Source organism: Sinomonas sp. (assembly GCF_036848755.1).
Classification (GTDB): domain Bacteria; phylum Actinomycetota; class Actinomycetes; order Actinomycetales; family Micrococcaceae; genus Sinomonas.
In genome coordinates this window covers 1-41293 of sequence record NZ_DAIUJO010000024.1, presented here as the reverse complement: position 1 = coordinate 41293, position 41293 = coordinate 1, and the positions used below count along the sequence as shown (strand labels likewise).

Here is a 41293-nt window from a genome sequence, read left to right as displayed (position 1 = left end):
GGAGATCTGGCCCCAGACCACGGAGACGCCGCTGCGCACGTCCACGCGCCGGGACAGGACCGCGGGGACGTTGACCGCGATCTGTGCCAGGGCGAAGACGAGGTCTTCGGTCAGGTGCGGCCGCGACGTGTGGCCGCCGCGGCCGGTGAGCTGGATGCGGATCGTGTCGGAGGCCGAGGTGATCGGCCCGATGCGGGTGCCGATCTTGCCGACCTCGATGCGCGGATCGCAGTGGAGCGCCATGATGCGCGGCACGCCGGAGAGCACCCCCTGGCCCATGCACGCCAGCGCGCCGCCGGGCATGGTCTCCTCCGCTGGCTGGAAGAGGATGCGCACGGTGCCCTCGAGCGGCATCTCCTGGTCCATCTCGGCGAGGATCAGCGCGACCCCCAGGGCCACCGTGGTGTGGACGTCGTGGCCGCACGCGTGGGTCACGCCGTGGTTGCGCGAGGCGAACGGCAGGCCCGTCTCCTCGATGATCGGCAGCGCATCGATGTCGCCGCGCACCGCGGTGGCGATGGGGCCCGAGCCGATGTCGACCACGACGCCCGTGCCCTCGAGCCGACGCGGCGCAAGCCCAGCAGCCTCGAGGCGCGCCACGATCCTGTCCGTGGTGCGGTACTCGTGGAAGGACAGCTCGGGGTGCGAGTGGAGGTCCCGGCGGAATTGGATCAGCTCGGGCAGGAAGGCCTCGAGACGGTGGCCTACGAGGGGCGTGGGCTTCGTCTCCGTCGTGTAGTTTCGCACCCGCTCACTCTAGCGTCACCGTCCTCAGAGGACGTCCAGGTCCCCGCTCGCCTTCAGCCCGGCCACGGCGTTCTTGACCTTCTGCGCGTGCTCCGTCGTGGTCACCAGGAGGGCATCCGGAGTGTCGACGATGACCACGTCCTCGATGCCGATGAGCGCGATGACCCTCTTCGTGTCCGAGACCACGATGCCGCTCGCGTCCTCAGTGAATACCCGGGCGCCCTCGCCGAGCACGGTCACACGCTCGACCTCCCGGGCGCTGTTGAGGCGACCGATCGCGGCGAAGTCGCCCACGTCGTCCCACCGGAACGCTCCGGGCACGACGGCGACATCGCCGGCGGCGGCCGCGGGCTCCGCGACGGCGTAGTCGATCGCGATCTTCGGGAGGGTCGGCCACACGCGGGCCGTTACCTCCTCCCGGGCTGGCGTGTCCCACGCCGCCGCGATCTCGGTGACGCCCGCGTAGAGCTCCGGCTGGTTCGCCTTGAGGTGCTCCAGCATGAGGGAAACCGGGGCGACGAACATGCCCGCATTCCAGAGGTACTCGCCGGACGCCAGGTATTTCTCGGCAACCTCGAGGCTCGGCTTCTCGACGAATTCGGCAACCGCGCGTGCGCTCGGCGCGCCCTCGACGTCGAGCCCTTCTCCCCCGCGGATGTAGCCGAATCCCGTCGAGGGATGCGTCGGCTCGATGCCGATGGTCACGATCTTGCCGCGCTCTCCTGCCGCGGCAGTGTGGATCGCCTCGAGCACTGCGGCCCGGAATACCGTGTCCGGGCTGATCACGTGATCAGCCGCGAACGAGCCCATGATCGTGGCCGGGTCACGGCGGTAGAGGATGGCGGCAGCGAGGCCGATGGCGGCCCCGGAGTCCTTCGGCTCGCTCTCGAGCACCAGGTCGTCCGAGTCGAGCTCGGGAATCTGATGGCAGACGGCGGCGCGGTGTGCCTGACCGGTAACGACGAGGAGGCGGCCGTTGGCGAGCGGCCTCAGCCTGTCGTAGGTCGCGCGGATGAGCGTGCTCCCCGACCCGGTGAGGTCGTGGAGGAACTTCGGTGCTGCAGCGCGCGAGAGGGGCCACAGCCGGGTGCCGACGCCGCCTGCCGGAATGACTGCGACAAAACGGTCCAACACGTCGTCGTGGTCTGACGCGGTAGCGGCCGGAAATTCAGTGCTCATCGCCCCTACTCTAATGGAGGCTGCCACGCGGAGTGGGAGCCGGCAGACCCTTGTGCGACCCCACCGGTCACACCTGTGATAATCCCCACTCTCCTGCTCTGAGCACACGGGGCAAATTGAATAAGCTGTGAGCGAAGCCTAGATTTAGGCTGGAGCTCGACAGAGTACGCGTCCGCCAGCCGAGACGGGCGCCTTCTGCATCGGTGCCCTCGCCCGAGATGGCGAGCGCCCGCATCGGTGCTCGCAGGGAGGTTTATCAGTGCCGACGAAACCAGCTGGCACCCTGTACCGCGGCCGTGAAGGCATGTGGTCCTGGGTCGGGCACCGGATTACCGGTGTCGTGATCTTCTTCTTCTTGTTGGTGCATGTGCTGGACACCTCATTGGTGCGTGTGTCCCCTGACGCCTACAACGCCGTCATCGGCGAGTACAAGAACCCGGTCATGGGCCTCGGCGAGACCGCGCTCGTCGCCGCAATCCTGTTCCACGCCTTCAACGGCCTGCGCATCATCGCCGTCGACTTCTGGAAGAGCGGTCCCAAGTACCAGCGGCAGATGCTGTGGACGGTCGTCATCGTGTGGGCCGTCGTGTTCGTGGCCTTCGCCATCCGCCAACTCTCGATCGTGTTCGGAGGCTGACCGGCGTGAGCACCACTCCTGATATTCGATTCCCCCGCAGCACATCGGAGACCGGCCGAGTCTCCCCGAAGTACATGCGCCACGGAAGCGGCACCAAGGGCGGCTTCGAGATGGCCGCGTGGCTCTTCATGCGCCTCTCGGGCATCGTGCTTGTCGTGCTCATCTTCGGGCACCTGTTCGTCAACCTCATGCTCGGCAACGGCGTGCACGCGATCGACTTCGGCTTCGTCGCCGGCAAGTGGGCCAACCCGTTCTGGCAGTGGTGGGACTTGGCCATGCTGTGGCTCGCCATGCTGCACGGCGCCAACGGCGTCCGCACGATCATCAACGACTACGCCGACCGGGACACTGTCCGCTTCTGGCTCCTCGTGGTGCTCTACGCCGCCGCCACGGCGATCGTCATCCTCGGCACGCTCGTGATCTTCACGTTCGACCCGTGCCCGGTCATCAACGGTGTCCAGACCGGCGCCGACTTCTGCCCCAAGCCGTAGCAGGCCTTCCAGGCGGCGCCCTCGGAACGCGAGCGACGCCGCAGTCTTGCGCGAGAGAGAGAAGCATCCAGTATGCAGGTCCACAAGTACGACGTGGTGATCGTCGGCGCCGGCGGCGCCGGCATGCGCGCGGCCATTGAATCAGGCCAGCGCGCGCGCACCGCGGTGCTGACCAAGCTCTACCCCACCCGATCCCACACCGGCGCGGCGCAGGGCGGCATGTGTGCCGCCCTCGCCAACGTCGAGGAGGACAACTGGGAGTGGCACACCTTCGACACCGTCAAGGGCGGCGACTATCTCGTCGACCAGGACGCTGCGGAAGTCATGGCGAAGGAGGCGATCGACGCCGTCCTCGACCTCGAGAAGATGGGCCTCCCGTTCAACCGCACCCCTGAGGGCCGCATCGACCAGCGCCGGTTCGGCGGCCACACACGGGACCACGGCAAGGCTCCGGTGCGCCGGGCCTGCTACGCGGCCGACCGCACGGGCCACATGATCCTCCAGACGCTGTACCAGAACTGCGTCAAGCACAACGTCGAGTTCTACAACGAGTACTACGTCCTCGACCTCCTCGTCGTCGAAGAGGACGCGGTGCGCGAGGACGGCACGCCGTACAAGCAGAAGCGTGTCGCCGGCGTCGTGAGCTACGACCTCGCGTCAGGCGAGATCCACGTGTTCCAGGCGAAGGCGATCATCTTCGCGACGGGCGGTGCGGGCAAGGTCTTCAAGACGACGTCCAACGCACACACGCTCACCGGAGACGGCATGGGCATCGCGTTCCGCCGCGGCATCCCGCTCGAGGACATGGAGTTCTTCCAGTTCCACCCGACCGGTCTCGCAGGACTCGGCATCCTCCTCTCGGAGGCAGCCCGCGGCGAGGGCGCGATCCTCCGCAACTCGGAGGGCGAGCGCTTCATGGAGCGCTACGCACCGACGATCAAGGATCTTGCTCCGCGCGATATCGTGGCCCGCTCGATGGCCAACGAGGTCCGCGAGGGACGCGGTGCCGGCCCGAACAAGGACTACGTCCTGCTCGACCTGACGCACCTCGAGCCGGCGCACATCGACGCCAAGCTGCCCGACATCACCGAGTTCGCGCGCACGTACCTGGGTGTTGAGCCCTACACGGAGCCCGTGCCGGTCTATCCGACGGCGCACTACGCCATGGGCGGCGTCCCTACCAACATCAAGGGCGAGGTCCTCCAGGACAACGACACGGTCATCCCCGGCCTGTACGCAGCCGGCGAGGTCGCGTGCGTGTCGGTGCACGGCTCCAACCGCCTCGGCACCAACTCGCTCCTCGACATCAACGTGTTCGGCAAGCGCTCGGGGATCAACGCCGCCGAGTACGCCAAGACGGCCGATTTCGTCGAGCTCCCGGAGAACCCGGCTGCGGAAACGATCGCGATGCTGGACGTCGTCCGCACCGCAACGGGGACTGAGAGGGTGGCCGCGATCCGCGCGGACCTCCAGGAGACCATGGACGCCAACATGCAGGTGTTCCGCACGGCCGACTCGATCGCGACCGCTCTCGGCGACATCGCGAAGCTGCGCGAGCGCTACGAGAACATCAGCATCCAGGACAAGGGCAAGCGATTCAACCTGGATCTCCTCGAGGCAGTGGAACTCGGCTTCCTCCTCGACCTCGCAGAGGCCATGACCGTCGCTGCCCTCCACCGCAAGGAGTCCCGCGGCGGCCACTACCGCGAGGACTTCCCCGACCGCGACGACGCCAACTGGATGAAGCACACGATGCTCTACAAGGACCCGACGGGTGAGACCGAGGGCATCAAGGGCATCCGCTTCGGCACGAAGCCGGTCGCCTTCACCCGCTACGAGCCGATGGAGCGTAAGTACTGATGACCGCCTCAACCGCAGAGCCTGCTTCGAAGGTCGAGCTTCCCGCGAGCGTCGGCGGCGGGGGCGAGATCCCCACGTTCGACGTGACCCTCCGCGTCCGCCGTTACAACCCTGAGGTCTCGGACGAGTCGCACTGGGACGAGTTCAAGCTCACCATGTACGGCACTGACCGGGTGCTGGATGCCCTCCACAAGGTCAAGTGGGAGCTCGACGGCTCGCTCTCGTTCCGTCGCTCGTGCGCCCACGGCGTGTGCGGCTCCGACGCCATGCGCATCAACGGCCGGAACCGACTCGCGTGCAAGACGCTCCTGAAGGACCTCGACACGTCCAAGCCGATCACGGTCGAGCCCATCAAGGGTCTTCCGGTCGAGAAGGACCTGATCGTGGATATGGAGCCGTTCTTCCAGTCCTACCGGGAGATCATGCCGTTCCTGGTGGCGAAGGGCCACACGCCTACGAAGGAGCGCCTCCAGTCCCCCGAGGAGCGCGAGCGTTTCGACGACACCACGAAGTGCATCCTGTGTGCGGCGTGCACGTCGTCGTGCCCGGTCTTCTGGACCGATGGCCAGTACTTCGGCCCTGCCGCGATCGTCAATGCGCACCGCTTCATCTTCGATTCGCGTGACGACGCCGCCGACATGCGCCTCGAGATCCTCAACGACAAGGAAGGCGTGTGGCGCTGCCGCACGATCTTCAACTGCTCGGAGGCCTGCCCCCGAGGCATCCAGGTCACGAAGGCCATCTCTGAGGTCAAGCAGGCGGTCCTCGCGCGCCAGTTCTGAGCCGTCGCCTCTGGCCGACCCAGGAGGCGGGAACGAGGGAGGGGCCCCGCAGCAGCACAGCGGCGCCCCTCCCTCATTTGTGCTCGGGATCTGCCCTCAGCTGCGCCTGCGTCCGCGCAGGCCCCGCAACCAGCTGCCGACGCCGTGCGGCTGCGGCTGATCGGGGGCAAGCGATGCCGGATCGGTGGCAGGTACCGGATCCGGTGGCATGACGCTTGTGGGGACGGCGGGAAGCCCCGGCGAGCGGGCGCCGTCGTCTGTCAGCGGTCCCCCCGAGCCGACGTTGACGGGCTGACGCCGCGGCCGCGCCTGGAGCTCGGCCTCCGCTCGGGAGAGCTGGCGCCCCGGGTGGAACGATGGGCGGGACGAGCCCAGCCTGCCCGGCCGGCGGGCCGCCGCGGCGCCCGCGTCCGCCTCGCGGATCGCGGCCCACGAGCCGGACACCAGATAGACCTGGCTCACGAGGTTGAACCAGATGAGCAGCCCGATGATGATCGCGAAGGACGCCAGCAATGGATTTGCGCCTGCCCGCGCGAGGAGCTGACTGCTGAAGAGCTGCAGGATGGTGGTGCCCACACCGGCAATGATCGTCGCCTCGAGCCACGCGCGCCGCGCGAGCCGGAGGCCGGCGGCGAGACGGAACATGATCACGGCGGTCGCCCAGTTGAGGAGCAGCGGCACGAGGATGCCGATGATCCAGCTGACGGGGGCCACGATCGCCCTGTCGAGATGCAACAGGTCCGCGATGAACCCGACCGCTCCGGTGAACAGGATGCTCACGCCGGACGTGACAACGAGCGCGACGCCGAGGATCAGGAGTGTTCCCGCATCGTGCAGCCGCTGCAGGACCGCGTTGATCTGGAGCGGGGGTTCCGCGAGAACACCCCGGAGGCCGTCGCGAACGCTGCTGATCCACCCCAAAGACGTGAAGATCGTCACGATCGCTCCGATGATGGCCGTGAGGCCGAGACCCGAGGGGTTCAGGAGCGCGTTGGGGTCGGCGACGCCGTCGTGGCCGTTGACCTTGAGCAGTCCCGGAGCCGATTGTGCGACGAGCTGGACCGTCTTGTTGACGAGCTCCGGCTGGCCCGCCAGCACGAGACCGGCGATCGAGAAGCCGGTGGCCAGCAAGCCGAGGATCGAGAAGAACATGTTGAAACCGATTCCGGCGCTCATGAGCGGCCCGTGCCGAAGCCCGTAGAGCTGCATCGTGCGGACCGGGCGGAACGTGCTCACCTTCGCAACGATCCACTGGATCAGCGAGAGCAGTCGCTTGAACGTCCCGCTGCCATCCAGCTTGGCGCGGCCCCATGCCTGACGGGCGTGGAGCGCGTTGAGGCGCAGTTTCTCCAGGTCGGTAGGCGGAGTGGGGGCCGCCTTCGGTTGGTTAGGCCCCGCCGGGCGCGGGCGCCTCTCCCCCGAAGTCGAGCTCTTCCCGTAGTTGCCAGAAGCCGTCGGCGTCGTGCTCATACAGCCCCATGCTAGCCACTGTGAAGGAAGTGCTGTAGTTCTTCAGCGCCGCCTCCGCCTCATCGAGCCGCTCGGCGTCGACGTCATGGGCCACGGTTACGTGTGGGTGGTAGGGGAAAGGGAGTTCGCGCTCGAGAGGTCCGCGCTGCAGCTCCGCATGGAGCCGGACGCACTCCTCGAACCCCTCCGTCACCTCGAGATACACCACCTCGGAAACCGGCCGGAACGAACCCGTGCCGCAGAGTGTCACCCGGAAGGGGGACTGCCGGGCCGCGACCTTGCGCACGTGGCTCACCGCAGCGTCCCAGTCCTCGGCCTCCGTCGTCGTCACGAGCGTGATGTGCGCGGGGATGACGTCGGCCACCGGGTCCCCGAAGGACGCCCGCCATTTGCGGAGCTCGGCAGCGATGTCGTCCGGGAAGCCGAGGATGACGCCGACGAGGGGAGTTTCCCCGTCCGGCGCCTGAGTCTGCCCTTCGAGTCGGCCCGTCATCGCCTCAGACGGATGCAGCAGCCGGCGCCATGGCGGGAAGGAAGCCCACCTTCCGGTATACGTCGTCCAGCGTTTCGGAGGCGATCTCGCGGGCCTTTCCCGCCCCGACCGCGAGCAGGCGATCGAGCTCGGCCGGGTCCTGCAGGAGTTCCTCGGTCCGCGCCTTGATGGGCGCGACCGCGTCGACGACGATCTGCGCGACGTCGGCCTTGAGGTGACCGTACATCTTGCCCTCATAGGAGGCCACGAGTTCGTCGATGCTCTGCCCCGTGATGGTCGAGCCGATAGTGAGCAGGTTGGAGATCCCGGGCTTCGTCTCCCGATCGAACCGGACCACCGTCTCCGTGTCCGTGACGGCCGACTTGATGCGTTTCGCCGTGACCTTCGGGTCATCGAGGATGTTGATGAGGCCGTTGGGCGAGTCCGCCGACTTCGACATCTTGGCAGTCGGGTTCTGCAGGTCGTAGATCTTCGCTGCGACCGGCGGAATGAGCGCCTCTGGGACCACGAACGTCTCGCCAAAACGGGTGTTGAAGCGGTGCGCGAGGGTGCGCGCCAGCTCAAGATGCTGCCGCTGGTCCTCCCCCACCGGAACGCCATAGGGCTTGTAGAGCAGGATGTCGGCCGCCATCAGCATCGGGTACGTGAAGAGGCCGGCGCTCGCGGCGTCGTGACCCTGGCGGGCCGCCTTGTCCTTGAACTGCGTCATGCGCGAGGCCTCGCCGAAGCCCGTAATGCAGTTGAGCACCCAGGCGAGCTGCGCGTGCTCCGGGACGTGGGACTGGACGTAGAGCGTCGACCTGTCAGGGTCGATCCCGGCCGCGATGAACTGGGCCGCCGTCAGTCGCGTGCGCTCCCGCAGTTCCTCGGGTTCCTGCGGAACGGTGATCGCGTGCAGATCCGGGATGAAGTAGAAGCAGTCGTACTCATCCTGCTGCTTCACCATATTGACGAGGGCCCCGAGATAGTTGCCGAGGTGAAGCGAGTCGCCGGAGGGCTGCATGCCCGAGACGAGACGCTGGCGCCCCGGAGGGGTCATGGCTGGCGTGGAGTCAATCGTCATGGTCAGTGGGTCTTCCGGGGTCTAGAGCTTGTAGTCGATGACGAGGGGAGCATGGTCCGAGAAGCGCGTGTCCCACGCGCTCGCGCGGTCGACGACGGCGTTCCGGGCCGAGGCTGCGAGGCCGGGCGTTGCCATGTGGTAGTCGATCCGCCACCCGGCGTCGTTGTCGAAGGCGCGTCCCCGCTGTGACCACCACGTGTACGGGCCGTCGATCTCCCCCGACAGCTGGCGATGCACGTCCTTCCAGCCGATCTCGTCCCCGAAGAAGCGGTCGAAGTACGCGCGCTCCTCGGGCAGGAAGCCCGCTCGCTTCTGGTTCGCCTTCCAGTTGCGGATGTCCAGAGGGGTGTGCCCGACGTTGAGATCGCCGACGACGAGCGCGTAGTCGCTCAGCTCGGCCAGCTCCGGGAGCCGCTTGAGCATGAGGTCGAGGAAGCGGTACTTGTCGACCTGCTTGGGCGTGTCGACCTCACCCGAATGCACGTAGGCGCTCACCACGGTGAGCTGCTTTCCGCCGTCGACCGCGAAATCCGCCTCGACCCAGCGACCCGCCGTCGCGAAGTAGTCGTCGCCGATGCCGACTCGCGTCGCGGTCGGCTGGGCACGTGACGCGACGGCGACACCGGCGCGGCCCTTCGCGTCAGCCTCTGCATGAAGGACATACCACCCCTCCAAGTACGCATTGACGACGTCGTCAGGTGCGCGCACTTCCTGGAGGCAGAGGATGTCGACGTCGCGCGGCTCGAGCCACTCGGGCATTCCCTTGCGCCAGGCCGCGCGCAGGCCGTTGACATTAACCGTCGCAATGCGCAGCGCCCCGTCCTTCGGCGCATATGCAGGTGTGATGGCAGCTTCGAGGGTCACCTTGCCACTCTACCCTTCGTCGACGACGGTCCCCGTGACGGGCTCACCGCCGTCCGGACGCAGCATGTCGCGGGCGTTCGCCGCCGTGATCTGGATGGTCTCGAGAGCGCGGGCCACCTGCTCCGGATCCTTGCCGAGGTTCTCGCGCACCACGCGCTCCTGGACCTGGATGATCTTGAACGAGTGGTCGAGCTTGAGGTCGCGGGCGTCGTCGACCGTGCGTGCCTCGCCGGCGACCTGCTGACCGGCCATCGAGGGCGCGCGGCCGCCGAGGCGGAGCGCAGCCTCCTCGAACTTCGCCTGGGCGCGGCGGCCCGCATTGCGGACGGAAACGAAGACGAAGACGGCGAACACCAGCCACGCGAGCGAGATGACGGCGACGATCCAGCCGATCACCTCGTTCCGGTTCGCGGCGAAGATCACCGCAACGAGGAACGCGAGGACAAGAACCGACAGGCCGAGCGTGCTGATGCGCATGCCCGAGCGCGTGGAGGCAGGGTGTTGGGAGCCGAGAGACTGCATGCCGCCTATTCTCCCAGACCCGTGGGATCGCCTCGATCCGCTGCGCTCAGCGCAGGAAGAGCGCGCGCAGGCGTCGCGTCGTGAACGCGAGGCCCACGAGGATCATGACGACGTAGTAGAGCAAATGGACCAGCGTCAGAACCCCGAACGTGCCCGTGCTGATCTCACGCATGAGTTCGACGCCGTGCCAGAGCGGGAGGGCCTGGACGACCCACTGGACCGGTTCCGGGTAGACCGAGAGAGGATAGAAGGTCGCCGAGAACAGGAACATCGGGAGCATGACGAACGTGATGATGTCCATCTGCTGGAACGTCTTCATGTAGCTCGTGATGGCCATGCCGAAGCTTGCAAAGCCGAAGGCCACCATGACGGAAGTCGGGACGAGCAGAAGCGCCCACGGCGTCGTGATGAGCCCCATCACGGCCATGACGCCGGTGAAGCCGAGCGCATAGAGGAACCCGCGGAAGAGCGCCATGAAGATCTCGCCGACCGCGATGTCGAACGGCCCGAGCGAGGTGTAGAGCATGCTCTGGTAGAGCTTCCCGAAATGCATCTTGAAGAAGATGTTCCAGGTCGAGTCGTAGATCGCCCCGTTCATCGCCGAGACCGCGAGGAGTGCAGGAGCGATGTAGGCCGCATAGCTGATGGGGGCCCCGCTGGGCCCCTCCACCGAACCGACGAGCCGCCCCAGCCCGATCCCCATGGAGAGCAGGTAGAACACCGGCTCGAAGAAGCCCGAAACGAGCACGATCCAGTTCTGGCTCTTGATGACTCGGAACCCGCGCTCGATCACCGCTCGGGCATTCCGCGAATAGAGGGCGCTCAAGGGGCGACGGTCGGCCGCCAGGACGTAGTCGTCGTCGTGCACGATGCTCATGCGTTCATCCGTCTCGCGTAGTTGCGGCGAGCCCAGATCATGCCGCCGACCCCGAGGCCCGCGAGGTAGACGACGTGGACGGCCACGAGCCACAGCGGCTCCGTGAGTCCGATGGTCGCGAGGCGGCCCAACTGGTTGCCGTGCCACAGCGGGGAGATCCACCCGATCCACTGCATCGCCTGAGGCATGGTCTCCAGCGGATAGAAAGTCCCAGAGAACAGGAAGAGCGGCATGACGATGAAGCGCTGGATCATCGAGAACTGGAAGTTCTCCTTGTCGATCCTGGCGGCATAGGCCATGAGCGGTGTGCCGAACGCCATTCCCGCGAGGACGCCCACGGGGATAATGAGCCACGAGCTCGGGCTCATCGCCGCACCGAACCCGAGCATGATGAGGAAGAACACGCTGCACTGCACGAGCAGCCGCACGCCGACCGCCATCATGTGCCCCGCCGCGAGCTGCCCGGGAACGAGCGGAGTCACGTGTGGGCCGTAGTAGACGCGGCGCCATTTGAAGCCGTCCATGACAGGGAACATCATCTCGTTCGCACACGTCATGACGGAGCTTGAGACGAGGAGGGCGGGAGCGGCGAACGCGAGGTAGCCGACGCCGGCGAAGTGTGCCGTGGGGCTCCGATCGACGATTGAAGCGAGGCCGACTCCCATCGAGAACAGGTAGAGGAGCGGGTTGCCGACGCTTGTGACGACGATGGTCACAACGTAGGCCCGCATACTGCGCAGCATGTGCTCCATGAAGTAGAACGAACCCCAGCGACGGGCCTTGGCCGCGGAGACCTCGGGAGCCTGCGCCCGGAGAAGCTGCTCGTCACTCAACGAGCGACCGCCCGGTCAGCCGCAGGAAGACATCCTCGAGCGAGGCGCGCCGTACGAGGGAAGTGATCGGATGGAGACCCCTCCCCCGGATGACCTCGAGCGACTCCTCGCCGTTTTCGCTGTACACGAGGACCCGGTCCGGGAGGACCTCGATCCGATCCCCCGTTCCGCCCAGCCGATCCGCGACGGCGAGGTTCCGGTCAGCCCCGAAACGCACCTCGAGCACCTCGCGGCTCGAATGCTTCCGGATGAGCTCCGCGGGCGAGCCCTCGGCCATGATCTTGCCCTTGTCCACGACGACGAGGCGATCGCACAGCTGCTCCGCCTCGTCCATGTAGTGGGTCGTCAGGACGAGGGTGACGCCCTGCTCCTTGAGCCGGAAGAGACGATCCCACAGGACGTGCCGCGCCTGGGGGTCGAGCCCAGTGGTCGGCTCATCGAGGAGGAGGATCTTCGGGTCGTTGATGAGCGAACGCGCGATGGTGAGGCGGCGCTTCATCCCGCCGGAGAGCGAGTCGACGCGGGCCCTCGCCTTGTCCTCAAGCTGCGCGAATTCGAGCAGCTCGTCCGCGCGCTGACTGAGGTAGCTGCGCGAGAGGCCGAAGTAGCGTCCGTAGATGATGAGGTTGTCCCGGACACGAAGCTCTTCGTCGAGATTGTCCTGCTGCGGAACGACGCCGAGGTGCGCGCGGACCTCGGGGCCCTGCTTCTCGGGGTCCAGGCCCATGATGTCCAGCTGCCCACTCGTGCGCTGGGTCACGCCCCCGATCATGCGCATCGTCGTCGACTTCCCTGCGCCGTTCGGGCCGAGGAGGCCGAACGATTCTCCTGCGGGAACGTCGAAGGTGATCCCGTCGACCGCGTTGACGTCCCCGTAGGTCTTCACGAGATCACGAGCGCTGATGACGGGCGATCCCGCGGCACGAACACCGGCCACCACTGTCCCCCCGACAACGCCTCGTGCTTCATGCGACACTCACCGCACACTACTCGACATGCAAGGTGACCGGAAGGGATTCTGGCCATTTTCTGCAACGCATCTTTCAGAAAGATCGCCGCCTCCCCGTGGCCCGGAGCGACGGGCCCGCAACGCCGGCATGCCCACCCAAAGATGTTGCGCCGTCACCTCCGCAGGGTCCTGACCCTGCGGAGGTGACGGCGCAACGAGAGTTGTGTGCGGATGGGGCCGTCAGGCGGGAGGCTCGGGCCCGGGTGCCGTCGGGCTCCCGGCCCTCGGGCCCGCGCTGTCAGGCGTTGGCCGCCTGACGCTCGGCGGCCTCGACGACGTTCGTCATGAGCAGCGCTACGGTCATGGGGCCCACTCCACCTGGGTTCGGCGAGAGGTAGCCGGCCACGGCTGCAACGCCCGGGTCGACGTCGCCGAACACCTTCGGCTTGCCACCCTCTGAGTCCGCCTCACGGGTCACGCCGACGTCGAGCACCGCGGCTCCCGGCTTGACGTCTTCCGGCTTGACGATGTGCTTCACGCCCGCCGCAGCGACGATGACGTCGGCCCGGCGCAGGTGCTCGGAGAGGTCCTGGGTGCCGGTGTGCGTCAGCGTCACGGTCGCGTTGATCGCGCGCCTCGTCAGCAGGAGCGGAATGGATCGGCCGATCGTCACGCCCCGTCCCACGACGACGACGTGCTTGCCCTTGAGGTCGTAGTCGTTCCGGAGGAGCAGCTCGATCACGCCCCGCGGCGTGCACGGCAGCGGGGTTTCGATCGGGTGGTTGACGTTGAGCACGAGCCGCCCGAGGTTGGTCGGGTGGAGCCCGTCGGCGTCCTTCGCCGGGTCGATCCGCTCGAGGATCGCGTCGGTGTCGAGATGCTTCGGCAGCGGCAGCTGCACGATGTACCCGTGACACGTCGGGTCGGCGTTGAGCTCGTCGATCAGCGCCTCGACCTGCTCCTGGGTGGCATCCGCGGGCAGCGTCTTCTGGATCGAGTTCATCCCGATCGCAAGCGACTGCTTGTGCTTCATGCCCACGTAGAGCTGCGAGGCCGGGTCGGCGCCCACGAGGACGGTCGCGATGCCAGGAGTGATCCCCTTGGCCTTGAGGGCCGCGACCCGCTCGGCGAGTTCAGCCTTGATGGCCGCCGAAGCGGCCTTCCCATCGAGGACGACGGCGCCACTCGAGACTGCGGAGGCCATCGACGCGCTCACCACTCCTCGTGCCCCGGGTACAGCGGGAAGTCCGCCGCGAGCTTGTCCACGCGTGCCCGCAGCGACTCGAGGTCGGCGCCGCCCTTGAGGGCCGCGGCGATGATGTCCGCGACCTCCGTGAACTCGTTGGCCCCGAATCCGCGGGTGGCGAGCGCAGGGGTCCCGATCCGGAGGCCCGAGGTGACCATCGGCGGCCGGGGGTCAAACGGGACGGCGTTGCGGTTGACCGTGATGCCGACGGCATGGAGCAGATCCTCGGCCTGCTGGCCGTCGAGCTGGGAGTTGCGGAGGTCGACGAGCACGAGGTGCACGTCGGTGCCGCCCGTGAGCACGGAGACGCCTGCTTCGGCGACATCCTGCTGGTTCAGGCGCTCAGCGATGATGCGGGCACCCTCGAGCACGCGCTCCTGGCGCTCCTTGAACTCCTCGGAACCGGCGATCTTGAAGGCGACGGCCTTGGCGGCGATGACATGCATGAGCGGGCCGCCCTGCTGCCCGGGGAAGACGTTCGAGTTGAGCTTCTTGCCGAATTCCTGCTTCGCGAGGATCACGCCGGAGCGCGGGCCGGCGAGGGTCTTGTGAACCGTCGAGGTGACGACGTGCGAGTGCGGCACCGGGCTCGGGTGCAGGCCCGCGGCGACGAGGCCCGCGAAGTGCGCCATGTCGGTCCACAGGTAGGCGCCGACCTCGTCGGCAATCGAGCGGAACGCGGCGAAGTCGAGGTGCCGCGGGTAGGCAGACCACCCGGCGATGATGACCTGCGGTCGCTCGGCGAGGGCCTGCTCGCGCAGCTTGTCCATGTCGATCCGGAACGTGTCCTCTTCCACCTGGTACGCGGCGACCTGGTAGAGCTTGCCGGAGAAGTTCAGCTTCATCCCGTGGGTGAGGTGACCGCCGTGGGCCAACGAGAGGCCCAGGATCTTGTCGCCCGGGTTGATGAGCGCCGAGAGCGCCGCGGCGTTGGCCTGGGCGCCCGAGTGCGGTTGGACGTTGGCGAACTCGGCGTCGAAAAGGGCCTTGACGCGGTCGATCGCGAGGTTCTCGGCGACGTCGACGTACTCGCAGCCGCCGTAGTAGCGGCGCCCCGGGTAGCCCTCGGCGTACTTGTTCGTCAACACCGACCCCTGCGCCTCCATGACGGCGCGGGGAGCGAAGTTCTCGGACGCGATCATCTCGAGCGTGCCACGCTGGCGCCCGAGCTCCTGGTCGAGGACGGCGGCGATCTCAGGATCGACGTCGGCGAGGGGAAGGTTGCTGACGGAGGACACGGTGGGATTCGCGGTGGTCACGGGATCTCCTGAATTTGGGCTCGGCGTGCTACAGGTCAGGCTACCGGCCGTTTCGCCCGCGCCGGAACTGCATGGCGAGGCGTGACGGCACGGAGTGCTCGACCCCTGGCCCAGGCGTACGACCCACGGTGTCCCCTGTGCGCCGTCCCCGGAGTTCTGAAGCCCTTCGACGGCGGCGCGTGTCGCTCCCCGGTGGTGATCCACCCAACGCCAGTTGCGACCACGCCAGTCTACCGTGCTGTTCGCCCGGGAACAGAGGGGCTTCGGTTCTGGTTACCTAGGTGATTGACGCGTCAACAGAAGGAGTGGGATGAAAGGGTTGCAGGCCGTAGTGATCGGGGCCGGACAGGCTGGCTTGAGCGCCGCCTACTGGCTGCAGCGCCGGGGGCTCCGGCCGTGGGAGGACTTCGTGCTTCTGGACGCCAACGAGGGGCCCGGGGGTGCGTGGCGCCACCGCTGGCCGTCTCTCACGTTCGACGCCGCGCATGGGCTCCACCCTCTCCCTGGCCTGCCGCTCGAGGCGCCCAACCCGGCCGAGCCGAGCTCCGCCGTCGTGAGCCGCTACTACGGCGAATATGAACGCACCATGGGACTCCCGGTCGAGCGACCCGTGCAGGTCACCTCCGTCACGCGGGCAACGGACGACGACGACGCGCTCCTCGTGCGCGCCGCCGACGGACGGTCGTGGCAGGCGAGGACGGTCATCAGCGCCACCGGCACGTGGGACCGCCCCCACTGGCCGCGCTATCCGGGGCAGGACCTCTTCCGAGGAGGCCAGCTCCACACCCACGACTTCGTTTCGGCGGACGAGTTCCGCGGCCAACGCGTACTGGTCGTCGGCGGAGGGACCTCGGCCCTTCAGTTCCTCCTCCAGCTCAACGCGGCGGGGGCCACGACGTTCTGGTCGACTCGCCGCTCCCCCGAATTCCGTGAGGCGCCCTTCGACTCGGACTGGGGCATCGACGTCGAACGCCGGGTCAACGAACGCACCCGCGCCGGACTGCCGCCGCTCAGCGTCGTGGCCGCGACGGGCCTCCCGCTCACCGAGCAGTATCGTGCGGGCATGGACCGCGGCGTGCTGGTCTCGCGGGGGCCGCTCGCGCGGCTCACGCGCGACGGCGCCGTGCTCGCCGACGGCACGGAACTGGATCTCGACGCGATCCTCTGGGCCACCGGCTTCCGTGCCTCCTTGGGGCACCTCTCGCCCCTCGGGCTCCGCGAGCGCGGAGGCGGCGTGCTCATGGCCGAGGACGGAGTGAGCGTCGTGCGCGAGCCGCGCCTCTTCCTCGTGGGATACGGCGCGTCAGCGTCCACCATCGGTGCGACACGGGCCGGGCGGGCCGCCGCGGTCGCCGCCGTGCGCCGGCTCGAGGCGCTCAGCCGAACCGACAGCGTTGAAGCGGCCCGCAGCGCTTAACCTATACAGCGTGGCACCCAACTCCTTCATCGTGACGCTCTCCTGTCCGGACCGCCCCGGGATCGTGCATGCCGTCTCCGGCGCCCTGCTCGAAGCGGGCTGCAACATCTCCGAATCCCGCCAGTACGAGAGCCGCGACACCGGCACGTTCTTCATGCGGGTCACCGTCGCGACGTCAGCACCGAGGGCGGAGCTGGAGGCATCGCTCGCGCCGGTGGCCGAGGCCTTCGAGATGAAGCTCGGCATCTTCACTGACGGCGAGCGCGTGCGGACCCTCATCATGTGTTCGAAGGACGGCCGGACGCTCAACGACCTCCTGTTCCAGCAGCGCTCCGGGGCGCTGCCCATCGAGGTACCCGTCATCGTCTCCAACCACACCGAGCTCGCGCCCATGGCCGAGTTCTACGGGATTCCGTTCGTGCACCTGCCCGTCACGTCTGGCACCAAGGCCGAAGCCGAGGCCAAGCTGCTCGCCCTCGTCGAGGAACACCGGATCGAGCTCGTCGTGCTTGCCCGCTACATGCAGATCCTCTCCGACGACCTCTGCCGCGCACTCGAAGGCCGGGCGATCAACATCCATCACTCGTTCCTCCCGTCGTTCAAGGGAGCGAAGCCCTACCACCAGGCGCACGCGCGGGGCGTCAAGATCATCGGAGCCACCGCCCACTACGTGACCGCGGACCTCGACGAGGGCCCCATCATCGAACAGGAGGTCATCCGGGTGGACCACTCCAAGACCCCCGAACAGTTCGTGCAGCTCGGCCGGGACGTCGAGGGCAGGACGCTGTGCCGCGCCGTCCAATGGCACGCCGAGCACCGTGTGCTGCTCGATGGGACCCGGACTGTCGTCTTCGATTGACCGTCCGACCGTTAGTCTGAGCCCATGCCTGTCATCGACTTCGGGGGCACGAGCCCTGACATCCATCCGAGCGTGTTCATCGCGCCGACGGCGAGCATCATCGGCGACGCGCATCTGGCCGAGGACTCAAGCGCTTTCTACGGCGTCTCGGTCCGCGCTGACACCGCGGCCATCCGGGTCGGGGCCGGGAGCAATCTCCAGGACAACGTCGTCCTCCACGCGGACGAGGGCTTCCCCTGCTCCCTCGGCTCCGGCGTGTCCGTCGGGCACAATGCGGTCGTCCACGGGTGCACCGTAGAGGACAACGTGCTCGTCGGAATGAGCGCGACCATCATGAACGGTGCCGTCATCGGCGGCGACTCGCTCGTCGCGGCCGGCGCCGTGGTCCTCGAGGGGACGGTGGTCCCGCCGCGCTCGCTCGTTGCCGGCGTTCCGGCGAAGGTGCGACGCGAGCTGACCGACGACGAAGTGGCAGGGGTGCACCGGAATGCGGAGCACTACCGAGAACTCGCGCGGGCGCACCGAGAGGCCAATCGGGCTGGCTGACGCCCGCAGGGCCGAGCGGCTGGCACCATGGGCCCATGGGCTTCTTTCTGCCGGCACCCGACTCCCGCCCTCCACGTCCTCCCCAGCCCCAACTGCCCGAGTGGTTTGTTCCGCCGGCCCTCGAGCTGCCCGCCGTGGTCCCGCTCGAGGCCATCCTCGCGCAGACTGACCGCGTGACCCTCGCGGTCGAGTCGGCGAGGGTCTTCGGGAACGGGGCGACCCTCGAGATCCGCGGCGTGCGTCGCCGCACCGACGAGACCGACCGCGAATGGGACACGCTCGCCCGCGACCGTGTGGGGATCGGGCACCGCGCCTTCGACGATCCGACGAGCCTGCGGTTCGGGATCCTGTTCCCCGACGGCGGCAAAGCTCTCACGGATGCACAGCCGCCCTGGCCGAGCCCGGAATCGCCTGCCCCGCCGGCTGTCCTGCGCCAGGTGGGCGGGAGCGGTTCGGGGGGCGAGCGGGAGCGGACCATCCTGCTCAGCCTCTGGCTCTGGCCCCTCCCGGAGCCGGGCCCGCACCGCCTCGTGGCGGAGTGGCAGGCGGCGGGCATTCCGGAGTCGTGGTGGGAGTTCGACGGCGCGCCGCTCCACGCCGCAGCCCGGCGTGCCCGCCCCTACTGGGCCTGAGTCCCGCCGTCGTCCGACCCCCGATCAGGCGACGCGACCGCGTGCAAGGATGGGACGCATGACGCGCCATATCGAACGTTCGTGGCTCTCGCTCCAGGACAGCACCGACCCCCTGACGCCGACGGGCCGGTCCCTCAACTGGGGAGTGGTCGCAACGGGAGGGATCGCGCGCACCGTGGTCCGCGACCTCGCGCTGCTCCCCGACGCGACCCTGCACGCCGTGAGCTCGCGCTTCGCCGACAGGGCGGAGGAGTTTGCCCGGGAGTTCGGCTTCCGGAGGCACTACGGGGACGACGGCGGGGTCCCCGGCTACGTCGCGCTGGCTCGGGACCCCGACGTCGACGTCGTGTATGTCGCGACCCCGCATGCCCAGCATTACGAGGTGGCGAAGGCAATCATCGAGGCGGGCAAGAACGTTCTCGTCGAGAAGGCCTTCACGATCAACGCGCACGAGGCCCAGGAGCTCGTCGACCTGGCCCGCGCCCGCGGCGTCTTCCTCATGGAGGCCATGTGGTCGCGGTTCCTCCCCTCGATCCAGCGGGCGTTCGAGATCGCCGAGTCGGGCGAACTCGGCGAGGTCCAATGGGTTTCGGCGGACCTCGGCTTCCCGGCGCCGAGGGACCCCACCCATCGGATCTGGGCCGTGGGAGCCGGCGGCGGCGCCCTCCTCGACCTCACGGTGTACCCCCTCCTGTGGCCCGTCGGGACGTTGGGCTTCCCCGACTCGCTCACGGCGCTCGGCGCGCTCAACGCCGACGGGGTCGATGAGCAGAACGTCCTGGCCCTCGGATACAGCGGCGGGCAGCTCGCGACGCTCACGTCGTCGCTGCGCGCGCACGGCCCGCGGATCGCGACCGTGGCGGGATCCGAGGGCGTGCTGACGACCGTCGGAGGCATCAACAATCCGAACGAGCTCACCGTGCAGCGCGGGTGGGACCCCGCGCGGTCGGAGAGGTTCGACGTCGTCGGACGGGGCTACGTCTACGAGTTGCGCGAGGTGACCCGCTGCGTGCAGCAGGGAGTCGTCGAGAGCCCCACGATGACCTGGGCCCACACGCTCAGCACCATGCGCCTCTTCGACGGGGTGCGCCGACAGCTCGGCGTCCGCTACCCCAACGACGAGCGCGCGAACCGCTGATCGCCGCCGCAAATGTGTGCCTCCAAGTCTTCCGCCCGTCAAGACTGTCACATAACATGACCATCACTGCGAGCGTTTCAACCGAGTCCTTCACGCTGGGGAGGAGGGGGCATGCGGTTGGCACCAGAGGCACGGCATCGCGCCCTCTCCCTCGCGCGCCACGCGGCCGTCGCCGCGGGGCTCGGGGTCGGGTGGCTGTTGTTGGGGGGTTCGTCTGCGTCCGCGTCCACGGATCCGGCCCCCGCCCCACCGGTGTCCTCGCAGGTGCTGGCGTCTCCTGTCCTTGATTCCCCGGCTCACGCCGCGGCCGCCGCCATCCAGACCGTCACCTCGGCTCTCCCGCCGGTCACCGAGGTGCAGCAGGCGGCGGCGCCGCTGAAGACGTCCCTTGCGTCGACGATCGGAAGCACGGCGACGACGCTCGGCTCGACCGTCGCAGCCGCACCCGACGTTGTGGCCCCCGTTCTGCAAGGTCCGCTCGAGGCCCTCACTCCGGTCGTCACGAACACCGCCTCCGGCCTCGGCCAGACCGTCACCAAGGTTGGCGGGGCACTCTCTGACACCGCCGCCGCGCCCGTCCCCGTCACGCTTCCGGGCCCCCTCGCACCCTTGCCACCCGATGTGACCGGAGCAGGCTCTGGCGCCGCTGCAGTGGGCGCGCCCGATGGCGGAGCTGCAGTCCCGGAGCAGGCAACGTCGGCCGATGCAGCCCCGCCGGCCGCACCCGCTCCCCAGGCCGCCGTCGTCGGGCTTTCCGCCGGCCTCGGGCAAGCCTGGCTCGCAGCGGCCGCGCCGGACTGGTCGGCGATCTGGTCTGCGGCCGCCGTCGTCCAGAGGGGCCTCGACGCTGGCTCCAAGGCGCCTCTCGGTGCGCCTCCTGAGCAGCAGCCGGACGTACCTCCCGCCGCCCCCTCCGATTCCGGCGCGGGCGGAGTGAGCGGGCCGACGTCGCCCGTTTCGGGGACTGCCACGCTCGTCGCGGGGTTCCTCCTTGCTCCGCTCTTCTTCCTTCTGGGCCGCAGGCGCCCCGGGCGCGGCTTCGTGCCGGCGTCTCCTGCCTTCGATCCCGGCTCCACTCCCGACTGAAGGGGGACCGGTCTGCCCACAGCGCGGCAGACAACGCGGTCCCCGCGCGCCCTTGCGCGCACCCTTCAGACCAGGAGTGAACTGTGAACAAGCTTGCCCGCCGAGTGCTGCTCGGCGCCGTTGTCGCTGGAGGCCTCATGGGCCTCGGCGAGGCGGCCGCGCTGGCAGACAGCACGACCGTGACAACCAACCCCCTCGTCAATGCCGCGGTCCCCGTGACCGTCCAGATTGGCGGTTCCACCGCCCCAACCTCGGGCACGAGCCTCCTGAGCTCGGGCACGAGCGTCCTGAGCTCGGGCACGACAAGCGGCGTCTCGGGGGCTTCGCTGCCCGCCGTGTCACTGCCCACCGTGTCATTGCCCACCGCGACGGATGGCGACGAGTCGCCAACCACCATGCCAGCCGTCGCCCTCCCCACCGGAGCGTCCGGGAGCACAGTTGGTGGCGCGGTGGCCGGTGGGACGGGCGCGACCGATACGACCGGGTCGAGCTCGCCGGCGCTCACCCTTTCCGCCGCGCCAGTCGTCTCAATCGGCGCCCCCGCCGTTGTCAATAGCCCGACCGCGGGCAGCACGACGACGACGGCGACGTCTCCCGCCGTCGTCGTGACGACGCCGGCCGCTGCCGCCGTCGCCGGGGCAGGCGACCAGACGACAAGCGTCAGCACCGCACCGGCACTCTCCCTCGGAATCCCTGCCGTCGTGACGTCGGGAGCCTCGACGGTTCCGACCGTCCCCGCCGCACCGGACGCCGGGATCAGCGGCTCGGGCACGGGCGTCAGCCCTCAGGCGAGCCTCAATCCGCTCGCTCTGACGGTCGCGGCGAACGCCCCAGTTCCCGCATCCGGCGCCGTCTCCGCGGGCCTTCCTGCCCTCGGAGTCGCTGACGGGAGCAACGCGACGCTCTTGCTCAACGCGGCCCAGCCGGGTACCGGCTCAGGGACCGGCACGGGCTCCGCCACGGCTGGAGCTGGCACCAGCGTCGGTTCAGGAACCGCTCTGGGCGACCTCCTCGGCGCCATCGACGCGAGCATAGGCCTGAGCCAGCCTGCCGATATCACCGGCACGGGCGGTGGCGGCGGCACCGCGGACACCGGCACTGGCAGTGGCACTGGCGGCGGCACTGGCACCGGCAGTGCGGATCTGGGCACGACCGGCAGCGGCAGTGCGGATCTAGGCACCGGCACCACCGCTGACAGCACTGGCGGCGTGGGTGCGACGTCCCCGGCTGTCTCCGCTTCCTTTGGCGGTGGGCCGGCTCTCAGCGGCAGCATTGCAGCGGCAACGGGCACGGGCAGCGGGGCGACTTTGGGCTCCGGCACCAACGGGGCGAGCACCACCGCTGGAACGAGCACCACCGCTGGCGCCAACGCCACCGCCGGCACCGGCGCCGCTGGCACCGGCGCCGCTGGCCCGACCAGCGGCTCGGGAACGGAGCCGTGCCTCGGACTGAGCTCGTTCGTCACCGGCGCGGGCACTACTCCGACGGATCTCACGCTCCTGCTCGCGGCCGCGATGCTGCTCCTCGGCATCGGAGTCGGCCTCGCAATGAGCGGTCTGGGAGTCGCGGGCGGAGTTGCCGCTCGGCAACTGCCTCGGGCAGCCCTCTCCTGAGGACCGCCCGATGAGGACCCCCCGAGGGACGGTTTCGGTCAGTCGATCTGGGCAGAGCTGACCGCCGGAGCCGCCCCTCGGGGTACAGCTTGATGGAGTTTCACCACTATCTGGGGGCCCTGGCCGCCGACGCGCCGCCGATCCGACGGACACGCCGCCGTTCGAGTCCGAAAGCTGGTGAAATTCCGACACGACTGCCGTCGTCAGTCCGTCGCTGGGGGATGGACTGACGACGGCGCCCCACCGACGACGGCGCCCCACACCGGAGCGGTGCGGGGCGCCGAAGGGGCGGAGAAGGTCAGCCGCGAAGGGAGTCGATGACGCCGTTGAGCGTCCGCGACGGACGCATGACGGCGAAGGTCTTCTCTTCGTCGGGGTGGTAGTAGCCGCCGATCTCAACCGAGTGACCCTGAACCCCGAGCAGCTCGGCCAGGATGGCGTCTTCCTGCTCGACGAGCGCACGGGCGACGGGTCCGAACGCTGCCGCCAGAGCGGCGTCGTCCGTCTGCTCCGCGAGCTCCTTGGCCCAATACTGAGCGAGGTAATAGTGGCTGCCACGGTTGTCGATCGTGCCCAGCTTGCGGCCCGGGGACTTGTTCTCGAGCAGGAACGTGCCGGTGGCACGGTCGAGCGTCTCGGCGAGCACCTGAGCTTTGGAGTTCCCGGTCGAGGTCGCGAGGTGCTCGAAGCTCACGGCGAGCGCGAGGAACTCGCCCAGGCTGTCCCAGCGGAGGTAGTCCTCCTCGAGGAACTGCTGGACGTGCTTCGGAGCGGAACCGCCGGCTCCGGTCTCGAAGAGGCCTCCGCCGTTGATGAGCGGAACGATGGAGAGCATCTTGGCGCTCGTGCCGAGCTCGAGGATCGGGAACAGGTCCGTGAGGTAGTCGCGGAGCACGTTGCCGGTCACCGAGATCGTGTCCTCGCCACGGCGGATGCGCTCGAGCGTGAACGCCGTCGCCTCCGTCGGCGCCATGATCTCGATCTGGAGGCCGTCCGTGTCGTGGTCCTTGAGGTACTCGCGGACCTTCGCGATGAGGTTCCGGTCGTGCGCGCGGGTCTCGTCGAGCCAGAAGACGGCTGGCGTCTTCGACGCGCGGGCGCGGGTCACCGCGAGCTTGACCCAGTCGCGGATCGGTACGTCCTTCGTCTGGCATGCGCGCCAGATGTCACCCGGCTCGACGGTGTGCTCCATGAGGACGTTCCCTGCACTGTCGACAACCTGGACTCGGCCGGCCGCGGGGATTTCGAACGTCTTGTCGTGGCTGCCGTACTCCTCCGCGGCCTGTGCCATGAGCCCGACGTTCGGGACGGTGCCCATCGTGGTCGGGTCGTAGGCGCCATGGGCGCGGCAGTCGTCGACGACCACCTGGTAGACCCCCGAGTAGGAGGAGTCGGGCAGGACGGCGAGCGTGTCGTGCTCCTTGCCGTCAGGGCCCCACATGTGACCGCCGAGGCGGATCATGGCCGGCATGGACGCGTCCACGATGACGTCCGAGGGAACGTGGAGGTTCGTGATGCCCTTGTCCGAGTTCACCATCGCGAGGGCCGGACCCTCCTCAAGGCCCTTCGCCACGAGCGACTTGACCCCGTCGCGGACATCCTCGGGGAGCTCGTCGAGGCCGCCGAGGATCGAGGCGAGGCCGTTGTTCGGGCTCAGGCCAGCAGCCGCGAGCTGCTTGCCGTAGGTCTCGAACAGCTCGCTGAAGTATGCCTTGACAACGTGACCGAAGATGATCGGGTCGGAGACCTTCATCATGGTGGCCTTGAGGTGCGCCGAGAAGAGGACGCCCAGATCCTTGGCCTGCGCAACCTGCGCCGCAAGGAACTCGTCGAGCGCAGCGGCGCTCATGAACGTAGCGTCGACGACCTCGCCGGCGAGGACCCTGAGGCCCTTCTTGAGGTCTTTGACCGTGCCGTCCTCGAGCACGAGCTGGATCGTGAGCGTGTCGTCCTGCGGGATCACGACCGACTTCTCGTTGTGACGGAAGTCGGCGGCGTCCATCGTCGCGACGTTCGTCTTCGAGTTGGGGGACCACGCGCCCATCGAGTGGGGGTTCTTGCGGGCGTAGTTCTTGACCGAGAGCGGAGCCCGACGGTCCGAGTTGCCCTCGCGGAGAACGGGGTTGACAGCGGAGCCCTTGATCTTGTCGTAGCGCGAGCGGATGTCCGTCTCCTCGTCGGACGACGGGTTGTCCGGGTAGTCGGGAACGGCGAAGCCCTGCGACTGGAGTTCCGCGATCGCGGCCTTGAGCTGCGGCACCGAAGCGCTGATATTCGGGAGCTTGATGATGTTCGCCTCAGGCTTCGTGGCGAGTTCGCCGAGCTCCGCGAGGGCGTCCGACGTACGCTGCTCCTCCGTGAGGTAGTCCCCGAACACCGCGATGATGCGGCCCGACAGAGAGATGTCGCGGGTCTGCACGTCGACGCCCGCGGTCGAGGCGAAGGCCTGGATGATCGGAAGGAACGAGTGGGTCGCCAGCATAGGCGCCTCGTCCGTGTGGGTGTAGATGATCGTGGCCATGGGTGGCGCCTCCCTGGAGGTCGGCAGACCGCGGCGCCGGTTTGCTTCAGCGTTCGCCGCAGTGTGCATGCGTGCTGCTATGTCAACGTCCTTAACTTACCGGAGCCTAGGGACACGCGGAGATCGTGAAGACGCAAGAGCACCAAAGGGGGTCATGATGCCTGTCCCCCGGCGTCTTCCAGCAGATGCCCGTCCCCCCGGCGTCTTCCAACAATCGGGGCGAAAGCCCCTAGACTGCAGGAAGAGGCTCCGGCCTTGCGTCATGCGCGCCTGGGGGCGCTCGTCACAGATGAGGAGAAGATGGCACAGCATTCCGCGTCCGCCAACGGGACGGACGAACCCGACTCCGAGCTCGAGGAACTCGGGACCCTCGTGCTCCGTGTGTGGAAGGAGCCGGGAGCTGGCGGCGATCTCCGCATTCGCATTCTTGCGTCCGACGGCGCGTGGGAGCCTTCGGCGGTGAAGGTCACCTCGAGCGCCGAGGCCGCTGTCAAGGGCGTGAGCGATTGGCTTGCTGCGCGCGCGGTGGCCGAGCATCGGGAAACGGGTTCCGACCAGTCGTTGTGACCGGATCTTTCACACTGCCGGTAGCGTCGTCAGGCTTCCCTGAAAGTTCTCGTCAACCCCGATAAATCCATTGACTGGATTATCAACCCCTCGTCATGCTGGTATTCGTTTCAGTAGGCGCGTACCGCGGGGGTGACGCCGTTGACAGAAACAAGGCCTCCGCGGGAAGCAGCTATCGAGGGGGCTGGCCGCGATGGAGTGGGAACTACGCCTCTTAGGGTGCTGGCAGCTCATTGGCAACGGCGCCTCGGTCTCCGTTGGAAGCAGGCAACAGCGGCTGATCACAGCGCTCGCTCTCATGGGCCAACGACCGCGCTCCTATCTCGCGGGCCTTCTCTGGCCGGAAAGTGGCGACCAGCAAGCGGCTGGAAGCCTCCGTTCAACGGTGTTCAAGGTCCGCCATCAACTGCCTGGGCTCCTCTGTGACAGTCTCGACCCGATAGGCCTCTGCCCTGGAGTGACGGTCGATGTCCGACGTCTCCGGCGGCACGCCGAACTTGTCCGCACGGGAAGCATTCTCGACGCCGGTTTCGAGGAGCTCCTCTTCCGCGCCGAACTGCTTCCGGGCTGGTACGACGATTGGGTCATCTTCGAGCAAGAACGCCTGCGGGCGTTGCGCGTCGCGACCCTCGAGGCGATCGCTCGCCAGCACCTCGAGCGGGACGAGGCCGACGCCGCCGTCGTCGCCGCGCAGCAGGCTGCAGCCATCGAACCACTGCGCGAGTCCGCCCACGCACTGATCATCAGCGCCCAGATCCACGCAGGAAACACCGCTGCCGCCTACCGGACCCTCGACGAGTTCCGTTGCCGGCTGCGCGACGAGCTGGGACTCGAACCCTCGGCGCGGCTCAACGCCGCGCTGTCAGGCGGTTCGGGCGACCTCCGCGGACTGCCTGCTCCCCTGCTGGCCCGGCGACCCCGCCGGCTGGCTGCACACCGTCAACTGATGAAGGAGCTGTGAATGATGGCGCGTCGCCCGAGGTGGAGATCCCTTGCTCTCGTCCTGGCCCTTCTGGCACTTGCGCTTGCGGGCAGCTCGGCCGCAGGCCCCGCTTCCGCGCAGGGACGCGGCCCATCGGACGACGCGAGAGCCTCCGCGTCGCTTGACGTCGCTTCCTCGGCCATCCCGACCGCTGCCCAGCCCCTGGTGACGGACTCGGCGAGGGCCGACACCGTCCTGGGGCCAGGGAGCGGGAAGGCCGTCGCAACGGCCGTTTCCACCAGCAACTGCGCCGGCTGTTCCGGCACCGCGATCACCTTCCAGACCGTGAGCGTCGCAACTGGCGGACCGGCGATGGCGGACAACGTGGCCACCGCGTGGTCGAGCTGCGCAAGCTGCTCCTCGTCCGCGGTGTCGGTCCAGATCGTCACGGGCAGCAGCGCGTCGGCAGTCACCGTGAACAATCGCTCCCTTGCGCTCAACGTCGCCTGCGCATCGTGTACGACGACGGCGGTCGCCTTGCAGTTCGTCGTGATCGGAGCGACCCAGCGCGCGCTGTCCGCCTCGACGCGGGCCCTCATCAAAAAGATCGAGCAGCAGCTCGGGATCAAACTCTCCGTCGGGCCCCAGAACCGGGCGAGCGCGCAGAAGGACGCCGACGACGCCGCAGCGCAGGCAAAGTCCGAAATCGCGAAAGACACCGGGGCGGCCGACGTCCGAACGAAGGTGGGGGTCGACTCGGGAGACTGATCGATTCTCGGAACGGAAGACGAGTTTTCATCGCATCAGGCAGGCCTCCGCTCGCAGCTGGGCGGGGGCTTTGCTGTGTCCGAAGGCCATGCCACCCGGACGCCTTTCCACGCCCTTTCGGGCTGCAGATGGCGCGGCCAGTCGGCATTTCCCCGCGCCACAGCGATAACACGGCAGTAACGCGGCAATAACGAGGGTCCGCTTGACTTTCATCAGCGATTAATCCCAATCGCATTCCTCAGAAAGCCAAAACCAAGGAGTTGAGTTTCATGACCAAGCTCACCGCCGAAGAACTCGCCGCGGAGACCGTCGAGCTGCTCCCCGATCGGGACACGCTGTGGACGTTCGACTTCACCAAGGTGAACCTCGCCTCTGTCTACGCAACCAATTCCTCCACCGCGCTAAATGTCCTCGCGCTCGGTTCGACCGCAAATAGCGGCGCCTGGCAGAACGTCGCTGTGCTCCAGCACTAACCGGGGTCTCGCACCTTGCCGCCCGGGGCGCGACCGTTCCCAGCTCGGCCGCGCCCCGGAGGGTTCCGCCGCTTGAAGACACCGCTCCAGCTGAAGACTCCACCCCAACGCGAGGAGAAGGAACCGAGATGACAGCGACCGCCGAGATCGCATCTCCGGATCAACGGTGGCAGCGGGCTCAGGGTGTCGAGCTGCTGGGGCTCGTCAGCGGGTCCGGGCTCAACCACAGCACGTACCTCGTCCGGCGCCCCGATGGACAAGTCGTCCAGCTCACCGAACTGCTCCACCACATCGTCGCCGCCGCCGCGAGACCGATCGTCTCCGAGGACCTCGCCCGGCGCGTGAGCAAAAGTTTCGGACGCGAGCTCGACGCCGAGGGCCTCACCTTCCTCGCCGAGGGAAAACTGGAGCCTCTCGGCCTGCTCGAACGGCCCGGGACAGATTTGGCCTCCCCGCCGCCGTCGTCCGCTCCCCTCCTCGCACTCTCCGGCAAGACCACGATTCTGTCGCGCAGCGCTGTCAACCGCACCGCAAGGCTTCTGAGCCCGCTCTACGCACCGCCCGTCGTCGTTCTCGCTTGCGTGGCCCTCATCGCTCTGGACATTCGCCTCTTTCTCGGCACCGACATCCTGAGCGCTCTCTCGTCGGTTCTCCTGACCCCGGGCATGCTCCTCTCGCTCTTCGTCCTCGCGGTGGCGGGGGCTCTCGTCCATGAGATGGGCCACGCAGCTGCTTGCCGCTTTGGGGGCGCTACGCCAGGCGTCATCGGGGTGGGCCTCTACCTCATCTTCCCTGCCTTCTTCACGGACGTGACGGATGCTTACCGTCTCGACCGCAGGGGCCGCATCCGAACCGACCTCGGCGGCCTCTACTTCAACGTCTGGTGGGTCCTGTGTGCTGGTGTGGCATACCTTATGACTGACAGCCCGCTCCTTCTCGTGCTGGTCGTCCTCACGCAGCTCCAGATGGCGCAGCAGCTACCCCCGACCGTCCGGCTCGACGGGTACTTCGTACTCGCCGACCTCGCTGGCGTCCCCGATCTGTTCGCCCGCGTCGGCCCTGTGCTCCGCAGCCTCGTCCCGGGACGGGCCGTCGACCCGCGCGTCCGGGAGCTGCGCCCGGCCGCGAGATGGATCGTCACGGCGTGGGTCCTCATCGTCGTGCCGTTCCTCGCCACGGTCCTCGTCTGGCTCGTGATCGGACTACCGATGATCCTGGCCGACGGGGCAGCGGCCGTCACGATGCACGCGAGCAACCTAGCGCTCTGCCTTGCCCAGGACCGGCCCGTTGACGCCCTCATGTCACTGCTCTCTATGGTGCTGCTGAGCCTGCCGGCGCTCGGGTCCGTCCTGATCCTCGGGCGCGTGGCCCATTCCCTCGGACGCTCGCTGAGCAGGCCGGTGTTCAAGCTCCTGGCGCAACTCGCAGCGCCCCCCATCATTCCTGCAGCTCCGCGACACGCCGCCGTACCCAAACGCCTCAGGGTGGGCTACCACTTCTGAATCCCGCGACAGCGATGGGCTGTCCAGCACGACGATGAAACACGTGAAGCACGGAAGGGGGTGAGACAAGATGACAAAATTCACACCGGAGGACCTCGCGGCCGAAAGGGCAGAGATGCTCCCCGAGCGTGACACCCTCTCATGGTTCACCTTCACGAAGCTGAACCTTGCCCACGTCAACGCGAGCAATGCGTCGTACGCGGTCAATGTGGCGAGCGTCGGCTCCCAAGCCAACAGCATGGCAGTCCAGAACATCCTCGTGACACAGCACTAAGCGTGCTCACTGACGTGCCCGGCGTCGGTTCCCCGCCCGGCGCCGGGTGCCCTAATTCAAGCCAAGGAGAGAACTCATGACACCCCTGACGCTCGCCGAATTGGCTGGCGAAGAGGCCGAACTGCTCCCGCAGCGCGACACCCTCTTCAGCAGCTTCAACATCAACATCGCCCCAGTCGTGGCCGTCAACCTCGCCTTCGCGATCAATGCGGCAACGATCAACTCGACGGCAACCGCGAACGCGGGCCAGTGGATCGGCGCGCTCCAACTGCACTGACGCCGACTCAGCCCTGACCGGTGCCGATCCAGGCCCCGGCCGGGTCCGGGCGCCGAGCAGCCGCGAGTGCTCTGTTCGCGACCAGCCCGCCCGCCGTGGCCCTCGTGGGCCCTTGCACAACCTTCATCCAGGCTCGGATGAGCCCTCTCGGCTCATTTGAGCCAGCAGGCTCGTTTGCGCCACCAGATTGCGAAAGAGACGATTCCCATGATCAAGCTCACCCCAGCAGACCTCTTCGCCGAGACGGCCGAGATGCTCCCCGACCGCGACACGCTGTTCGGATTCACCTTCACTCACGTCAACGCCGCTTCCGTCATGGCCGCGAACAGCTCCGTGGCTGCCAACCTCGCGACGATCCTGTCAGTGGCGAACAGCGCCGCGATGCAGAACATCGCCGTCGGCCAGGGCTAACCGTAAGCGCAACCAAGTCCGAAGGACGGCCGGGAATTCTCCGGCCGTCCTTCGGCTGCTGGGGCCAACCACTGGAAGCTGGGGCCAACCACCGGAGGCTGGGGCCAATCAGTGGAAGAAGTGCCGCGAGCCCGTGAAGTACATCGTCACGCCGGCCGCCTTCGCGGCGGCGATGACCTCCTCGTCGCGCACGGAGCCGCCAGGCTGGACGACAGCCTTCACCCCGGCGTCGATCAGGATCTGCAGGCCGTCAGCGAACGGGAAGAACGCATCCGAAGCGGCGACCGCTCCCCGGGACCTCTCCGGCGCCGCGCTCGCGTCCCCGCCCGAGGCACCGCCCGCCGAGTCGACCTCGGACTCCACGGCGACGCCGAGGGTGTTCGCCCGCTCGACCGCGAGGCGGCACGAGTCGACGCGGTTGACCTGCCCCATGCCGACGCCGACGGACGCGCCGTCCTTCGCCAGCAGGATCGCGTTCGACTTGGCCGCACGCGAGGCCCGCCAGGCGAAGGCGAGGTCGGCGAGCGTGGCCTGGTCGGCGGCCTCCCCGCTCGCGAGCGTCCAGTTCGCCGGATCGTCGCCTTCCGCGTCGACGCGGTCGGAGGACTGCACGAGCATGCCGCCCGAGATCTGCCGGAACTCGGTCGGGTACCGGTCGTAGCCCTCCGGCATCGCGAGGAGCCGGATGTTCTTCTTCTTGGACAGGATCTCGACGGCCTCGGGCTCGAAGTCCGGCGCGACGACGACCTCCGTGAAGATGCCGGAGAGCGTCTCGGCCATGCCCTTCGTAACGGTGCGGTTCGCGGCGACCACTCCCCCGTACGCGGAGACCGGGTCACACGCGTGTGCCTTCCGGTGGGCGTCCGCAATCGGGTCCTGAGCCCCTGGCGTCGCGACGGCGATCCCGCACGGGTTGGCGTGCTTGATGATCGCCACCGCGGGATCGGCGAAGTCGAACGCGGCACGGAGAGCGGCGTCTGCGTCGACGAAGTTGTTGTAGCTCATGGCCTTGCCGTGTAGCTGATCGGCCTGCGCGATGCCGGCAGGCGCGGCCTTGTCGACGTACAGCGCCGCCTGCTGGTGCGGGTTCTCGCCGTAGCGGAGGACCTCCGAGCGCTCGAGCGCGAGGCCCGCGTAGGCCGGCCACCGCACGACGCCTTCAGCGTCCTCGTCGAGGAACTGGCTTGCAGTCCACGTCGCGACCGCGGTGTCGTACGCCGCCGTGTGGGCGAAGGCCTTCGCCGCGAGCCGCTGGCGGGTCTTGAGATCGAAACCGCCCTCTGCGGCAGCCGTCACGACTTCGCTGTAGAAGGAGGGGTCCACGACGACCGCGACGGCGGCATGGTTCTTCGCGGCAGAGCGCACCATCGCCGGGCCCCCGATGTCGATCTGCTCCACGACGGCGTCCAGCTCGGCGCCCGAACGGACGGTTTCGACGAAGGGGTAGAGGTTCACGACGACGAGGTCGAACGCCTCGATCCCCATCTCCTCGAGCGTCTCCATGTGGGCCGGGACGCGGCGGTCCGCGAGGATGCCTCCATGCACGCGCGGGTGCAGCGTCTTGACGCGGCCGTCGAGCATCTCGGGCGAGCCGGTGACCTCCTCGACCTCCTGGACCGGGATCCCGGCGGCGGCGATCTTCTTCGCCGTCGAACCCGTCGAGACGATGCGTACCCCGGCCGCATGGAGGCCCTTCGCGAGCTCTTCGAGGCCGGTCTTGTCGTAGACGGAGATCAGGGCGCGACGGATGGGAACACGGTCAAGCTGGATCACAGTCACTCGTCTCTCTCGCGCATGTTACGACGCTGTCTGGGCAGCGACGTGGGCACGGTGTGGGGGCAGTTCGGCCCCATTCTATCGAGGGCCGCCGCCGACTCTACCGAGCGGCGCCGACGGCGCCGGAGTGCCACGGGCGGCCCCGAGGATCGCGCTTGTTGCCCTCCGGGCCCGGAGGGGATGACTCTCTGGCCGGGAACGAGCCGGGAACACGCGAGGAAGGCGGCCTGCTCCTCTACCACGGGATGATGCCGGACACCCGCGTGGGGACGACTTTCGGCCACGAATTCATCGGGTCATGGAGGAGGTCGGGCCTCGGTCCAGAATCTGCAGAAGGGCGACCGGGTGATGGTCCCCTTCAACGTGTGTTGCGGCTCGTGCTATTTCTGTGCGCGCGGCCTGTATTCCAACTGCCACAACGTCAATCCGAATGCGACGGCGGTCGGCGGCATCTACGGCTACTCCCACACCTGCGGCGGGTACGACGGCGGTCAGAGCCAGTTCGTGCGCGTCCCCTTCGCCGACGTCGGGCCGACACTGATCCCCGACTGGATGGACGACGAGGACGCAGTCCTCCTCACGGAGGCGTGCCAGACCGGCTATTTCGGCGCGCAGTTGGGCGATATCAGGGAGGGCGACACGGTCGTCGTGTTCGGGGCCGGTCCTGTCCGCCTCTTTGCCGCGAAATCCTCGTGGCTCATGGGCGCGGGCCGCGTCGTCGTCGTCGACCATCTCGAATACCGGCTGGACAAGGCGCGCACATTCGCCCAGGCCGAGACCTACAACTTCACCGAATACGAGGACATCGTGCTTCAGCTCAAGAAGGACACCGAATATCTCGGAGCGGACGTCGCGATCGATGCCGTGGGCGCCGAGGCCGACGGGAACCTGCTCCAGCACGACACAGCGGCCAAGCTCAAGCTCCAAGGCGGTTCGCCGATCGCCCTCAACTGGGCGATCGACGCGGTGCGGAAGTGCCCTACACAGCCGAGAAGCCCTACCAGAATCCCCCGCCGGACGAGCTCGGGGCCCGCATCCCGGGCTGACTCTCGGGGGCGACCCGGGGATTCGCCTACAAGCGATTCAGCGAGGGCCGCGCCGCGCACTGGCGCCTGCTCATCGTCGGAGACCGCGTCGACGCGTGGGAATCCCACGCGCGTTCGCTCGTGGCAGGCGGCCCGACAATCCGCTCACCGAGACCGGGGTCTTCGCCGAGGCCGGGCACCACCCGGTCCAGTCGCGGTTCGGGCAGAAGCGCGCGGACCTCTCCCATGGATGGATGGACCCGCTCATCGTGGCGGGACCGTGGCTCGCGGCGCCCGCCGTCGTCCTCGGCGTCCGCGCGCTGCTGCGCCGACGGCGGCGTGCCTAGTCTGCGCCCGCGGCCCCGGGACTCACGCGCCGGATGCCGGACTCACGCGCGGAATGCCGGCCGGGGCCGGCCGACACCCCGTCCGGCTGACAATCAGGCTGGCCCTCCATAGGCTGGAGACGCACGCCACACGCCCGGAACGAAGGAGACACCATGGGATTTTCGCCGAGCCACGCCATCCTCCGCCTCGTCACGGGGGCCTATCTGATCAATTCCGGGGTCTCGAAGCTCTCGCTCGACGAAGAAAGGGCGTCGGCGCTCCAGGGGATGGCGGCCAACGCCGTCCCGCAGGTCAAGCAGCTTCCTGCCGCGACGTTCGGCAAGGCACTCGCCGCGAGCGAGATTGCGCTCGGGGGCGCCCTTGTCCTCCCCCTCGTGCCGACGAAGCTCGCAGGACTCGGGCTTACCGCATTCGGCGCGGGCCTCCTGGCCGTCTACGGCAAGACGCCCGGGCTCACCGAGGCCGATGGGATCCGGCCCACGCAGGCCGGGGTTGCGATGGCGAAGGACTCCTGGCTCGCGGCCATCGGCCTCGCCCTCGTGCTGGACCGCAAGCGGCGCAAGGTCGTGAAGGCGGGCGGCAGCCAGAAGCGGCGCTGAGACCTCAGCATAGGCCGTTGACCCCGTCGACGGCCTGTGCCTACGGTGGGCGGGTGCCAGCACGGCATGGTCAGGTCAAGCAGTGGCCGCCGCCCAGCTCCTCCTGGGGCCCGACCACGGTCCCCGGTTCCGATGTATCCGAGGCTAAGGAGAGTGCCATGGCCACCGTCCATCAGTCCGTCGACGTCAACGTTCCCGTTTCCCAGGCCTACAACCAGTGGACCCAGTTCGAGTCCTTCCCCCAGTTCATGGGGGGAGTCGAGTCGGTCGTCCAGCGGGACGACACCCATCTCCACTGGACCACAAAGGTCGGGGGCCACACGCGCGAGTTCGACACGGTCGTCACCGAGCAGCAGCCCGACCAGCGCGTCGCGTGGAACAGCGTGGACGGCGTCGAGCACGCGGGCGTCGTGACGTTCGAATCGCTCGGCCCCGAGACGACCCGGGTCAATGTCCAGTTCCAGTGGGACCCAGACTCCGCGCTCGAGAAGATCGGCGCCTTCTTCGGGGCAGACGACCTCCAGGTTCGTTCCGATCTCAAGAAGTTCAAGGAGTTCATCGAGTCGCGCGATGCCGAGACGGGCGCGTGGCGCGGCCAAGTCGACTCCACTCCCCAGAAGGGCGAGGTCTTCGGTTCGGGCACGGACACTCCCGGCACTGAGGCCGGAGACCCCGGCGCCGGCATCTAGACGCCGCGGGCCCTCGTCTTCCGCCTTCCGCCGGATCCAGCGGAAGGTCAGACGGCTCACCACGAGCCCGACCACAAGCCACACCACGAGCCAAATCCCCACCCAGCCGAGTTCCCAGCTCTGGTGCTGCTCGAGCATCTTGAACCCATCGGGCAGGAACACCGAGCGCATGCCCTGCGCGATCCACTTGAGCGGGAACACGCTCGCGAGGTTCTGCATCCAGTCCGGAAGCATCGAGAACTGGAGGTAGACGCCCGAGATGAACTGGAGGACGAGCACAATCGGCACCACCACCGCGGTGGCGCTCCGGCTGCTCCTCGGAAGGGCTGAGAGAGCGATGCCGAGCAGTGCGGAGGTCACCGTGCCGAGGACGAAGACCCACGAGAACGTGCGCCAAGCCTCCCACGTCGTGGGAAGCCGGACGCCGAAGGCGAGGCTCGCGACAGCGAGCAGCATGGCGGCCTGCAGGACGCCCGTCACGAAGACGCGTCCGAGCTTGCCGAGGAAGTAGGAGATGGGCGAAAGCGGCGTTCCGCCGAGCCGCTTGAGTGTCCCGTCGCCCTTCTCCCCCGCGATGTCTACCGCGAGGTTCTGAACGCCCGACAGCAGGATCCCGGCCGCGAGCATGCCCGGGAGGTAGTACGCCGCGACCGAGACGTGCTCCGGTGAGCCCGGGCCGAGACTGATGTCGCCGCGCGAGCTGAAGGCCGCGGCGAAGATCCCGAGCATGAGCATGGGAAACAGGAACGTGAAGAACACCGTGTCCGGGGACCGGAAGTACCCCTTGGTCTCGTAGCCCGTGCGGGCGATCCCGTGCGAGACGACGCTCATGCCGGCTCAGCCTCCTTGGCTGGCTCGAAGGGGGTACCAGGGGTTTCCGCCGCTCCAGCCGCCGCTCCCGACGCTGATCGCGACTCGTGGTCCGGGGCCCCGACGAGGCGCAGATAGACGTCTTCGAGGCTCGGGCGGATCACTTCGAGCTCCCGCGGCTCCCCGCCCAACCTGCGCGCGAGCTCCACCACGAGCTCCGCGGGCCGCTCGGTGCGCTCCTCCCGCAACGCGCCGTCGTCGTCACGCCATCGCACGAGCGGGACACGGGCTTCGGCGCCGCCGAGCTGATCGATGCGCCCGACCGCCACGAGCCGGCCGCCCACGATGACCCCGCCGCGGTCGCCGAGCCGGGCAGCCTCGTCGAGGTAGTGCGTGGTGAGCAGGATCGTGGTCCCTTCGGACTTGAGCTGCTCGATGAGCCCCCAGAAGTCGCGGCGCGCTTCGGGGTCGAAGCCCGTGGTCGGCTCATCGAGGAAGAGGAGCTCTGGACGGCCGACGATCGCCAGGGCCACATCGACCCGGCGCTGTTGGCCTCCCGAAAGCTTGCTGATGCGTGTCTTGGCCTGCTTCTCGAGCCCGACGGCAGCGATCACGTCCTCGACACCACGCGGATGGGGATAGAAATGCGCGAAGTGGGCGAGCTGTTCGCGCACGGTGTACTGGCCGCTCTCCCCTGAGGACTGCAGGACGATCCCCAGCCGCGCCTTCCAGTCGAGCTTGGCGTGGGCGGGGTCGACGCCGAGAACGCTCACCTCCCCCGCCGTGCGGTGGCGATAGCCCTCCAGGATCTCCACCGTTGTCGACTTCCCGGCCCCGTTCGGGCCGAGCAGCGCAAATGTCTCGCCCCGCTCAATGTCCAGGTCGAGGTCGGCCACGGCGGTCAGGCCGCCGTACTCTTTGCGCAGCCCGCGCACTCGGACAGCAGGATCCGAAGAGTTCATACCTTGAGCATGACGCCCGATGGCTCGCCGCGGCACCCGTCAAAAGGCTGAAGTCCGCATCCCTCCATCGGATGACGGCGCCGCGATCTCGCCTGCCGCGAGGCGGCGGAGGACGTCGATGAGCAGCCTCCGCTCGACCACTTTGATCCGCTCGTGGAGGGACTCCTCGTCGTCGTCGGCTTCGACGGCGACCGCCTCCTGGGCGATGATCGGACCGGTGTCGACGCCGGCGTCGGCCCAGTGGACCGTGCAGCCCGTGACCTTGACTCCGTAGGCGAGCGCGTCCCGGACCCCGTGGGCGCCGGGGAACGCGGGCAGGAGCGCGGGATGCGTGTTGAGGTAGCGGCCGCCGAAGCGCTCGATGAACTCCGCACTCACAATCCGCATGAAGCCCGAGGAGACGACGACGTCGGGGGCGTACGCGGCAACCCGCTCGGTGAGCGCGGCGTCCCATTCGGCACGGGTTTCGAACGAATTGAAGTTGACCACGAATGTCTCGAGGCCGGCTTCGTCGGAGCGTTCGACGCCGTACGTGCCCTCCCGGTCCGCGCCGACCGCGGCGATCTCGACGTCGAGCTCCCCGGCGCTGACGGCGTCGATGACAGCCTGCAGATTGGAACCGGTGCCGGAGACGAGGACCACGATGCGCATGGGTCCACGATAGGCGAGATCCTGCGGGTCCTCGGCGCCCCTCACGCGTTCACGGCTTCGGCCTTGGCGGCAGTGAGCTGGCCGCGCTCGAGCCAGGGAGCGAGCGCATAGCCCACGACGCCCCCGACGGCGACCTCGATTCCGACCCACACAAGCATCGAGAGCGGATTCGGACCGACCACGGCGTAGCGGCCGATCCCAGCCGAGCCGCCCGAGAGCCAGGCCGCTCCGGCTGCGACGAGACCGGCGACGGCACCGACGAGGACCCCGAGAACCACGGCCGACACGGACGCCGAGAACCAGCGTGCCGGGACCTTGATGGAGAGCCATTCGCCGAAGTGGTCCTCCCCTGCCCGCTGGAACCACCAGCCGCCCAGCACCCCGGCGAGGACCGGGAGCACGACGGCGGCAGCGGCCACCGGCACTGAGGACGTGGGGAGCGCTGCGAGGACGGGGATCGGTGGCAGTGGGCCGACGGCCGTCGCGAGGGCGCCCGCCTTCGAGCCGGCGCCGAGCATGACGCCCGCTCCGGAGGACCAGCCGAGTGACCAGACCGCGAGGTTGGGAAGGTAGCCCAGCTGTGCCACAGTCAGCGCACCCCCGCCGACGCCACCCGCTCCGAGCGCCTCGTACACCGTGACCACGTCCGCCCAACGGATCGCGAGGTCGAGCGCGAGGAGCGCAGAGGCAAGCCCGAACGCGGCGATCGCTGCAACGAACCCGGCTCGGACCACGGCCCAGAAATAGCTCCCTGCCCAACGCGAATACTGGCCCGTCCGCGAGATCCAGTCCACGGCGTCCACGCCGATGAGGCGGCTCCACGAGCCGGCCTCGCGCCTGGCCCCCACCATGAGTCCCAGCCCGACCGGGATGAGCGGGACCGACGCCGCGAGGGCGACGCTCGCGCTGATCGCGCTCGTGCTGCACACGAACGCAGTGGCGAAGCCCGCCAGCGCGTAGAGGGCGGCCGCGCCGAGGAGGCCCTGCCAGAGGCTGTCAGCATAGGACGCCCGGGCCAGGCGACGGCCGGCGCGCCACGAGAGGAGGAACGGCACGAGGGCGAAGCCGAGGGGGACGAGGCTCAGGACGGTGGGCGGGGAAGGCACCGCCCCGCCGTCGGACGCCTGTGTCGCATCGCTCAGATAGAGCGGCACTCCGTGCACGAGCAGCCATGCCTGGCCCCCGAGCCGCGCAGCGTCCGCCGGCTGCAGCGAGCCGAAGCCGCCTGTGAACCAGACGGCGGCGATGGGGATGAGGGCCGCGACCGCCGAAATGAGCACAGCCTGCAGCGCCTCCGCGGCGCCTTGAAGCCACAGAGGCATCGGCAGGCCGCGGATCCCGGACTGGTCGGAGCGCAACTTCATCGCGTCCCACTGTGCCACGGACCGGGCCGCAGGCCGCACAGGCACACCGTAGTCGTCCGACGGTCACCGCCCCGAGGTGACCATCGGGCGGGGGTCAGCTGAGGGTTTCGCGGTCCTCGGCGTGGAAGGGCCGAATCTCGTCGAACCGGCCGTCGCGGACCTTCTCGACCCAGGCCGGATCGCTCAGGAGGACGCGGCCCACGGCCATGAGGTCGAACTCGCCTCGGCCGAACTGCTCGAGGAGCGGCTCGAGCCCGGTCGTCTCCGCATGGCCGCCCTTCTGGAACGCGACCTGGAAGGCCTGGTCCAGGCCCACTGAGCCGACGGCGATCGAAGGAAGGCCCGTGACCTTCTTGGCCCAGCCGGCGAGGCCGAGCTGGCCGTCGGGGCCCTCGATCTCGGGGAACGCGGGCTCCCAGTGGCGCCGCGTCGACGCGTGGAACACGGACACGCCGGCCGCGGCGAGCGACCCGAGGAGCGTTTCGAGTTCGGCGGGCGTCTTGGCGATCCGCGCCGTGTAGTCGCCGGACTTCCACTGCGAGAAGCGGAAGATGACGGGCAGATCGGGGCCGACGGCGGCCCTCACCGCGGCCGCGACCTCCGCGGGGAAGAGGCTGCGAGCCTCGACCGAGCCGCCGTAGCGGTCGTCGCGCCGGTTCGTTCCCTCCCAGAGGAACTGGTCGAGCAGGTAGCCGTGGGCTCCATGGAGTTCGACGGCGTCGAAACCGGTTTCGCGGGCGGACGCGGCGGCGCGTGCGAAGTCGTCACGGATGCGCTCGAGTTCGGAGACCGTCGCCGCGCGGCCGCGGGCCTTGCCCGACGACGAGCTGCCCGACGGGCTCAGCGTCGGGAGCTCGGGGTTCAGCTCGGAGTGATCGCCTCGTTCGGCGCCGAGGTGCCACAGCTGCGGTGCGATGAGTCCCCCTTCGGCGTGGACGGCGTCCACGACGCGCTTCCACCCGGCGAGCTGGGGCTCGCCGAAGAGCCGGGGCACGCGGGTGCTCGGGCCCGAGTCCTCGGATACGTAGGCGCCTTCGGTGATGAGGAGGCCGACTCCCGCGGCCGCGCGGCGGGCGTAGTACGAAACGACGTCGTCGGTCACGATGCCGTCGGGAGAGAACTCGCGCGTCATGGGAGCCATCGCGAATCGGTTGGGCACCCGAAGGGCCCCGAGGTCGAAGGGAGTGAAGAGGTCTTCGAGGGCTGCCGGGCGGCCGGTTTCCGTGTGCTCAAGCGTCATGCCATCGGCAACCACGCCGAGGGCGAGGGCATTTCTCCCGGAGTGGCAGTGTGTGGTTTATCACACCGTGCCGGAGTGCTCCGACGTAGAATTAATCAGCGTCTGGGGCTTTCGAAGCCGCGGCGCGGACCAACTCGGCGGGGTCCGCGCCGCCGTTGCGTCCGCTCGGCTCGGCCGTCCGGCCGCCGGTACCTAGACTCGGATGGTGAGCCGTCTCCGCAGCGATTCCGCCCCCGCGAGCAGCGCCGTCGGGCCTCTCTATGCGGCGGGCTTCACGACGGCGTTCGGCGCCCACAGCATCGCGGCGGCGCTGGGCGCGGAGAGCCTCAATGGCTTCGGCAGCGGGCACGCGTCCGGGAACCTTGGCCCCAGTCTGCTCGTCCTCGGCGTCCTCCTGGCCCTCTATGACGTGGCCGAGGTGTTCCTGAAGCCGGTCTTCGGCTCGCTCTCGGACCGGATCGGCCCCAAACGAGTGATCGTGGGCGGCCTCCTCGGCTTCGCCGCCGCGTCCCTCGTGGGCCTGTGGTCCGGCCAGCCCCTCGTCCTCGCCCTCGCACGCCTCGGGCAGGGCGCCGCGGCCTCCGCCTTCTCGCCCGCGTCGTCAGCGACCGTCGCCCGCCTCGCCGGGAAGAAAACGGGCCGGTACTTCGGGCGCTACGGCTCGTGGAAGGGGCTCGGCTATGCCTTCGGGCCCCTGCTCGGGGCCGGCGCCCTCGTCGTGGGCGGCTTCCCGGCCCTGTTCGGGGTGCTCGCGGCAGTCGCGGTCGTCGTCGCCGTGTGGGCGGCCGTCGCCGTTCCCCGTCTTGAACCCCTGCCCCGGCTGCGCTACACGGTGGCAGACCTCGCACGGCAGCTCACCAACCGCTCATTCCTCGGCCCAACGCTCGTGCTCGCCGGCGCGACGGGCTCCCTCGGGGCCGCCGTCGGCTTCCTGCCCGCGCTTGCGGCCAAGGCGGGCCTCGGAACGTTCGAGAGCATCGCCGTCGTGACGGTGCTCGCAGTCGCGTCCTCGCTCGTCCAACCCCGCGTCGGCCGGCTCCGCGACGCGGGCCGCATCGGCGATCGGCTCGGGATGACGGGCGGACTGCTGGCGATCGCGCTGGGCGCAGCAGTGGCCGCCGTCCTGCCCCTGGCGGGCGAGGTGGCGGCGGCGGTCGCCGTGTACGTCGCGGCGCTGTTCATCGGGGTGGGGATCGGACTCGCGACACCCATCGCGTTCGCACACCTGGCCGACTCGACGCCGCCGGAGCGCATGGGCCGCACGATGGGCAGCGCCGAACTCGGCCGTGAACTGGGCGACGCCGGCGGTCCGCTTCTCGTGGGCGCCGTCGCCTCAGCCGCGGGGATCGGCTGGGGGCTCGGTGTGCTCGCGGGGGTCGTCGCCGCGCTGGCCGCGGCGGCGCCGAAAGACGCCCGCCTCCCGTTGTCCTGACCCGGTCCGCCCCTCCAGCAGCCCCGTCCGCATCGTTTCGGGTACAGATGATCCGCACCCACACCGTTTCGGGTACAGATGATCCGCACCCACACCGTTTCGGGTACAGATGATCCGCA

The 41293-nt window shown here is 68.5% G+C and carries 41 protein-coding genes and 2 pseudogenes; 24 read left to right on the top strand and 19 right to left on the bottom strand.

The window, feature by feature from the left end; translation table 11 throughout:
• On the bottom strand, positions 1-747 hold a 747-nt coding region (locus V7053_RS05820; protein ID WP_334171321.1), incomplete at its 3' end, for an amidohydrolase.
• A gap of 24 nt (positions 748-771) precedes the next feature.
• The gene (locus tag V7053_RS05815; protein ID WP_334171320.1) at positions 772-1926 is read right to left on the bottom strand and encodes a mannose-1-phosphate guanylyltransferase; all 1155 of its coding nucleotides are present in this window, start codon (positions 1924-1926) and stop codon (positions 772-774) included.
• A gap of 259 nt (positions 1927-2185) precedes the next feature.
• Between V7053_RS05815 and sdhC the strand changes: the two genes are divergently transcribed.
• From sdhC to V7053_RS05795, 4 genes are all read left to right on the top strand, one after another.
• Positions 2186-2563, top strand: coding sequence for a succinate dehydrogenase, cytochrome b556 subunit (gene sdhC / locus V7053_RS05810; protein ID WP_138443252.1), 378 nt, complete (start codon positions 2186-2188; stop codon positions 2561-2563).
• Positions 2564-2637: 74 nt separating this feature from the next.
• Complete coding sequence (locus V7053_RS05805) at positions 2638-3054, top strand: succinate dehydrogenase hydrophobic membrane anchor subunit (RefSeq protein ID WP_334171325.1); 417 nt, start codon at positions 2638-2640, stop codon at positions 3052-3054.
• 72 nt (positions 3055-3126) lie between these two features.
• Positions 3127-4914: a succinate dehydrogenase flavoprotein subunit gene (gene sdhA / locus V7053_RS05800; protein WP_334171319.1), complete on the top strand. Its 1788-nt coding sequence runs from the start codon at positions 3127-3129 to the stop codon at positions 4912-4914.
• On the top strand, positions 4914-5696 hold the full coding sequence (locus V7053_RS05795; protein ID WP_334171318.1) for a succinate dehydrogenase iron-sulfur subunit: 783 nt from the start codon (positions 4914-4916) through the stop codon (positions 5694-5696). The genes sdhA and V7053_RS05795 overlap by 1 nt, the downstream gene beginning before the upstream one ends.
• Before the next feature lie 96 nt (positions 5697-5792).
• Here the strand turns inward: V7053_RS05795 and V7053_RS05790 are convergent, their stop codons facing one another.
• The 10 genes from V7053_RS05790 to glyA form a co-directional block, all read right to left on the bottom strand.
• Positions 5793-7166 carry a YihY/virulence factor BrkB family protein gene (locus tag V7053_RS05790; protein WP_334171317.1) on the bottom strand — a complete coding sequence of 458 codons (1374 nt, stop codon included), beginning with the start codon at positions 7164-7166 and terminating at the stop codon, positions 5793-5795.
• Entirely contained in the window at positions 7084-7659 is a 576-nt protein-coding gene (locus V7053_RS05785) for a 2'-5' RNA ligase family protein (protein ID WP_334171316.1), read from the bottom strand. Before V7053_RS05785 ends, V7053_RS05790 begins: the two co-directional genes overlap by 83 nt.
• 4 nt (positions 7660-7663) lie before the next feature.
• A complete protein-coding gene (trpS, locus tag V7053_RS05780; protein ID WP_334171315.1) occupies positions 7664-8722 on the bottom strand; it encodes a tryptophan--tRNA ligase in 1059 nt (352 codons plus the stop codon).
• Positions 8723-8743: 21 nt separating this feature from the next.
• The gene (locus V7053_RS05775; protein WP_334171314.1) at positions 8744-9586 is read right to left on the bottom strand and encodes an exodeoxyribonuclease III; all 843 of its coding nucleotides are present in this window, start codon (positions 9584-9586) and stop codon (positions 8744-8746) included.
• Positions 9587-9595: 9 nt separating this feature from the next.
• On the bottom strand, positions 9596-10108 hold the full coding sequence (locus tag V7053_RS05770) for a hypothetical protein (RefSeq protein ID WP_334171313.1): 513 nt from the start codon (positions 10106-10108) through the stop codon (positions 9596-9598).
• A gap of 46 nt (positions 10109-10154) precedes the next feature.
• Positions 10155-10985 (bottom strand): ABC transporter permease, encoded by an 831-nt coding sequence (locus V7053_RS05765; RefSeq protein WP_334171312.1) that lies wholly within the window; start codon positions 10983-10985, stop codon positions 10155-10157.
• Entirely contained in the window at positions 10982-11818 is an 837-nt protein-coding gene (locus V7053_RS05760) for an ABC transporter permease (RefSeq protein WP_334171311.1), read from the bottom strand. Before V7053_RS05760 ends, V7053_RS05765 begins: the two co-directional genes overlap by 4 nt.
• Positions 11811-12758: an ABC transporter ATP-binding protein gene (locus V7053_RS05755; protein WP_334171324.1), complete on the bottom strand. Its 948-nt coding sequence runs from the start codon at positions 12756-12758 to the stop codon at positions 11811-11813. Before V7053_RS05755 ends, V7053_RS05760 begins: the two co-directional genes overlap by 8 nt.
• A 307-nt stretch (positions 12759-13065) precedes the next feature.
• Positions 13066-13971 carry a bifunctional methylenetetrahydrofolate dehydrogenase/methenyltetrahydrofolate cyclohydrolase gene (locus tag V7053_RS05750; protein ID WP_334171323.1) on the bottom strand — a complete coding sequence of 302 codons (906 nt, stop codon included), beginning with the start codon at positions 13969-13971 and terminating at the stop codon, positions 13066-13068.
• Positions 13972-13979: 8 nt separating this feature from the next.
• Positions 13980-15272, bottom strand: a complete 1293-nt coding sequence (gene glyA / locus V7053_RS05745) for a serine hydroxymethyltransferase (protein ID WP_334171310.1) — start codon at positions 15270-15272, stop codon at positions 13980-13982.
• Between the two features lie 310 nt (positions 15273-15582).
• Between glyA and V7053_RS05740 the strand changes: the two genes are divergently transcribed.
• From V7053_RS05740 to V7053_RS05710, 7 genes are all read left to right on the top strand, one after another.
• Complete coding sequence (locus V7053_RS05740) at positions 15583-16689, top strand: NAD(P)-binding domain-containing protein (RefSeq protein WP_334171309.1); 1107 nt, start codon at positions 15583-15585, stop codon at positions 16687-16689.
• A 10-nt stretch (positions 16690-16699) separates the two neighbouring features.
• A complete protein-coding gene (purU, locus tag V7053_RS05735; RefSeq protein WP_334171308.1) occupies positions 16700-17548 on the top strand; it encodes a formyltetrahydrofolate deformylase in 849 nt (282 codons plus the stop codon).
• Between the two features lie 24 nt (positions 17549-17572).
• Positions 17573-18094 (top strand): gamma carbonic anhydrase family protein, encoded by a 522-nt coding sequence (locus V7053_RS05730; protein WP_334171307.1) that lies wholly within the window; start codon positions 17573-17575, stop codon positions 18092-18094.
• 35 nt (positions 18095-18129) lie between these two features.
• Positions 18130-18726, top strand: a complete 597-nt coding sequence (locus tag V7053_RS05725; RefSeq protein ID WP_334171306.1) for a hypothetical protein — start codon at positions 18130-18132, stop codon at positions 18724-18726.
• 58 nt (positions 18727-18784) lie between these two features.
• Positions 18785-19864, top strand: a complete 1080-nt coding sequence (locus tag V7053_RS05720; protein WP_334171305.1) for a Gfo/Idh/MocA family protein — start codon at positions 18785-18787, stop codon at positions 19862-19864.
• Between the two features lie 111 nt (positions 19865-19975).
• A complete protein-coding gene (locus V7053_RS05715; protein WP_334171304.1) occupies positions 19976-20950 on the top strand; it encodes a hypothetical protein in 975 nt (324 codons plus the stop codon).
• 83 nt (positions 20951-21033) lie between these two features.
• Complete coding sequence (locus tag V7053_RS05710; protein ID WP_334171303.1) at positions 21034-22563, top strand: hypothetical protein; 1530 nt, start codon at positions 21034-21036, stop codon at positions 22561-22563.
• A gap of 298 nt (positions 22564-22861) precedes the next feature.
• On the opposite strand, the gene V7053_RS05705 is transcribed toward V7053_RS05710, so the two are convergent.
• Positions 22862-25084, bottom strand: a complete 2223-nt coding sequence (locus V7053_RS05705) for an NADP-dependent isocitrate dehydrogenase (protein ID WP_334171302.1) — start codon at positions 25082-25084, stop codon at positions 22862-22864.
• A 300-nt stretch (positions 25085-25384) separates the two neighbouring features.
• Between V7053_RS05705 and V7053_RS05700 the strand changes: the two genes are divergently transcribed.
• The 8 genes from V7053_RS05700 (at position 25385) to V7053_RS05665 (ending at position 30278) form a co-directional block, all read left to right on the top strand.
• Positions 25385-25651 (top strand): hypothetical protein, encoded by a 267-nt coding sequence (locus V7053_RS05700; protein ID WP_334171301.1) that lies wholly within the window; start codon positions 25385-25387, stop codon positions 25649-25651.
• 457 nt (positions 25652-26108) lie between these two features.
• Positions 26109-26612, top strand: coding sequence for an AfsR/SARP family transcriptional regulator (locus V7053_RS05695; RefSeq protein WP_334171300.1), 504 nt, complete (start codon positions 26109-26111; stop codon positions 26610-26612).
• Positions 26613-27341, top strand: coding sequence for a hypothetical protein (locus V7053_RS05690; protein WP_334171299.1), 729 nt, complete (start codon positions 26613-26615; stop codon positions 27339-27341).
• Between the two features lie 269 nt (positions 27342-27610).
• Complete coding sequence (locus tag V7053_RS05685; RefSeq protein ID WP_334171298.1) at positions 27611-27814, top strand: hypothetical protein; 204 nt, start codon at positions 27611-27613, stop codon at positions 27812-27814.
• Positions 27815-27942: 128 nt separating this feature from the next.
• A complete protein-coding gene (locus V7053_RS05680) occupies positions 27943-29316 on the top strand; it encodes a hypothetical protein (RefSeq protein WP_334171297.1) in 1374 nt (457 codons plus the stop codon).
• Between the two features lie 70 nt (positions 29317-29386).
• Positions 29387-29590, top strand: a complete 204-nt coding sequence (locus V7053_RS05675) for a hypothetical protein (RefSeq protein ID WP_334171296.1) — start codon at positions 29387-29389, stop codon at positions 29588-29590.
• Between the two features lie 76 nt (positions 29591-29666).
• Positions 29667-29867, top strand: coding sequence for a hypothetical protein (locus tag V7053_RS05670; protein ID WP_334171295.1), 201 nt, complete (start codon positions 29667-29669; stop codon positions 29865-29867).
• Positions 29868-30074: 207 nt separating this feature from the next.
• Complete coding sequence (locus tag V7053_RS05665) at positions 30075-30278, top strand: hypothetical protein (RefSeq protein ID WP_334171294.1); 204 nt, start codon at positions 30075-30077, stop codon at positions 30276-30278.
• 108 nt (positions 30279-30386) lie between these two features.
• On the opposite strand, the gene purH is transcribed toward V7053_RS05665, so the two are convergent.
• A complete protein-coding gene (purH, locus tag V7053_RS05660) occupies positions 30387-32057 on the bottom strand; it encodes a bifunctional phosphoribosylaminoimidazolecarboxamide formyltransferase/IMP cyclohydrolase (RefSeq protein WP_334171293.1) in 1671 nt (556 codons plus the stop codon).
• 224 nt (positions 32058-32281) lie between these two features.
• Here purH and V7053_RS05655 point away from each other — a divergent pair.
• From V7053_RS05655 to V7053_RS05640, 4 genes and pseudogenes are all read left to right on the top strand, one after another.
• Positions 32282-33029: pseudogene (locus tag V7053_RS05655) on the top strand (alcohol dehydrogenase catalytic domain-containing protein); the annotation flags it as partial.
• Between the two features lie 166 nt (positions 33030-33195).
• The gene (locus V7053_RS05650) at positions 33196-33426 is read left to right on the top strand and encodes a hypothetical protein (protein ID WP_334171292.1); all 231 of its coding nucleotides are present in this window, start codon (positions 33196-33198) and stop codon (positions 33424-33426) included.
• A gap of 153 nt (positions 33427-33579) precedes the next feature.
• Positions 33580-34026: a hypothetical protein gene (locus V7053_RS05645; RefSeq protein WP_334171291.1), complete on the top strand. Its 447-nt coding sequence runs from the start codon at positions 33580-33582 to the stop codon at positions 34024-34026.
• A gap of 158 nt (positions 34027-34184) precedes the next feature.
• On the top strand, positions 34185-34715 hold the full coding sequence (locus V7053_RS05640) for an SRPBCC family protein (protein WP_334171322.1): 531 nt from the start codon (positions 34185-34187) through the stop codon (positions 34713-34715).
• A gap of 27 nt (positions 34716-34742) precedes the next feature.
• On the opposite strand, the pseudogene V7053_RS05635 reads toward V7053_RS05640, so the two are convergent.
• From V7053_RS05635 to V7053_RS05615, 5 genes and pseudogenes are all read right to left on the bottom strand, one after another.
• Positions 34743-35546, bottom strand: a pseudogene (locus tag V7053_RS05635) (ABC transporter permease); the annotation flags it as partial.
• On the bottom strand, positions 35543-36487 hold the full coding sequence (locus tag V7053_RS05630; RefSeq protein ID WP_334171290.1) for an ABC transporter ATP-binding protein: 945 nt from the start codon (positions 36485-36487) through the stop codon (positions 35543-35545). The gene V7053_RS05630 and the pseudogene V7053_RS05635, both read right to left, overlap by 4 nt.
• Positions 36488-36526: 39 nt before the next feature.
• A complete protein-coding gene (gene purN / locus V7053_RS05625; protein ID WP_334171289.1) occupies positions 36527-37138 on the bottom strand; it encodes a phosphoribosylglycinamide formyltransferase in 612 nt (203 codons plus the stop codon).
• Positions 37139-37179: 41 nt separating this feature from the next.
• On the bottom strand, positions 37180-38502 hold the full coding sequence (locus V7053_RS05620; protein ID WP_334171288.1) for a cell division protein PerM: 1323 nt from the start codon (positions 38500-38502) through the stop codon (positions 37180-37182).
• Between the two features lie 94 nt (positions 38503-38596).
• Positions 38597-39742: an NADH:flavin oxidoreductase gene (locus V7053_RS05615; RefSeq protein WP_334171287.1), complete on the bottom strand. Its 1146-nt coding sequence runs from the start codon at positions 39740-39742 to the stop codon at positions 38597-38599.
• Positions 39743-39944: 202 nt separating this feature from the next.
• Here V7053_RS05615 and V7053_RS05610 point away from each other — a divergent pair, with 202 nt between their 5' ends.
• Complete coding sequence (locus tag V7053_RS05610) at positions 39945-41174, top strand: MFS transporter (protein WP_443022542.1); 1230 nt, start codon at positions 39945-39947, stop codon at positions 41172-41174.
• Positions 41175-41293: the final 119 nt, after the last annotated feature.

Bases quoted from the DNA above. Each gene is read 5' to 3' on its own strand.
- V7053_RS05730 (WP_334171307.1), top strand. From the start codon at position 17,573: ATGCCTGTCATCGACTTCGGGGGCACGAGCCCTGACATCCATCCGAGC.
- V7053_RS05645 (WP_334171291.1), top strand. From the start codon at position 33,580: ATGGGATTTTCGCCGAGCCACGCCATCCTCCGCCTCGTCACGGGGGCC.
- V7053_RS05795 (WP_334171318.1), top strand. From the start codon at position 4,914: ATGACCGCCTCAACCGCAGAGCCTGCTTCGAAGGTCGAGCTTCCCGCG.
- V7053_RS05740 (WP_334171309.1), top strand. From the start codon at position 15,583: ATGAAAGGGTTGCAGGCCGTAGTGATCGGGGCCGGACAGGCTGGCTTG.
- V7053_RS05750 (WP_334171323.1), bottom strand. From the start codon at position 13,971: ATGGCCTCCGCAGTCTCGAGTGGCGCCGTCGTCCTCGATGGGAAGGCC.
- trpS (WP_334171315.1), bottom strand. From the start codon at position 8,722: ATGACGATTGACTCCACGCCAGCCATGACCCCTCCGGGGCGCCAGCGT.
- V7053_RS05790 (WP_334171317.1), bottom strand. From the start codon at position 7,166: ATGAGCACGACGCCGACGGCTTCTGGCAACTACGGGAAGAGCTCGACT.
- V7053_RS05620 (WP_334171288.1), bottom strand. From the start codon at position 38,502: ATGAAGTTGCGCTCCGACCAGTCCGGGATCCGCGGCCTGCCGATGCCT.
- V7053_RS05765 (WP_334171312.1), bottom strand. From the start codon at position 10,985: ATGAGCATCGTGCACGACGACGACTACGTCCTGGCGGCCGACCGTCGC.
- V7053_RS05770 (WP_334171313.1), bottom strand. From the start codon at position 10,108: ATGCAGTCTCTCGGCTCCCAACACCCTGCCTCCACGCGCTCGGGCATG.
- V7053_RS05815 (WP_334171320.1), bottom strand. From the start codon at position 1,926: ATGAGCACTGAATTTCCGGCCGCTACCGCGTCAGACCACGACGACGTG.
- V7053_RS05685 (WP_334171298.1), top strand. From the start codon at position 27,611: ATGACCAAGCTCACCGCCGAAGAACTCGCCGCGGAGACCGTCGAGCTG.
- V7053_RS05700 (WP_334171301.1), top strand. From the start codon at position 25,385: ATGGCACAGCATTCCGCGTCCGCCAACGGGACGGACGAACCCGACTCC.
- V7053_RS05610 (WP_443022542.1), top strand. From the start codon at position 39,945: ATGGTGAGCCGTCTCCGCAGCGATTCCGCCCCCGCGAGCAGCGCCGTC.
- V7053_RS05725 (WP_334171306.1), top strand. From the start codon at position 18,130: ATGGGCTTCTTTCTGCCGGCACCCGACTCCCGCCCTCCACGTCCTCCC.
- V7053_RS05630 (WP_334171290.1), bottom strand. From the start codon at position 36,487: ATGAACTCTTCGGATCCTGCTGTCCGAGTGCGCGGGCTGCGCAAAGAG.
- V7053_RS05640 (WP_334171322.1), top strand. From the start codon at position 34,185: ATGGCCACCGTCCATCAGTCCGTCGACGTCAACGTTCCCGTTTCCCAG.
- V7053_RS05715 (WP_334171304.1), top strand. From the start codon at position 19,976: ATGCGGTTGGCACCAGAGGCACGGCATCGCGCCCTCTCCCTCGCGCGC.
- V7053_RS05680 (WP_334171297.1), top strand. From the start codon at position 27,943: ATGACAGCGACCGCCGAGATCGCATCTCCGGATCAACGGTGGCAGCGG.
- V7053_RS05665 (WP_334171294.1), top strand. From the start codon at position 30,075: ATGATCAAGCTCACCCCAGCAGACCTCTTCGCCGAGACGGCCGAGATG.
- sdhA (WP_334171319.1), top strand. From the start codon at position 3,127: ATGCAGGTCCACAAGTACGACGTGGTGATCGTCGGCGCCGGCGGCGCC.
- V7053_RS05805 (WP_334171325.1), top strand. From the start codon at position 2,638: ATGCGCCACGGAAGCGGCACCAAGGGCGGCTTCGAGATGGCCGCGTGG.
- purN (WP_334171289.1), bottom strand. From the start codon at position 37,138: ATGCGCATCGTGGTCCTCGTCTCCGGCACCGGTTCCAATCTGCAGGCT.
- V7053_RS05615 (WP_334171287.1), bottom strand. From the start codon at position 39,742: ATGACGCTTGAGCACACGGAAACCGGCCGCCCGGCAGCCCTCGAAGAC.
- V7053_RS05675 (WP_334171296.1), top strand. From the start codon at position 29,387: ATGACAAAATTCACACCGGAGGACCTCGCGGCCGAAAGGGCAGAGATG.
- V7053_RS05785 (WP_334171316.1), bottom strand. From the start codon at position 7,659: ATGACGGGCCGACTCGAAGGGCAGACTCAGGCGCCGGACGGGGAAACT.
- V7053_RS05690 (WP_334171299.1), top strand. From the start codon at position 26,613: ATGATGGCGCGTCGCCCGAGGTGGAGATCCCTTGCTCTCGTCCTGGCC.
- V7053_RS05705 (WP_334171302.1), bottom strand. From the start codon at position 25,084: ATGGCCACGATCATCTACACCCACACGGACGAGGCGCCTATGCTGGCG.
- V7053_RS05670 (WP_334171295.1), top strand. From the start codon at position 29,667: ATGACACCCCTGACGCTCGCCGAATTGGCTGGCGAAGAGGCCGAACTG.
- V7053_RS05720 (WP_334171305.1), top strand. From the start codon at position 18,785: ATGACGCGCCATATCGAACGTTCGTGGCTCTCGCTCCAGGACAGCACC.